Raw genomic sequence first — 57671 nt, 5'->3', positions numbered from 1 at the left:
CGGCTTTTCTCCTTCCGGTTCTTCCAGAATTTCTGCCCCTCTTTTATTCATGTATAAATGAGCAGTCAGAAGATTCACTCCGGTATCATCGCAGAACTGATCTGCAAGATTTTTCCATTCCTGTGCAAGTACTCTGTTGATTTCTTCTTCTTTATTTTCACCAAAATATTCCTTTAACCGGACCTCATTCGCAAAAGGAGTATGAAGAATTCTTATCGGAAACGGTATGCTATCAATTTTCAGCTCTATAAAACCTTCTTTCGAGTTGGTAATGTTGAAATATTCTGTACCGAAAGGCACAATCTCCGCTTTGGGATGGCCAATGAGAATAATTCCGCACTCTCTTGCCAGAGGATCGGGAGCATTGATTAAGCTGGGAGAATCATGATTACCGGAAATAGCAATCACAGGACGTTTTCCGTTCAGGGATAAACGTTTTAATGTTTTATAAAAAAGTTCAGCAGCCTCTACACCTGGATTGAAATTATCGAAAAGATCACCGGCAATTAAAACCATATCAACGTTTTGTTCATCAGCAATCTGAACAATTTCATTCATAACCAAAACCTGTTCTTCAAGTCTTGAAAAACGGTCGAGGCGCTTACCCAAATGCCAGTCGGCAGTGTGGAGGATTTTCATAATTTAAATTTGAGAATTAAAAAGACTATATGCAGCGTAATTTTCAAGTTGTTTCGCAGAGAATTATTTTGCAGCTATTACAATGTAAAGATAGAGAATACTTCATTTAAAAAATTAAGGTTTCCTTACTTCGGATCAAGATAATTATGGCTTATTGTCAGCTTCTCTTGCTTTGAAATCTTCCCGGATTTGTTTTAACCTTGCTTTTCTTTCAGCTTCTGCATTTTGTATTTTACGTTTTTTCTGATCAATTTTCTTTTTATTTTTCTTCCTGTTCGCTTCGTTGTTTTTGCTCATGTTTTGTAACGGATAATTTTTATTGGTAAGGAATAACTTCTTCAAAAATAAGAAACAAAAAAGGAAGAGTGGTGTGGATTTCCATATAAACTTATAATCAATTAATTTTGTAAAAAAAAGATGGAACAGTCCAAAGATCCTCTACACGGAAAAAGACTTGATGCTATCCTGGAAGAACTGGTAGAATACTATCAAGGTTTCGAAAGGCTGGGCGAGCAGATCAATATTAAATGTTTTACAGATAACCCAAGCATCAACTCTTCCCTGAAGTTCCTGCGAAAAACACCTTGGGCCAGAACAAAAGTAGAGAGCCTGTATCTTTTTGTCCTGAGACAGAAAAAGAGGGAGGAGGACAGAAAAAAGTAAAGCCGGGGAGTTATTATGTAAGTAATGTAAAGTAAAAAGGAAAATTATATTTCCTTATGCATTTCATAGCTTCATCATCCGTCTCCTATCTTTTAAGCTCATTGAATCATTTCAAAAAGAGTATATTTGTATGATTAATCGTGAGGCAAAATCACGAAAAAAAGAAAAAATATGACAATCGAAAACAATCACGTTGTAGCTGTAAAGTATATACTTCACACGATCGAACCAGATGGAAGTAAGATTCTTGTAGAAGAAACAACAACAGAAAATCCACTTACATTTTTGTATGGTGTGGGAATGATGATTCCAAAATTTGAACAGAATATCTTAGGTTTAAAAGCTGGCGACAAAGCGGCTTTTGTGATTCAGCCTGAAGAAGCTTACGGTGAAAGACAGCCGGATGCTATTGCACAGTTACCAGTGGAAATGTTTAAAGAATCAGGACTTCCGCCTGTAGGAGCTATTCTTCCTTTATCAGACAATCAGGGGAATAACTTCCAGGCTTTTGTAGTAGAAATTACTCCGGAAGTTGTGGTAGCAGACCTTAACCACCCGATGGCTGGAAAAGTATTAGATTTCGACGTGGAAGTTTTAAGCACTCGTCCGGCAACTGAAGAAGAGCTGGCGCATGGTCATGCTCACGGAATTGACGGAAACGAAGCTCACTAAAAATATAAATGCCCGATTTTCTGACATGTTTAGATAAGAAAATGAGCCACAGATAATCCTGTGGCTCATTTTTATTGATAAGATTATAATAGTTATTGGTTGCTTAGCATTACACTCCACCGGAGGGGCGGCGAAAATTCAAAGAATTTTTAACGGGATGGTTCTATACTCAAAGCATCACTACATTATATTTTCTCAATCCGTTCTCTAATCCAAAAATTCCCCGGAAACATAATACCAACGTTCATGCATCTTCTGAAAAACAGAAAACTCATGATGAACTTGCGGATGGCCGTCCTGATCGGTATAATAAGCCTTAAATTCTACATGATTTAAAGCGGGAGTTCTGATGATTTCCAATTTCGTCCATTGGTTGATCTCTCCCCATTCCTGCAGATCTTTTTTATTGTGGTATTTTCTTTTTCCCGGAAGAGTAGTTTCCATCAGGTATTCACCATTCGGAATGGCAAAAGCAGAAAATCTTGAGCGCATCAGAGCTTCAGCGGTAGGAGCATGTTTTTCTCCGGTATGATAAGGCTTGCAGCATTCTTCGTATGATTTTCCTGAACAGCATGGACAGTCCATATATTGTATTTTAAATTTTGAACTGTAAAAATAATGAAATTCAATAGGAATGGGCTTTAGCTCTCTCAAAATAAACAAAAAAATCCACCGGTTTCAGCCGAAACATAGAAAATTCTATTGGTCACAAATAGGTATAAAAAAGAAGCACTCTGATTAAAGAATGCTTCCATTGATTTATTTAATAAACCCTCTGTTTCTCAATAAAGGTTTGATATCCGGATCGTGTCCTGTGAAGTCTCTGAATGCCTGGTTAAGATCTACAGAATTTCCTACAGAAAGAATATATTTTCTGAAACGGTCACCATTTTCTCTGGTTAAACCACCATTCTTACTGATCCACTCCCATGCATCATTGTCCAATGTTTCAGACCATAAATAAGCATAGTATCCTGCAGAATATCCGCCTCCCCAGATGTGGGCAAAATAAGGAGTGTGATATCTCGGCGGAACGGTTGCCAAATTGAATCCATGGCTGGCTAAAGACTGCTTTTCAAAGTCTAAAACAGGAATAAACTGATTTTCATTGCTTACCGTATGCCAATCCATATCGAGTTCAGCAGCAGAAACCAACTCAGTAGTCATATACCCCTGGTTGAAAGTAGATGCCTTTTTGATCTTATCTACCAAAGCCTGTGGAATAGGTTGTTTTGTTTCATAATGTACTGCATAATTCTTCAGAACAACAGGATCTAAAGCCCAGTGCTCATTGATCTGAGATGGGAATTCTACGAAGTCTCTCGGTACATTCGTTCCTGAAAGTGAAGGATATTTCTGGCTGGCAAACATTCCGTGAATAGAGTGACCAAATTCATGGAAGATAGTAGAAACATCATCATAACTGATTAATGAAGGTTTTCCCGGAGCTGGTTTCTGATAATTATAGCAATTAACAATGACAGGTTTTGTTCCTAATAAATAAGACTGCTCCACAAAATTACTCATCCAAGCTCCACCGTTTTTAGAATCTCTTGTATAAAAATCCAGATAGTAAATGGCGATAGATTTTCCATCATGATCGAAGACTTCATACGTTACTACATCCGGGTGATAAACCGGAAGATCTGTTCTCTTTTTGAAAGTCAGTCCGTAGAATTTCTCAGCAGCAAAGAAAACCCCTTTTTCAAGAACAGTTGTGATTTCAAAATACGGTTTTATTTCACTTTCATCAAGATCAAACTTAGCTTTTCTTACCTGTTCAGCATAGAAATTCCAGTCCCAAGGTTCTACTTTAAAGCCTCCTTTTTGCTGATCAATAAGATCCTGGATATCTTTTGCTTCACGTCTTGCTGTTTCCACTGCCGGAGTAGCAATCTGGTTCATCAGCTTAGTAGCTGCTTCAGGGGTTTTTGCCATCTGATCCTGAAGCTTCCATTCAGCAAAGTTTTTCTTACCTAAAATCTGTGCTTTCTTTAATCTTAATTTAGCAAGCTGTTCGATGGTTGATCTCGTATCGTTGGCATCTCCTTTCTCAGCTCTGGTCCATGAAGCTTTAAATAGCTTTTCTCTGGTCGTTCTGTTTTTTAAATTTTGAAGAAGAGGTTGTTGTGTAGTGTTTTGTAACGCCAGAAGATATTTTCCAGGTTGTCCTGCCGTTTTAGCATCAGAGGCTGCAGCTGCAATTTCATCGGCAGAAAGTCCGTCCAGTTCTTTCGCATCGGAGAAAAATACACCTCCTTGTTTTCTAGCTTCCAATAATTTGTTGGCATATTGGGTAGAAAGAGAAGCCAGCTCCTGATTGAGCTGCTTTAGTTTTTCTTTATCAGCAGCAGAAAGGTTAGCACCTGCAATTTCAAAATTCTGCTTATAATATTGTACCAGTCTTTTACTTTCAGAATCCAGACCATCTTCTTTGATGGATTGTATTCTTTTATAAAGATTTTCATTCAGGTACAGTTTGTCAGAATGTGCTGCAAAAATAGGAGCATATTCTTCATCTAAAGCCTGTAATGTAGGATTCGTATTAGCACTGGTAAGATTTGAAAATACAATTTGTGCTCTTCTCAGCACTTCACCACTTTTTTCCAAGGCAACGATGGTATTTTCAAAAGTAGGGGCAGCCGGATTGTTGGCAATTTTTATAATTTCAGCTTCATGTTGCTTTAAACCGTAGTTAAAAGCAGGTTTGAAGTGTTCGTTTTTGATTTTGTCAAACTCCGGTGCTTCGTATTGAAGCTTGCTCTTCTTCATAAAAGGATTTGAAGATAAAGAGGGATCAGGTGCAGGAAGCTCCTGTTGAATATCGGTCTGTTTCATTGTAGTACAAGATTGATTGAACGCCAAGGCAGAAATTAATAATACCGATGAAATATTCTTCATAAATATAGTTGTTATTAAAGCATAAAGATATTAAAAACTTGTATCATAGAACATATTTCGGCGAATGTATTTCTTTAAGCCCTTTGTTGTATTTACAGTATTTTCAAATGTAATGTAATATTTTTTATAAATTAGTTGTTATTTAAATAAAGAAATCAATAAAAAAATTAACAAAAGGAATAAGCATGAAAACAAGTACTTTATTTATTTTTTCAGCCTTTGTGGCTTTAGCCTCATGTAACGATAAACATGAGAACCGAAATAGAGACAGAGACGGAGACCGAAGTAATTGGGTAGAGAAGGTAGTGAGCAAAGAAAGCGGTCCGATACAGCATAAGGAATTTAATGGAGATTTTGACGAAATTCAGGTTTCACAAGCCATTGAAGCAGAAGTTATAAAATCTGAAACTGAGAAAGTTGAAATCTCAGCGCCACAAAGTATCATTGATGAAATTCTGGTGGAAAATGATGGCGGAAAACTGCATATTCATTATAAGCCGGGGATCAGAGTGATGAACATCAGCAAAGTGACAGCTAAAATTTATACAAAAGATTTTAGTAAGCTTATTGCGGATTCGGCTGCGAGAATTATTGTAAAAGATAAATTTACTCAGGAAAAAACAGACATCGAAGCATCAAGCGCAGGAAGTATTTCCGGAGATCTTGAAGCGAATGACATGGATATCAATATAAGCAGCAGCAGTAGTTTCGATGGTAAAATATGGGCAGTAAACCTTGATATTGAATCTTCATCAGGATCAACTCTGGACCTCTCCGGTAAAGCAAAAAAGGTAGACGTGAGTGCTTCTTCAGGGAGCAGCGTTTCTGCAAAAGGAGTTATTGCTGATGATGTAGAAGCAGATGCTTCCAGTGGGGCAAGTGTACACATAAGTGCTGTTTCCAGTGTGAAAGCAGGTGCTTCATCCGGTGGAAGTGTGGATATCTCGAAAAAAGGAGAGCTTAAGAGTGTGATAAAAGACGAAAGCAGCGGTGGAAGCGTAAACATCCAGTAAATTAATCCTGAGACTCTTCCTCATCTTCTTCATCAGCTGATGAGGATCCTTCCCAGTTTTTATTATCGAAATTAAGATTATCATAAGCCAATAAATCCTCCTCACGCTGGAGGATTTCTTTTGTGGTAAACAGAGTAATATCTTCATCATTTTCCTTCATTTTTGCCAGCTTTCTGACTGATGCTTTGTCAATGGCCATAAACCTTTGGCCAAGACGTCTTGCAGCATATTTTCTCATTCCCGTTTCATGAAGTACATCTACAGCCATATCCACGGCTGTTCCCAGTGTTTCACGGTAAATATGATTGACGCCATTGTTCAGATAATCATAAGCATCAATCCTGTTTTTGGCTCTTACAAAAATTTTGACGTTAGGATAATGTTCACGGACAAGTTCTGCAATGAACTTGTTATCGTCAGGATCATCCAGACATAAAACGAGAATTTCAGCATCTTCAATTCCTGCCGCTCTTAAAATAGGAATCCTCGTTGCGTCACCATAATACACTTTAAAACCATAGCTTCTAAGCAGTTTCACACGGTCAGAATCACGATCCAGAACGGTAGCTGGTATTTTATTGGCTTTTAAAAGACGTCCCACCGTACTTCCAAAATGCCCGAAACCTACAATGATGATTTTCTTTTGAGTAACATTGCTGTCAAGAATATTATAGTCATGTTCCTCTTCAGGAATTTCTTTGATAAATTTCGGAGTAATAAATTTGTCATTGATGATGAGAAGAATAGGAGTGATACACATGGTAATTGCCGTAACAGCCATCATCTGTGCATTCATTTCGGGACCTAAAAGATAAAGATCTGATGCGTAATTCAGCAGTACAAAAGCAAACTCTCCTACCTGAGAAAGGGCAAAGGCATAAAAAAGACTTTGGGGAGTATCTATCCTGAAAAATTTTCCAATAGTATATAAAACCACAAACTTTACACCCAGTACCGCAAAAACAGTACTGAAGATAAATAAGGGATCTTTCTGAATGATATTAAAATTAATGGTTGATCCTACACTCACGAAGAAAACAGCTAAAAGCAGCCCTTTGAAAGGATCGATCTGTGCTTCCAGCTCATGACGGAATTCACTGTTGGCAAGCATTACTCCTGCAAGGAAGGCTCCTAATGCAGGAGAAAGACCAATCACAACCATCAGCTCCGAGACTCCAATAACCAGAAATAACGAAGACGCGGTCAATAGTTCTGACATTCCTGATTTTGAAACATAGCGCAGAAAGGGAACAAATACATATCTGCCGAGTAAAATCAATAATGCTACCCCAAAAATTACGGTTCCGGCCTGAAGCCATTCGGGTAGTTTTTGAATCAGAATCTGAATTTCATTGTCATGATGCTTGGCTTTATAATTGGCCAGAATAGGCAATATGGCCAGAATAGGAATTACCGAAATATCCTGAAACAGCAGGGTAGAAAATGAAGCTTCTCCGGCGGTAGTCTTGAGGTTGTTTTTTTCCTGTAAAGTCTGCAGAACAATAGCTGTAGAAGATAGGGCAAAGCACATGGCAATAGCAATCGCTTTGTCTACTCTCCAGCCTACGCTTGTGAATACAAGAAAAAGCAGAAGAATGGTAAGAGCCATCTGAGATAGTCCAAGACCCATTATTTTCTTTCGCATTTCCCAGAACTTCCGGGGCTCCAGTTCCAGACCTACCAAAAACAAAAGCATGATCACTCCAAACTCGCTGGCATGCATAATGTCATTGACATTGTTTCCTGTAAGTTTAAGGACATAAGGGCCTATGATAATTCCTCCTAAAATATAACCGATGACAGAACTCAGCCCTAATTTCCTTGCCAATGGAACCATAATAATGGCTACACCGAGGAAAATTAATGTGTTCATCGCTAAGCTGGATTCCATATGCTATTGATTGAGTAGTTCTGTGAATTCTTTTTTATGTAAAATAATTTCTTTTTTAGAGAGCTTGTTGGCTTCGTATACGATTTTGATATGTTTGATATCTGCTTTAAAAACTTTTAATGAAACAATAAGCCCGCTGATGAGTTCATCTATGGTATATTGATAAGTTCCGGTTTTGGTGAAAGACCTTTCTTTTCCGCCTGTGGTTACCAGAATATAGACTTCTTTTCCTTCCAGGGGATTATGTTCACCTTCTTTCAGCCAGTCTCTGTCGAAAACTTCATCAATCCATAATCTGAGGAGTGGCGGCATGCCGAACCATATCAGGGGAAACTGGAAGATAAAACGCTCATAGTTTTTAAGACGTTTTCTTTCCCGGAAAGCTGCAATATGAAAGTCAGGATATTCTTCGTAAAGATCTCTCAGGGTATAATGCTGGTGGCGAACGTAGAAATTGATGAGCTCTACATTCGAATTGGAGTGCTCCAGATAAGGGTGTGCAAATACTACCAGCGTCTTCTTCATAATCCTGTTTTCAGTAAATATAGTGAAAAAATATTGAATAAAAGGTGGTTTTTATGATGTTTTATTAACTTTTTAATAGCTAAATATCAATTTAACATTAATAAAAGTTAATAAATCAGTATTATTTTGGTTTTTAAATAAAAAAAATCAGATCGTGATGATCTGATTCTATATCATTTTTGAATATTTCTTGATTACCATCCACCGGATGCACCGCCTCCTCCGAAACTTCCACCACCGCCGAAGCCTCCGAATCCGCCTCCGCCACCTGAACTTCCACCGCCAAAGCCACCTCCTCCGAAGCTGCCAGGGAACGGGAAGAAACCACCAGGATAATTTCTGCGTCCTCTTCTGGTGATAATCACATCATCATCGTCGTCATTATTTCCGCCACGTCCGCCACCTCTGTTTCCAAAAAGGATAGCAATGATGATGAAAATAATAAAAGCAATAATAAGAACTTTAAATGCACTTCCATTGCCGGAAGGAGCTGTTGTGGCTACAGGTTTGAATTTTCCCTCAACAGCCTCCATAATCGCTGAGGTTCCACCATTGATCCCTTCATACCAAAGTCCTTTCTTGAAATTTGGGGTGACGATGTAATCTAAGATCTGTCCAGCTACAGAAGCAGTAAGGTATTGCTCTACGGCACGTCCCTGCTGGATAGACATGGTTCTGTCTTCTGTGGCAATAAGAAAGACAACTCCGTTATCTACTCCCTTTTTTCCGATTTTCCATTTCTCACCAAACATGGTTGCCAGAAAATTCACATCTTCTCCTTTGGTAGAGCGGATGATGACTACTTCAATTTCCGTTGAGGTAGAATCTGCAAACTTGATCAGTTTATGATTAAGTGCATCTTTTTCCTGTTGGGAAAGCAATCCGGCTTCATCAAAAACAGGATACAGCACCGCAGGTTTTTCAGGAATGGTATATTGTGCTGATACAAAAGTGTAAAAGCAGAGTAGTAAAAATGAAAATACTATTTTAAGAGAACGTAATTTCATTTGGAAGTTGGTTTGGGTTTTCTCCTTCTACAGGAAAATGTTTTTTGAGTTCAAGTCCTGTTTCCAGGATGGCACTTTTTAGGGCCTGATAATAATTTCCTTTGGCAAATTCAGCGGTGATATAATCGTGAAGATGATCCCAGTAAGATTGTTTTACTTTTTCATGAATGCCGGTATCTCCAATGATGGTAAGATATTTCTGTTCAAAATTGACATGGAAGAGTACCGCATTTCTGTCTGCTGTTTTATCCATAGCCAGTTTTTTGAAAACTTCAAATGCAGTCTTGGCATCCCGGTTTTCCGTATTGGAATCAATATGCACTCTGATCTCTCCCGTAGAATGATCTTCCGCAGACTGAATCGCTTCCACAAGGGAAGCGATCTGTTGATTTGTTAGGAAATTACCCATTATTATTTGAATACTTCAGGAGCTTTTTGAGCGCCTGCGTCAGCTTTGAAATAAGGTTTTTCTTTGAAGTTGGTGAAATTCGCCAGAATATTATTCGGGAAAGTCTTGATGGAAGTATTATAATCCTTTGCAGCATCATTATAGTAAACCGTTTCAGTTCTGATACTATTTTCAATAGCAGTGTATTCTCTCTGGAAGTTGATATACTGCTGGTCTGCTTTTAGGTTAGGATAAGATTCCACCACGGCCATCAATCTGCTTAATGCACCCGATAATTCTCCCTGTGCTGCCTGGAATTTAGCCAGATCAGCTTCGGTCATATTCGTAGGATCAATATTGATGGAAGTAGCTTTGGAACGGGCTTCCACAACTTGTGTTAAAGTTTCCTGCTCAAATTTTGAATACGATTTTACGGTTCTTTCCAGGTTAGGAATAAGGTTCGCTCTTTTCTGATATACAGTCTCTACATTAGACCATTTTGCGTTCACAGTCTGTTCTTTGTTGACAAAGCTGTTATATCCGCTTTTTCCCCAGAAGAATAGAATTGCAACAATAATAAGAAGGGCAATACCAATGGTTCCTGCACCCAGACATCCTTTATTTTTCATAGTTTATTTTTTAAATTTTTTGTGCTAACCAAATATACAAATTATGTGCTAATTTTGTAAAAAATTATTTGAATGACAACAATAGTGGTGGCAATGGGAGAGAAAAATGAAATTGGTTTTGAAAACCAGTTGCTTTGGCATCTTCCTAAAGATTTGAAACATTTTAAAGATATTACTTCCGGACATCCGGTTATTATGGGGAGAAAGACCTATGAAAGTATTGGAAAAGCTCTTCCGAACCGTACCAATATTGTTGTGTCAAGAAAAAAAGACTGGTTTGAGGAAGGAATTCTTATTGTAGGAAGCATCAAGGAAGCATTGAAATTTGCTAAGAAGATTGATGAGGAAGTTTTCGTTATCGGTGGCGGAAATATCTATGAGCAGACTATGGATGTAGTGGACAAACTTGAAGTTACTTTGGTGAAAGCAGATCTTCAGGCTGATACATACTTTCCGAAAATAGATCCTAAAATCTGGAAAATGACTAACGAAATCTGCCATGAGAAAGATGAAAAGAACGGCTATGATTTCTGTTTCCAGACATTTGAAAAAATCAAAAAAGAAGATTAGATATCAATAGTCAATTTTGCTTCGCAAAGTGAATCGTGAATTTTCCGCAGTTACAAAATTAACAAACGCAGCGAATTGACCATTCACCATTGACTTTTTGAACTTTAAGCTCTAAATTTATTATCTTTGCACTTCTAAAATTTAATAATGAATAAATACATAAAAATTGCAGTAGCAGCAGTTCTTATCCTGTTAGGACTTTATATGATGATTTTCACAAGAAATCTTGGTTGGGGTATTGTTGTTTTTCTTTTGGCTGCATTTCCCATCTTGCTATTCTTTAAAAACGAATATATCCTATTGGCATTCTGGCAATTGAGAAAACAAAATATGGAGAAAGCCGGAGAATGGTTATCCAAAATAACAGATTATAAAGGACAGCTTCATAAAACTCAATACGGATATTTTCACTATTTATCAGGACTGACGCAAGCTCAGGATCATCCTGCGAAAGTAGAGCCTTTCATGAAGAAAGCGTTGGAGTACGGTTTGAATATGAAACACGACAGAGCAATGGCTACTTTAAATCTTGCTGCAGCAGCTATTTCTAAAGGAAGAAAGCAGGAAGGTCAGAAGTTGCTGGAAGAAGCAAAAAGACTGGACAGTGCCGGAATGATGACCGATCAGATCAAAATGATGAAAGATCAGTTGAAAATGCCAACCATGCAGAAGCATATGCATAACCCGAATATGAGAAACAGAGGGAAATTCTTCTAATCAAAAAAAATAAAAATAAAAAGCACCTTTTTGAGGTGCTTTTTTATGTGTTAAATATCAAATTTACATTTCTGAGTTTTGATCATAGCCATAAAATTTAGGCATCTGCCAATGGTATTTTACAGCAAATGTTCGAATCGCAACGATCAGTAAAATAGTGAAGATTTGTATAAAAGTATAGGAAAGCACTGTATACCTGGTCATCAATAGAAATGCTGCTCCGCCCACTATACATGCTGTGGCATAAATTTCCTTTCTGAAAATTAATGGAATTCTATTGAGTAATATATCCCGGATAATCCCTCCAAAACAACCTGTAATAGTTCCTAATGCAATACAGATCATAGGATGAATACCTGCATTTAAACCTTTTTGTACACCGATTATGGTAAATAATCCAAGTCCGAAGCTGTCGAAGATAAATAAAGTTACTTTAAAGTTTTTCTCAAGAGATTTGAAAATCATTGAAAAAATACTGGTCACCAGAATCAGGGTACACATCAGAATATCATGCATCCAGAATACAGGGATATCCAGTAACAGGTCTCTTACAGTTCCTCCTCCTACAGAAGTTACAAATGCAATAATAAGCACTCCGAACGGATCAAGCCGTTTCTGCATCGCTGCAAAACTTCCGGACATGGAAAAGGCAATGGTCCCCAGGACTTCTATTGCAAAATTGAACTGTTCGTGCATATATAATTATAAATGATTGTTGATAAATGATAATTGATGAATGATTTCTGCTTAAGCAAATTCTTGGCCATTATATCAATTATCATTTATCGCTCATCAATTATATTTTTTTATCTCTCCACTCTCACAGAGTCCGGAACCATCAGTTCATATTCGCCGCCGTGGTTAATAACTTCCCTTACAATGCTGCTACTGATGAATGATTTTCCTGAGGAAGTCAGTAAGAATACGGTTTCCAGTTTTTTATGAGCTAATGTTCTGTTGGTATGAGCAATCGCTTTTTCAAATTCAAAATCTGCCGGGTTTCTTAATCCTCTGATGATGTACTGAGCATTTTTTTCAAAACAGTAATCTACTGTTAGACCTTCAAATGAATCTACTTCCACATTGGGAAATTCTGCTACAGAGTTTTGAATAAATTCCATTCTTTTTTCAAGAGGGAACATATATTTTTTCTGAGAGTTCTGTCCGATAGCGATGATTAATTTATCAAATAGCGGTGCCGCTCTTTCTATAATGTCGTAATGTCCTAGTGTAATAGGGTCAAAAGACCCTGGAAAAACAGCAATTTTCATGTTGTATGAGTTATGACGTTGAATGGTAAATTATCAGTTAAAAGCTATGTATTTATTATTTTCTAACCTCTAATTTCTAACTTCTATATTTACTTATTAAGTGCTTTTTCTACTTCATTTCCACAAAGATCCATAATGGAAATTCCATAATGTCTTGCCTGCTGAGGGAGAATACTTGCAGGAGAGAATCCTGGGTTGGTATTCATTTCAAGCATATAAGGAATTCCGTTCATCAGAATGTATTCACTTCTTGAAAAACCACTCATGCCTAATGAATCGTAAGCTCTTTTGGCGATTTCTTCCACTCTTTTAGTGGTCTCTTCGTCAATTCTTGCAGGGGTAATTTCTTCAGAAGCACCTTCATATTTTGCTTCATAATCAAAGAACTCATTGGTAGGAACAATTTCTGTAATTCCTAAAACAATAGTTTCTCCTTTAAAATCAATAACTCCTACAGAAACTTCCATCCCGTCCAGGAAACTTTCAATCAGGATTTCGTCATCTTCCTTGAAAGCAATTTCAGTAGCGGCAATCAGTTCCGATTTTTCTTTTACCTTAGAAATTCCCAGAGAAGATCCTGATTGGTTAGGTTTTACAAATAAAGGAAGGTTAAGTTCTGATACAATTTCATCCACATTGATGTCTTCCCCTTTTCTTAAATAAATACTTTTTGCAGAAGGAATTCCGTATTTTGATAACACGGCAAGAGTGTCTTTTTTATTGAAAGTAAGGGCACTCTGGTAAAAATCACAACCTGTATATTTTTGACCGATGGCATCCCAGTAGGCCTGAAGAATTCCGTTTTCTCCCGGAGTCCCGTGGATGATATTGAAACAAACATCAAATTTTAAAGTTTCCCCATTATCTAAAGTCACAGAAAAATCTCCTCTGTTGATGGCATATTTTTTATCATTTTCACCTAAAAAATACCATTCATCTTTAAGGACTACTACTTTATATACGTCATAGAGATTTCTGTCTAAAGAATCATAAATCAATTGTCCGCTTTTTAAGGAAACAACATATTCATCGGAATAGCCTCCCATTACTACGGCAACACTTTTTTTATTCATAACCATATAGTATCAATTAAGGCAAATTTAATCATTTTATGCAATGCAATATGGGAAATCGGCAAATTTTAAAATCAAAAATGAATTGTGTTAAATAAAAAGTCCATTCTAAAATTATTAGCTATATTTGCGGTTATAATTAAAGTATTTTTAAGTATGCTTAAATCACTTTTCAATTGGAAAGTTTTACTGAATTTAGTAGTAGCCATCGGTGTTTTCGTTGGGCTGGTATGGCTCACATTTCGCTGGTTGGAGTACCATACTAACCACGGTCAGGAAATTCCTGTTCCCAATATTGTAAATAAATCGGTACATGATGCCGTAAAAATATTAGATGATACAGGGCTGGAATATGAAGTAGACAGTGCCAATTACGACCCGAAATACAGACCATTCCAGGTATTGCAGGTATATCCTGCACCAGGTTCCCGTGTAAAAGACGGAAGAACTGTAACGCTTAAAGTAAATCCGAGAACATGGGCTCCTATTGCGGTGCCGAATGTTATTAATAAATATTCCGGACTGGCCTTTCAGAGATTGGATCAGGTAGGTCTTAAAATCGGTGATACGATTTATGAGCCTAGTATTCAGAAAGATGCCCTTTTAAGAATATTATATAAAGGAAATGCTGTAAACCCAGGTACGCGTTTACCAAGATTCTCTACCATTGATGTTGTGGTAGGATCGGGGCCAATGAGAAATATTTCTATTCCTAATGTTGTAGGACTTACGGTAAAAGAAGCAAGAGCTGTCATTACCAAGAGTATGTTTGAAGTAGGGCTGGTAGAGCATGAAGATGGAAGTAAAGATGAATCTGATATTATTTATTATCAGGATCCTGCCTCCGGAGATGTTCGTGATCAGGGAATGCAGATCGATCTTTGGGCAAGTAAAAAGACTCCGGCAGAATTAAGAGCGAAAGTAGAGCAGTTGAATTCTATCTATCGTATGAAAGTGGATACTTCACTTCCTCCGGTACGATATGAAGAAGTGCATAGTGAGCCAAGTTATGATGCTCCGGTTGTACCCGCTCCTGCTCCAAAAAGAGAAACTCCAAAGCCGGAAGCTCCAAAGACAGAGGCCTCTAAAAATCAGACTACAGCAGCTAAACCAGCTTCTGCAACTGTTGAAAAACCTAAAACACCTGCAGGGAACGGTACTCACACTGCTGGAAGTACAACCAAACCTGCAGCAACAACAACACAACAGCCTGCTCAAAAGCCAAAAGCTAAGAAGGTTGTCGTAGAATAAGATCAGATTAATATCAAAAATACAGGCTTCAACTATAAAATGTTGAAGCCTTTTGTGTAAAAAATATAAAACAATGTCAGAAGATAACGACGATTTTTTAGATGAAGAATTATTAGATTCCAACAGTATCGAAAACATCGATATTGATGAGGAAAATAAAGGATTGTATGAACATCTTAATATCACTGTCGACAGCAAACAGGAACCATTAAGAATAGATAAGTTCCTTTTAATATACAGACAGAATTCTTCAAGGAATAAAATTTCACAGACCTGCAGAGCCGGAAATGTTATAGTGAACGGAACAGCGGTGAAACAGAATTACCGTGTAAAACCGGGAGATCAGATCTCAGTTTTGCTTACCCATCCTCCAAGAGAAAATGTCATTATTCCCCAGGATATTCCTGTGAATATCGTTTATGAAGATGATGACTTGGTTGTTGTGGATAAGGAAGCGGGAATGGTGGTACACCCAGGATTTGGAAACTGGGACGGAACATTGGTGAACGCATTGGCCTTCCACTTTGAAAAGAATGGTGAAAAATCCGATCTTGACAGGGTAGGGCTTGTTCACAGAATTGATAAAGATACCTCAGGACTATTGGTGATTGCCAAGAATGAATATGCATTAAGTTTCCTGGCAAAACAATTCTTTAACCGAACCACCAAAAGGCTGTATTGGGCTTTTGTATGGGGAAATATGCAGGATGAAGAAGGTACCATCAGAGGCCATATCGGAAGGCATCCTAAAAACAGAATGCAGATGTCTGTTTATGAAGATGGCAGCCAGGGAAAACACGCGGTGACCCATTATAAAGTGCTGGAAAGATTCAAATATATGACCTGGGTGGAATGTAAACTGGAGACCGGAAGAACGCATCAGATCAGGGCGCATTTCAGACATATCGGGCATACTTTATTTAATGATGAAAGATATGAAGGACATACACCTTTAAGAGGGGTAAATCTTCCAAAATACAAGCAATTTATTAAAAATGTTTTTGAAATTTTGCCAAGACATGCCCTTCATGCCCATACCCTAGGATTTATACACCCAACAACAAAAAAGGAATTATATTTTGAGAGCCCAATGCCCAAAGATATGGCGGATGCCGTAAAAAAATGGAGAAATTATTTAGAAAACTAAAAATATATTGAGAATTTTTTTATATTTGTTGAATTGAAATCAAGATTTGTTATGAGAAAACTATATGCTATCGTATGTTTAGCTCTTTTGTCAAATGCATACAAAGCACAAGAATCACTACCATACTATCAGCAATATCTTTTGGATGGTGAGTTCCTGTTCAACCCAGCTCAATACGGAAAAACAGATTACGTACAGCTCAACGCCAATTATCAACAACAATTTTCAAAATTCAGTAATTCTCCGAATGTTCAGTCAATCGGGATTAATGCGAATATATTTGATAGAGTAGGTGCTGGTATTTCCGTGTTTAGAGACAGTAACGGACCGATCTCTGCTGGTGGTATCACGGCTGGTGCTTCATATTTTATTCCGCTAAGTAGTGAAGGAGACAGAAAAGACCAATTCTCTTTCGGTACAAGTGTTAACTTCTATAACATGAATTTTGATTATTCAAAAATCAATACTGAAGAAGGTGGTGACCCACTATTGAGAGGTGAAGAAAGTAACATCTTTATGGTATATGCAAACTTCGGTTTGGCAGCTACCTACAGAGGTTTATTCGGGGGTGTTTCCGTAAATGATATCGCATTAAGTAATGATGCTTCTATTGTAAACAACTACGAGCCTTCTCCAATTAAATTCTTCTTAAACTTAGGATACAACTGGAATATTGCTGATAATATTACATTAGCACCTTCAGCGTTAATCAATCTTAATACAAATTCAACGAGAATGATAGACTGGAACCTAATGGCTACATTCTCTAATGATATTAACGCATTCTCTTTCGGGGTAAGTTACAGAACGGTTCAGAACAGATTTGATAATCAGAACCTAAGTATCTCTCCAATTGTAAAAGTAAGATTCAACAAATTCATGATCGGAGCTACTTATAACCTTGGATTGTCTGACATCCAGAGCTATGGAGGAAACAGCTTCATGATTGGTCTGGGGTATAACTTCGACAACTTCATTAATGCTAGAGGATTTAGATATTAATTAATTTAATTTAAATAAATTTGAGCTCTGAAATTTTTCAGAGCTTTTTTTATGATTTATATTCACATTCCGTTCTGTAAACAAAAATGCAGTTACTGTAACTTTCATTTTTCAACATCCCTGAATTTTAAGGATGATATGCTTCGTGCTATGAAAACTGAAATACTATTGAGAAAAGATGAGCTACAGAATAAAAATCTGAAATCCCTGTATTTTGGAGGGGGAACTCCTTCTATTCTTTCTGTGGATGAGATCAGTTCTTTAATAGATGATGTTCTGAAGTACTTCAGTTTTGAAAACGATATAGAAGTCACTCTGGAAGCCAATCCCGATGATCTGGATAAAGACTTTTTAAAACAGCTTGCGGGAACACCGGTGAACAGACTGTCTATTGGTACTCAAAGTTTTTTTGAAGAAGATCTTAAACTGATGAACAGAGCTCACAATGCTTCCGAAGCAGAAAGTTCCATCAAACGGGCACAGGATTTCGGCTTTGAAAACCTGAGTATTGACCTGATCTATGGTTCACCCACATCCAATCTTGAAATCTGGAAAGAAAATCTGAATAAGACAATTGCTTTAGAAGTTCCTCATATTTCATCTTATGCATTAACTGTTGAGCCCAAAACAGCTTTAGAAAGCTGGATTTCAAAAGGGAAAATAAAAAGTCCCAAAGAAGAAGAGCAAAACAGTGAATTCTATTATCTATCAGACTTTTTAAAAGACAATGGTTTTGAACATTATGAAGTGTCTAATTTTGCAAAACCTGGTTTTTACTCACGACACAATTCTGCTTACTGGAAATATAATGAATATCTTGGAATAGGCCCCTCAGCACATTCCTATAACGGATTTGATGTAAGAAGCTGGAATGTAGCCAATAATCAGCAATACATCAAAAAACTGAATGATAAACTTCTGGCTAAAGAAGAAGAAATTCTTTCCCATGAAGATCAGTTTAACGAAATGATTATGATTGGTTTACGTACCATTTGGGGTGTAGATCTGGAAAGTTTAAAAAATAAATTTTCAGACAGAATGCTGGAACATTTTCAGAGAGAGAGCAAGTTCAAAATTGAGGAAGGTATTTTAATCATTGAGAATGAACATTTAAAAATTCCTGAAAAACATTGGTTTATGGCAGACGGAATTGCGTCGGATTTGTTTATTGTATAATGTTTGTATGTATACAGCATGCCATAAAATTCACTATTTTTGTATAAAATTTCAACTCATTTGAAAACGAAAAAACAAGATTATTCACATCTTTCACCCAACCAGCCTATCGGAATTTTTGATAGTGGAGTAGGAGGTCTTACCGTTGCCAAAGAAATTAAAAGACTTCTGCCTCACGAAGACCTTATTTACTTTGGAGATACAAAGCACCTTCCTTACGGAGAAAAATCCAAGGAAGCGATTATTGAATATTCTACAAAGATCACCAATTTTCTGCTGGAGCAGAACTGTAAAGCCATTGTCATTGCCTGTAATACGGCAACAGCTAATGCTTTAAATGAAGTGATGCAGTCTGTTGCGGGAAAAGTACCTGTAATAGACGTTATTAACCCTGTTGCTGAAAAAGTATCATACGAAATCCATAATAATGTAGGCGTCATTGCTACCAAAGCAACCGTGAATTCAGGATTATATAAAAAGAGCATCAGAAAACATAATAAATGGATCAAAGTGGATGAACTGGCAACACCATTACTGGTTCCTGCCATTGAAGAAGGATTTAAAAACCATCCAATTACTCATGCTATAATCTACAATTACTTGAGTAACAGTAAACTGAAGAATATTGAGACCTTGATTCTGGGCTGTACCCATTATCCTCTTTTAATAGATGAAATCAAGCAGTATTATGGAAACAGAGTCCGTGTAATAGATTCTCCGAATATTGTGGCTAACCATTTGAAGATTATTCTGGATAAGTATAGTCTTTTAAATGATAACAATCACCAGCCGAATTATCACTTCTACCTTTCCGATCTTACCAAGAATTTTGAAAAGATCTCCAAGAAGTTCTTTGGAAAAACCATCGATTTAGAATTGAAAGTATTATAAATAAAAAGTCTGCCTCATATTGAAGCAGACTTTTTTATTAGGCCTTTGTGAAAGAGATTGTGAAATTTGTGTTTATGTTACGCCTCTATAATTACTTTTTCAGCATTCAGCCTTTTCTTCGGATTGAATTTCGGCTGATTAGCATCTGCTTCATCTCTCTGTCCGATGGCTACGGCAAATAAGGTTTCATATTTTTCATTATTCAGAATAGCATCATAACCTTCCGGTTCAATTCCTTCCATTGGAGTAGAATCTATTCCCATTGCTGCGCATGCAGACAAAAGAACTCCTAATGATAAATATACCTGATGACCAAGCCATGATTTTATTGCTTCTTCTCCCTGAGGTTTTACCATCGTTCGGTAATAATTAACAGAACCTTCAGGAAGGTTTTCTTCAATTTGCTTTTCAAAGTTTTCTATGTTTCTGATCACTTGAAAAACAATTACATGACTACTATCCAGTACTTTTTCTTTATTAAAATAAGACTTGTCACCCAATTCCTTTTTCAGTTGCGGATCATTAACGAAAATAAAATTCCATGGCTGGCTGTTAATGGAGGAAGGACTTAAGTTTAAAATCTCCTGAAGCATTGCAATTTGTTCTTCACTGATTTTTCCCTGTGGATTATACTTTTTTACAGTATACCTGTTTTTCATTTGGTCTAAAAAGTTCATAATTTTATACTATCATTTTTATAGTTACAAAATTAATTTAAGTTTCATAACTTTGCAATAACGGTAAAAAATGATAGTATAAAAATGTATACAATAGATAATAAATCCTATCCCTGCTGTACCAGCGTTACGATGAAATTTATCGGAGGGAAATGGAAAGCAGTAATTTTACACCACCTTATTGGAGGAGCGAAGCGTTATAATGAAATAAGAAAATCCATTCCTACTATTACGGAAAGAACATTGAGTTTACAGCTAAAACAACTGGAAGAAGACGGAATTGTGGACAGAAAAGTTTTTACAGAAAAACCTCCTTTAGTGGTAGAATATGAATTAACGGACTTTGGAAAGACGCTTTTACCTGTTTTAGAAGCTATAACAAAATGGGGCGAAGAATCTCCGGTCATATCAAAAAAAATAATCAGGAATTAAAGTTCCTGATTATCTTCTTTATTGGGTTCAAAAAAACTGAAACTTACGTTTCCGTATTTTCGGGTATCTATTAAATTGGGATGGTCAAGTTTCATACGACTTTGGTGCTCTACAATAAGAACTCCGTTTTCCTTCAGGTATTTATTGTTTAAAACAAGAGAAATCAGCTCGTGGTATTTTTTCTCTTCCATTTCAAAAGGAGCATCAGAAAAAACAATCTCAAAAGATTTTTTATTTCTGAATTTTTTTAGCCAGTCGAAAACATCTCCTCGCTGTACATTGATCTGAAGTGCCATGTCAAGCTCAGATGCAGTGGTATTTATAAAGGCGGTATGCTTCGGATTCAATTCTACAGACGTTACATTTTGACATCCTCTGGAAGCAAATTCAAAGGTGATAGAGCCAATTCCTGCAAAAAGATCAAGCACGGAAATCGACTGCATATCGTATTTATTTTCCAGAATGCTGAATAAAGCCTCTTTCGCAAAATCGGTGGTAGGTCTTACTTCAAAGTTTTTAGGAGCTGCAATTTTTTTGGCTTTCCATTTGCCTGATATTATTCTGAACATACTGAAATTATTATAGACAGCGAAATTACTAAATGTTGACAAATAAAAAAGAAACAAGGAAGTATTTATTTTTATTTCGATAGAATGTTTACTTTTGCGCCTTGAAAATAATAATCATGAATAAATCATTTTACACATTTTTGTTCAGTGTTGTTCTAAGTTTAACATTATCTGCACAAAATAACTTTGAAAAAGGCTATGTAATCAATAGCAATGGAGAGAAAATTGAAGGGTTGATAAAGAATCTTGATTGGAAAGACTCTCCCTCTCAGATTAGCTTTAGACAAGAAAATAACCCTTCCGTTAAAACATATACTATTGATAACATTAAAAGTTTTGAGATAGAAGGCAAAGTGAAATATGTAAAAGCAGAAGTGAATGTTGATATGTCCAGTGATGATATCAATGCTTTAACGGAGGATGAAAAACCTCATTTTACTAAAAAGACAGTGCTACTTAAAACGGTTATCGAAGGGAAATATACTCTGTATAAATATGCCAGTGAGTATCTGGAGCGTTTTTTTTATCAAAAAGAAAATGAAATAGAACCTTTAATATTTAAAAGATACCAGATATCAAGTTCCCAGGTGGGTAAAAATAATACGTACCAAAATCAATTAAAAACTTTATCGGACTGTGGTAATATTACAGCATCACAATTTTCAAAGTTGGAATACAGAGAGAGTAGCCTGAAAACTGTCTTTATTAAGTTGAATACTTGTGGAAATGAAGACTATAAAAGTTTTGATGAAAAAAAAGCAAATAAAAAAATATTTCATTTATCTGTAAGACCAGGAATTAATTTTTCATCTTTAGATATTAAGAATAATTCGCTTAATAATGTTTTCGATTCTGATTACGGAAGTAAAACTAATTTTAGAATGGGCATTGAAGCAGAGTTTGTACTACCGTTCAATAATAACAAATGGTCAATTATTGCAGAACCTACCTATCAATATTTTAAAGCTGATAAAGAAGTATTTACAAGTACTATTTTAGGCGAAAAAGTATCAAATAAATCTTCGGTAAAGTACTCATCTATTGAGATTCCTGTAGGAGTAAGATATTATGCGTTTTTGAATGAAAAATCAAAATTGTTTTTCAATGCGTCGGCGATATTTGATATTCCAATGGGAGATTCAGAAGTGACCTATGAAATATATAACTATGCTAAGGAAAAATATAAAATTGAATCCGGAATGAATTTAGGACTTGGAATAGGTTATAAATACAATGACAAATATAGTGTTGAGTTGAATGTACATACAAAAAGAGATCTACTTAAGCTGGATCAACAAGATACATCTTATCAAAACTTTTCAATTATCCTGGGATACACATTATTCTAGATATAATAATGATGAAGATTAAAAAAGGTACTGCGTTCTGGCAGTACCTTTTTTAATTTAATATAAAATTTTTATTGGGAATATTGTCAAAGACAATTTTCAGATTTTTAACAAATTTCTGAAGTTCGGAAATAAACGTTTCATTTTCCGTCGTTTCTCCATAAGCATAAAAGCTGGTTTCATTGATTCCAAAACCGATCTTGCTCAATGTAAACATAATGAAGTAAAGGAAATCTACTTCAGAATTGACATCCAGATTATTATAAAGGATGATTTTCTTATTATCAATCGCAAAAAACTCACATTGATTGTGATACAGATTGATATGAATTTCCTTATTCGTTTTATTATTGATTGAACTTAAAAACTTTTCCCCGGAGAAATTAAAATGAACCGGTATTGCCAGTTCTTTTATTTTCTTATAGTAGTTTTTCGGGAACGTATAATAAAACTGAATATTGAATTTTTTGTTGATAGAAAGCATCAGTTCTTCTTTCTCTCTGTTGGTAGGAGCATTGAAGGCAATTAAATCAAATCCTGCATCATGCTCAGAAAAACCTTCGGGCATCAGGGTAAAGTGGTTCAATGCTGAAATCACATGGATTTCGTCATAGCGCTGCTTTATAAGAACTTCATCCAGCTTTTGGTCAATAAGACTGGCTGGTGTCTCTTCAGTAACGAAATAAGACTTTTCTTCCAGAATGTTTTTGTTTTTAACAATCTGATAGATTAATCCGTCTTTGGTAAAAAGTAAATTAAGTACGTTCATATTTCAATTCCTGCAAATTTAGTGAAATTCTACCATTACCGCACCCGATTGATGGTGAAGTATTTCCTTATTATAAAAATCAATATTAACCTGGCTTTCCAATACATCCCGAACCATCCTCTGTAAAGTTCCGTCGCCAATGCCGTGAACAATTTCAAGTCTCTTCAGATTGTTTTTTCTGCAAAACTCAATCACTTCAATCAGTTTTTCCTTTTGAATAAACAATCTTTCAAAACTGTCATAATCATTGGGATTCTTTACCAAATTATGAAAATGCAGGTCTAAAACCAAATGATTTTTCTGATGTTTTTTAGAAATGATTTTTCTAGGCTCCTCTTTTCTTACGACTCTGATATTTTCATAAAGATCAGTATCTTTAGGAACCAGTTTTTCTTTGGGATACTGATGAGTAAAACCATATTCGTCTTTAAAAACGACAATATTACCCTTCACGGAAGTAACTACTCCGCTTAAATCTTCATCTACTACCGAAACCTTATCGCCAATTTTCATATTTTTCAAGACTTCTGTGAGCCATTATTTGTGCAAAGGTAAAAAGTAAAACGGATGAACACAAACTCCTCTACCTTCGAACTCTTCAACACTCAAACCCTCCAACTTTCACACACTCTTCCTCATCACACTCTTGGTCCCAGTTCTATGACCTCCAGATCTTTGATTTCCTCACCATCCACCACAAAGCGCATCATTGTTCTCACTTTATGCCAACCCTGTTTTCCGCAAGCTCCCGGGTTGAGATGAAGAAGACTGTTTTTCTGGTCATACATTGCTTTTAAAATATGGGAATGACCTGAAATAAATAATTTCGGAGCTTTTTCTGCAATTTCCTTTTTCGTAAGTGGAGTATATTTTCCTGGATAACCTCCGATATGGATCATCAGAACTTCCAGTTTTTCACAGAAGAAACGGTTCACTTCCGGAAATTCTGCCTGAATTTTAGCATTATCAATATTTCCGTAAACACCCCTCAATGGTTTTATTTTTTCCAGTTGTTCAATCACATCCATACTTCCGAAATCTCCACAATGCCATACTTCGTCAGCCTGAGAAGCATATTCCAGAATTCTATCATCAATATAAGAATGAGAGTCGGAGAGGAGAAGAACTTGTGTCATTATCTAAGGATTATTTCAGTAATATTTTCGTTGTATTTATCTTTGAAAATGGCTACGCGATCCGCATTAAGCTCTCCGTCATGATTGATCACTCTTTCTTTCAATAACCATTTTACCAACTTTTCCATTCCTTTTTTAGAATTCATGAAATTGGCAATTTTACCGATATCAGTAGATTTTACCTTTACCTTTTCTGTCAGAAAATTCAGGATAAAATAATCATCACTTACATAGCTTGGCGTTTCATTATCCATATATCGGTAAAGAAGAACTTCCTCATCGTTTTTCATAGAGAAAAAAGAATATTGTGCCACATTAATTTTTTCAGCCTTCAGGATCTGCTTCCCATCCAGTAAAACTTTATCGTCTTTGATGGTTACATCCTGACAAAAATATAAATTACAGCTTATCATCAATAAGAAGAAAGCCAATATTTTGTTTACTAACATTTTAATTTTTTTAAGACTGCAAATATAAAGAAGCTTTTATCAATTCACAGGAGAAGCTAATCAGTAATATTTTTTGTTTTCCTTATAGAATCAAGTTTCTTTTCAATATCTGCACTGAAGACCTTTTTAAGTTTCAGTTGATTCTCTGTAAGCTTTGAAATAACAAAAGTACCGGTCATATTGGTATTAGAAGGGAAAACCAACGTTACTGTAGAATCTGAAGCTTTTTTCCAGCTCCCGATATAACGGTCTGGCTTTTCGTTTTTTTTATTTACAGGTTCTTCCAGGGTATCATATCTTAAGGTAGATTTAATCAGATTTCCTGTGATTTTTCCATTTTTCTGAAATCTGATTCCTTCTCTTCTTGCCTCAAAACCATCCTGTTTTTCGTAAGTATAGATATAAGTGTCCATTTTACTTAGATTCCAGGTCTGCAAAAGTAAAGGGTTTGAAGTTCTGTCCTGGGCTTTGACCCCAATGATAGCGAAAAGAGAGAAAATACAGATACAAATAGGCTTTTTCATGAATACAACTGATTTATCGTAAAGTTTTAGCATGGGCTAAAATGAGCATCGTTTAATATTTAGTAAATTTGGGAAAATTAAAATAAACAATGAAACAGAAACTTTCTTTTTTCATTTTTCTTTTGACCGTAGGATTGGCCAATGCACAGGTTGAAGAAAAAAAGCTGGACGAACTGATCCAAAATACCCTGAAAACCTTTGATGTACCGGGAATGTCGGTAGGAATTGTGAAAGGTGGTAAAATGATCTATTCCAAAGGGTTTGGGGTACGTTCTCTTACAACAAAGCAGCCAATGGATGACAATACGCTGGTAGGGATTGCTTCCAACTCAAAAGGCTTTACCTGTACAGCATTAGCCATCTTAGCAGATGAAGGAAAACTGAACTGGGATGATAAAGTTTCAAAATATATTCCAGAGTTTCAAATGTACGATCCCTACGTTTCTCAAAATGTAACAATCAAAGATCTTATTACTCACAGAGCAGGATTAGGACTTGGCCAGGGAGATCTTATGTTCTTTCCGGAAGGAGGAAACTTGACTGTTAGTGATATTGTTCATAATGTGAGATACCTGAAACCGGAAAATCCTTTCAGAACAAAATTGGATTATAACAATATCATGTTTATTGTAGCCGGAGAGGTCATTCACAGAGTTTCCGGATTAAGCTGGGCAGAATTTATTGAGCAAAGAATTATGAAGCCTGTAGGCATGACTTCAAGTTTCGGAAGCTATAACAGAGCAAAAGCTATAGCTAATAAAATTGATGCACACGCTCCTGTAGACGGAAAAGCAATTGCTGTTCCTCACGACTGGAATGAGACGGGCAATGCAGCAGGAGGAATTATGAGTAACATTAAAGACATGACCACGTGGGCGGAATGTCTGTTGAATAATTTCACCACAAAAGATGGTAAAAAACTGGTTTCGGATAAGAATGTTCAACAACTTTGGAGTCTGCAGATTCCGGATAGAGTGGCTGCAAAAAATCCTTATGATACAAGTTTCTATGGATACGGTTTAGGATGGTTTTTAAGTGATGTTAAAGGACACAAGCAGGTGCAGCATACCGGTGGATTGATCGGAACGGTTACTCAATTTACTTTAATTCCGGATATGAAACTGGGAATTGTAGTCTTGACGAACCAACAGTCAGGAGCCGCTTTCAATACTATTACGAATACCGTGAAAGATTCTTATCTTGGGGTAGCCGATAGAAACTGGCTGAAAACCTATGGCGAAAGAATGGCTAAAATGGAAGCCGAATTCAGCAAACAAAAGAAAGATGCTTTTGCAAAATCCGAAGCCTTCAAAAAAGAAAAAGCACTGCAGCCAAAAGCAGAACAGTTCACAGGGACATATAATGATATTTGGTTTGGTGATGTAGAGATTGCTCAGCAGGGAAATAGCTACAGAATTTCGTGCAAAAACTCTCCAAGATTAAAAGGAGAATTACTTCCATACTCTAATAATTCTTTTATTATTAAATGGGACGACAGAAGCTATGATGCAGATGCCTATATTATTTTCAGCTATGACGAAAACGGAAAAGCAGAATCTGCAAAATTAAAAGCGATCTCTGATGTGACGGATTTTAGTTTTGATTTTGATGATCTGGATTTGAAGAAGAAATAAAATCGAAATTACATAAGATATTTTATAGAGAACGGGCTTTGATCCGTTCTTTTTTTGTTTGTTAACCTCGAATGCCACAAATTTATTCACAAATAACACTCATTTTAATGATCATTGAAAATAAGAACTGAAATAATTCAATAGAAACGGGCTATCATCCTGAGCATAAGCTGAAAGGTTACGAACACCAGTTCAAGAAGGAAGACCGTTTTTTCATGTTTACAACGATAATGGCTTTAGTCGAAGCTAATCACCCCTTCAAAAAATAAATTTTTTGCCACCTCTGGAGGAGGGAAATAGGCAGTCGGTAAAAGGATGTTGGTTTATTGTACAAGATTCAGGTCTTGCTGTGATAGGGAAAGTTCTGTGTTAAGATGTTGCTTTTCAAAGAAATTTTTCAATTCACGAAGTCTTTTCTTAGGATCATAATGGATACTTGAATTGAGTTTTCTCTGGCAGAGTGAACATGCTCTTGCGAGGTGATAATCTGTTTCAGTAAGCGTATTGGTTCCATTCATCACGCAGTTGGCATTCAGACAATGGCTTATTCCAAACATATGCCCGATCTCATGAGAACTGATCTTTATTAATCTCAGAAAACTCTCATTAAAGTTGGAATCGCTTAAATGACCGTTTGCAAATCTATACATTGACGTTACCCCTACACCTTTTTCATAAGATGCCAGTCCGAAAACATAGTTCCATTCCGGTTTTGGAAAAAGATCTTTTTCTGTAATTCCCATCACTACTACAGCATCTTTAGGTTTTCTTTTGATCAGAATGCTATCCAGTACATATTCTGCAAGAATCTGTTCATTCCCTTCCTTCGAAATTCTTCTTACATTTTCAGGAAATATAGTGTTAGGCAGTGCTGGTAGTATTTTGGTCTCCAGTTGGTAATATGTTTTTAAATATTCCTTTGTGAGGATTATTTCTTTTTTCTGAAGTTCATCGAATGTTCCTATCGGCTGTAGATAAATGATATTTGTTCCGGGCTGTGGTTTTATCTTTTTTAATTTTTGAAAATCTTCAAATGTCTGGAAATGTTCATCATGATTATACCGCCAGCTTCCGGGTTTGGGAGAAGAGGAAAGTTTGATGTCATTGAATGCAATAGATTCATAGTAATTTTTCTTCTGTTTCTGACAAGAGAAAAGAAGGGTAATTATTGTGACATAAAAAAATAGAAAAGTGAAATTATATTTTCCCTGGTTCATAAAAGAAAAGAAGTTTCTTTTTAGCACCATCGAATTCTGACCAGGATTCACAGTCTACTTCAAAACCTGCAACTCCGCAAGTGGGAAAATGGAAAATATCTTCAGAAATGGAATTGGCAAAATTGGAAATTCCATTATTGTGAGAGAAGAACGCAACTGAATTCAGGTTGTCATCCAGATCATAAATTACAGATTCAAAGCTTCTTTCCGAAGGGTTATATAGTTTTTCATCAGTTGAACAGTTCAGCTGATAGGCCTGATTAAAGATTTTACAGGTATTCAGTGCACGAACCGCGGGGCTGGACACAAAATGATCAATGGAAATATTATTGTTTTTCAGGAATCTGGACATGTGCATAGCATCCTCCAAACCTTTGTCTGCCAAAGGTCTGTCAAAGTCCTCCGTTTCCTCCGGCCAATCGCTTTTTGCATGTCTAACGAGGATGAGTTTCTTCATATAATTGTTTTTTGGAAGATTAAAATTATAAAAAAAATAATGGAATAAAACATGATTTATATAAAAAAACTGCGTTATGAATAAAATCAGTAAATTTTACTAAATTTGCAAACTTATGGGACAAATCCTTGCAATAGACTACGGAAAGGCTCGTTGTGGTATCGCTGCAACCGATGATATGCAGATTATAGCCAGTGGGCTGGAGACTGTGGAGAACCGTTTTTTAATGGAATTTTTGAAAAAATATTTCAATGAAAATAAGGTGGATGAAGTAGTAGTTGGGCTTCCCATAGATTTGAAAGGGAATGTTTCAGAAGTGGAAACCGATATTTTAAAATTCATAGAAGAATTTAAAAAAGAATTTTCGGATATTGCAGTTCACCGTTTTGATGAAAGATTTACCTCCAAAATGGCTTCGTTTTTTATTTCCCAAAGTGGAAAAAACAAGAAAAAGAGGCAGGAAAAAGGATTAATAGATAAAGTAAGTGCAACAATTATATTGCAGAATTTTTTAGAACAAAGATTAAGATGATATTACCGATAAGAGCTTTTGGGGATCCTGTTTTGAGAAAAGTGGGAAAAGATATAGACAAAGATTATCCCGAATTACAGGAACTGATAGATAACATGTTCGAAACCATGTACAGTGCAAATGGCATAGGTCTTGCAGCGCCACAGATTGGTTTGGATATCCGTCTGTTTGTAATAGATGTGACGCCTCTTGCAGAAGATGAGGATTATGAAGATATTAAAGATGAGTTGGCGGAGTTCAAAAAAGTATTCATTAATGCGCAGATTCTTGAAGAGTCAGGGGAAGAATGGAAGTTCAATGAGGGCTGTCTTTCTATTCCGGATGTAAGAGAAGATGTGAAAAGAAAAGGAACAATCGTTATTGAATATTATGACGAAAATTTTGTGAAACATACAGAAACTTTTTCCGATATTAGAGCCCGCGTAATTCAGCATGAATATGACCACATTGAAGGAGTTCTGTTTACCGACCACCTGAGCGCTTTGAAGAAGAAACTCGTAAAAGGTAAGCTGACCAAAATCTCTCAGGGTGACGTGAACATCGGTTACAAAATGAGATTTCCAAAATAATTAAATAAGGATTAAAACGAATAATAAAAAGCAAAAAGCTAGTGCTGATTGCAGAATTTACAAAAAATAAAATTATGCTGTTAGAAAAAATAATTTCAATTTCTGGAAAACCAGGACTTTTCAAATTAGTTTCTCAATTAAGAAACGGATTCATCATTGAAGATGTTACCTCAAAGAAAAAAGTAAGCATTGGAAACTCAAGCCAGGTAAGTTTATTGGATAATATTGCCATGTTTACATTTGAGAAAGAAGTTCCTTTGTTTGAAGTATTTGAAAATATTGCTAAAAACAACGATTATAAGGAAACAATCTCTCACAAATCTTCTGATGCAGATCTGAAAGATTTTATGCTGGAATCACTTCCTAACTATGATACAGAAAGAGTATATTCTTCTGATATCAAGAAATTGGCTCAATGGTATAACATTCTTCAGAAAGCAGGATATATTACTCCTGATAGCTTTGTAAAAGCAGAGCCTGAAACTTTGGAAGGAGAACCAGCTGAAGAAGTAAGCATTGAAAAAGAAGCTAAGAAAGCGGCTCCAAAAGCAGAAAAGCCAGCCGCTCCAAAAGTAAAAGCTACTTCAGCTGCAAAATCAGCTCCGAAAAGTACACACAGAAAACAAGGATAATTCATTTTTGAATTAAAAATACAAAACCTTGTCTGGAATTTCCGGACAAGGTTTTTTGTTTTTTTCAAGGCAAAAAATAATTGATGCTAATATTCCAAACCTAGCAGGTTTTGAGAACCTGTTAGGTTTACATATTGAATCTATCCGGATTCTGCACTTCGCAACTTTTACTTCCAACGTTTGTAATGATGTCCGAATATCCCTTACATTTGTATAAGATTGAATTTACCATTATTTATGAATACGAAACAAGAGAAACTGGAGGCCTTCGGAAGATTACTGGATATTATGGATGATTTGCGTGAAAAATGTCCATGGGATCAGAAACAGACATTCCAATCACTTCGCCATCTTACCCTTGAAGAAACCTACGAACTTTCAGATGCTATTTTACAGGAAGATTTACAGGAAATAAAAAAAGAATTGGGTGATGTTTTGCTTCATTTGGTTTTTTATGCTAAAATCGGTTCTGAAAAAGGAAGTTTTGACATTGCAGATGTTATCAATTCCCTTAATGAAAAGCTGATTTTCCGTCATCCTCATATCTATGGAGATGTTGATGTGAAAGATGAGGAAGAAGTGAAACAGAACTGGGAAAAATTAAAATTGAAAGAAGGAAACAAATCTATTTTAGGTGGAGTTCCGAAAAGTCTTCCAAGTTTGGTAAAAGCTTACAGAATTCAGGATAAGGTGAAAGGAATAGGTTTTGAGTTTCATGATGCAGAAGATGCCTGGAAAAAGGTAGATGAAGAAATTCAGGAGTTTCATGCTGAAACGGATTTGGATAAAAAAGAACAGGAGTTGGGGGATGTTTTCTTCTCACTTATCAATTATGCAAGAATTTCAGGAATCAATCCCGATTCTGCGTTGGAAAGAACCAATCTGAAGTTTATTTCAAGATTTCAAAAGATGGAAGGCCTTGCCGGGGAACAGGATTTAAAACTGGCAGATATGTCTCTGGAAGAAATGGATGTTCTTTGGGAAAAGGCAAAAAAACTTTCATAGTTGCCGATTGGAACAATTAATGCTTCTTATATTCAGTTAAAAAAATAAAATATAAATATGTTACGCTTTCTTATTTTACCCGCCTTGCTTTTGTTAAGCTGCAATCCAAAAGCCCAGAATTCTCCTGCTAAGGAAGACGAATTGAAAGTACAGTTTTCCTTACCCAAGAAGTTGAAGGAAGTTTCCGGAATTACTTTGTCAAAGGACAAGAAAACAATCTGGGCGATAGAAGACAGAGGAAATAAAAATGCAATATACGGGCTAAGTGATAAAGGCGATATGCTGGCAAAAATACCGGTAGAAAATGCTGAAAATACAGACTGGGAAGATATCATATCTGATCCCCAGGGAAATATTTATATCGGAGATTTTGGGAATAATGACAATAACCGACAGGATCTGGCCATCTTAAAAACAGATTTGAAAGATACCAAACAAATTGCGGCCAAGGTTGTTCAGACTACAAAATTCCATTATCAGGGACAGACGGAGTTTCCTCCCAAAAAATCAAATCTTTTGTACGATTGTGAAGGTTTTGTGGAAATGGACGGAAATTTTTACTTATTCACCAAAAACAGAAGCAAAGGTTTTGATGGAACTTTCCTTGTATTCCAGGTACCCAATAAAGAAGGCGATTTTGAAGCAAAGTTAATAGGAAGGTTAAAACTTGATGGAGGGTATAACGATGCTGCTATTACCTCTGCCAGCATCAACAGTACAAAAGATAAGATTGTATTGCTTACCCATAAAAATGTTCACGTTCTTACCGGATTTACAGCAGACAATTTCAGTACTGCAAAAATCCAGAAAATCCCTTTACATCATAATTCTCAGAAGGAAGCCGTTGTATTCTTTGATGATAAGACATTAATGATCGCAGATGAGAAAGGGAAAGATGAAGGTGGAAATGTGTATACTTTTTCTTTGTAATAAACAAACCTCTATAAAAATTCAAACCCCACAGAGAAATCTGTGGGGTTTTTAAATATATGAAATGTTAATGAAGTGATTGACGTTTGTAGTCCTTAGGGAGTAAGGTAAGAGATATGAATATTTCCGCTGGATAATCTGAAGTTCTGAGTATAACGGCAGCGTATTCTGAATGTTTCTCCTGCATTGAAAAAGTTAATAGAGGAAAGATTATGATTCAATCCCGTTGTACGCTCTCCATGGCCCGTAGATATGCCTGCTAACGTTGTGAGTGCAGGAGAAACTTTTTGTATGTATGAGTTAGCTGTTCCTGCAGTTTGTCCTGATGGATTTAAATTAAGATCATAAGTAGCATAAGGAACAATATTGTAAAATCCAGGTTTTACTACTGTGAAAAGCCCTGTTGTAGAATTATAAGTTAAATAAGCCGTATCGATCTTATTACTCACATTAAAAACATAGGTCTGTGAATAACTTTCATGGGTATTGACTGGTGTAGAATGCGTACCTGTATAACTTCCACTGGCTGGGCTGATGTCTGTTTTGTTTCCGACATAAACCACCTTTAGAAAGTTTTCTGACTCAATTGTTTTCCAAACAGGTGCATTACCTGCTCCATTTGACATTAAAACTTCACCTTTGTTTCCGGAATTTCCCTTTGTTCTGTCATCTCCACCCACATTAAGATCTTTAACCACCTGCAGTGAACCGTTGACATGCAATGTATGTTGGGGAGTCGGTGTCTTAATCCCTATCTGTGCATTTAACTGAATGAACATGACAAATAAAGCCATATACAATAGTTTTTTTTTCATCATTTGTTGATTTTTTGTTGCCACAAATATAAAATGTTTTTAAAATGTCTATTTTTTAAGGAATTGATAATCATATTGAACTATGTCTGGTTTTGACTTATATAGCTGAAAATATGGCCTTTAATTAAAGGCCATATTTATTTTATCAGTAAAAAATGTGAGTTGAAAATTTGAATTATTAAATTTTATTAAAATTGAAATTTTTTCAAATTTTTTATTTTAAATAGTTTAATATGTTGTTAAACAGTGTTTTATGTTGAGTGTTGGATTGCAGTACCTGTTCGAAAATGAGAATTGTTTTTTTTAATTTATCAGATTAAAATTTCATTCCCACTCCGGCAGAAATTCTTCCACCATCTGAGCCATAGAAATAATTCAACCTCGCAGACATCATTTCCACAATACTCAGCCATACTCCGGCACCGGCAGACTGATGCCATTTTCTAGAGTTTTCATTGTCATTCCATACACGGCCAATATCATATCCGATAAGAATTCCCATGTTCGCAGGAACAATATTATTTCTTACCCGTCCAAAATCCCATCGGATTTCTGAGTTATTGGTAAAATAGGATCTTCCTGAGAATCTTTCATTTCTGAAGGCTCTCATTCCATTATTACCTCCGATAGCTGCAGCCTGATAAAATTCAAAATTATTATTATTAATCCACATCACATTGCTGGAATTAGCGAACACAAATGTTCCCTTTTTATCAATCCTGTGGTCAATGGCAAGCTTTCCTTTTACGGTTACGAAATTCTTATTAAAATCAGAAAGTGTTGCTTTCCAGTCTGCATTCAGCATAAATTCCAGTCCAAGAGTAGGGAAGGCTGCATTATCTGCATTTTTATAGCCAAAGGTATAATTGGCTCCCACAAACTGCTGGCTGTTAAATACACCAGGTCTGACATCCGGTGACTGATTGATGAAACGGTCAGCTTTTCTCTGTACTTTATTATCTTCAAAAGTCAGTTGAAACTGATGGCTGAGGTTCATCCAGCTCTTTTGAGAAATAGAGGGAGCGAAGTTAAACTTAGATATTCTGGCTCTGTTGTATTCTCGTTCTGTATCCTCCTTATCATACTCGCTTTCATTGGAAAGTCCAAAGAAGTTTTGAGAGAACCTCGGAGTTGTATAAAATGCATCAAGATTGATATCCCAACCTGAGATTGCCTTTTTAAATACCCCTTTGTAAGTCAGGCTAAATCCTGCAGTTGCTGTATAAAAATTAGCTTTTAAACTGTGTCTTTGAGTAAATGGATCACGGATAAAATTATTCACCGTATAATTAGCTAAAACTCCTACAATGACACCATCATCCGGGTTGTAATCCAGGTTTGGATATCCTGCAACGGAATTATATTTGGGGTGCTTATAATTATAGCTGTTGATGTCATAATCATCCGTAATGTTTTTGGTTGCATTTCCGGAATTGTAAGTGTTTTTCTGAGATTTAAAATCATAGATTTTCACTTTTCTTCCATCCGCAACATTATAGGTATCATGGTTATATCCGCCAATCAGTCTGATATTCATTTTAGGACTTCCGCTTCCTGTTACTACATAAGTATCATCATCTTCAAGTCCGTAGATCCATAATTCTTTTGTTTTCGAATCATTATACGTCTTTTCAAAAACAAGTTCATTCTGGTCTTTATTTTTACCAAGCTTGTATTGCTGTACCATCACAGAATGTCCGTTTTTGGTGATGACAAACTTATCAGGGTTTACCGTTCCTGCCAAAGGAACTTTTTTCAGCAATACATCATAGTATTGAGCTGCATAGCTTTGTAGCTTTGTTTTTCTTATTTTCAGTTTTCTCTGGATTTCAGCAATGGTGTCATCCTGCACTTCTTTCGGGAGGTTATGGAAAGCATCATCGATATCCGCATCCGTAAGATGTTCCTGAATATATTTTGCCTGGGTTTCCCACTCATTCTGATCTGAACCTTTTAAGAATACAAGATCCATCGGATAAGGTTCCATAGCAAGCCACTTTACACTGCTGATGTCTTCTGTAAAGGTTTTCATATGACGGATAGCAGGAACATTCATAATGATTTTAAAGGCTGCTCCATCATATTTACTGAATGCCTGATCTCTGTCTTTTGGAATGGGTTTATAAATCACTTTATCACCCTCTTCATATTGCGCCCATTTCCATTGGTCTGAATGTCTGTCCCAGTCTCCGATAAGCATATCAAATAACCTTGCTCTGATATAAGATTCTCTGTCAACAGAATATTTATTACTCTTGCTGAGGTTTTTTAATACATCATCGGTAGAAACAATATCTTTTGCATTATCAAGATAAGCCAATGTTTTAGGATCTGAAGAAAAACGTTCTTCAATCATATACATTTCATCCCCGTAATTTTCGTTATATCTATCCAAAGCGCGTTGTTTAGGAATGTAGTACAGTTTTGGATTACTGTGGAAAATACCCAGTTTTTCAGACATATTCCCAATGGTAAACGGTGTAAATGGATGATTGGTGGTATAAAAGTCAAGTAAGAATTTTTCAGGATACGTATCTGCAAGTTCTTCTCCCAGTGTACTTTTCTGGAAAGCCATATTATTTAAGAAACGGATCGCACTTTTTTTCACGCCGCGCATCACGAATTCCTGTCCGTCTGCAGACTTCAATCGCAAACTGTTGGACTGGTTTCCTCCACCTTCTCTGAAAGGAATGTATCCTCCGTTCAATTCTGAAAGATTAGCTGTTGGAGCTTCAATGGGAATTCCATAATATCTTCTGTAATGATCTCCCCAAAGCCAACGGTAAAACTTTCTTTTTTCGGTAAGCGGTACCGGGTAAATAGTTGAAGAGAATGTTGCAGGAAAAGAATTTGGGAAATTATTGACAAACACATCCGGTTTGGAAATCACGGAAATATGAGTCAATTTTTGAAGCTGAGCATCTTTAGTAGAAAAATACTCCACATCTGTGCTTTCATCTTTTCTGAAATTTAAAACCGCAAAACCACTGCCCCCGTAGGAAAAGTCTGTTTTTTCTACAATGGTAGAAGGATCTGTTTTAGACCCTGCTCCACTAATGATCTGTCTTAAATTTCCATCTTCGTGATATTGCAGGTTATGATCATGTCCGGACACGAAAATAATATTTTCCTTATCCTGAACAATACTTTTTAGTCGGTTGGCCAGATCTGCATAATGTTGATTATTAATATCTTCAGGACTTGCGCCTGAGGAACTCCTTAATATATTGATGACACTTGCCACTACAGGAACAGGAACCTTACTCTTTAAAGGAAAGAGATGAGATTTTGCAGAGTTAAATCCTGCATGTGTTCCGCTGCTGATGATGGGATGGTGTAGGGCAACAATGATTTTTTTACCCTGATTTTTAATGATCAGATCTTTAAACTCTGTGAAAAAATCTTCACGGGTTTTGATATTACAGTTTTTGTTGATTCCAGGATAATTGTCCCAGTTGGCGATCACCCATTCCGAATCAATAGCAATAAGTTTGATATCTTTAGAAATGTTGATATCATCGATAGGACAGCCATTTTTAGGAAGGAATGCTTTTTTATCATCAAGATATTTTTTAACCAGCCCTTCCTGGGTATTCAATCCTTCCAATCCACTGTACCAGTCATGGTTTCCCGGAATCACAAGAGTTTTTCCTTTAAAATTTTTGGTAATGGAGAGTTGGTTTTCCAGTTTTTGTTTCGCTGTGGCGTAATCTTTATCTGTTTCTTTAGGCATCCCATTGGGGTAGATATTATCGCCCAGAAAGACCAGCATAGAGTTACTGTTGGCAGAATCCAGCTTACTTTTCAGTAAATTAAGTGTTTTTTGTGCCTGAGTTTCATCCGAGTTTCCTGCATCTCCAATCAGAAAGAGTTTAAAATCATTTTCAGATTTTATTTCGGAATCTTTTACTTCAAATAAGTTTTTGCCCTTTTGTACGTTATAGGTAGCACAGGAATAAAGGACTCCTGCGGACATTACCGTTCGAAGAACAATAGAAGTATTTTTTAGATGAGTTTTAAAGGATAAATTCATAAATTTACATTAACAAAATTTCAGGGATGAGCATTTTACAAAAAGCTAAAAATTATGTTGAAATCTTATTCAAAGATAAGTTATCTTCAGTATATTTTTATCATAATTTTATCCATACTGCCTATACAGTTAATAAGGCTGAGGAAATCATGAAAAACACTCCTGTTTCTGAAGAGGATCAGGAGAAGGTACTCGTTGCATTATGGTTTCATGATACAGGGTATATAGAATGTGCGCTGAACCATGAGGAAAGAAGTGTAGAGGTCATGAAAACCTTTTTACACGAGCAAAACTATCCTGAAAACTATATTGCAGATGTTGAAAAACTGATTCTGGCAACGAAAATACATTACGAACCTCAGAATTTACTGGAAAAAATTGTAAAGGATGCAGATTTTAGCCATTTTGCAGGGCATGATTACAGTGATATTTCCGATGCTTTAAGAAAAGAATGGGAACTTACCAATGTAAGATGTTTTTCCAATGAAGAATGGAATGCCGGAAATCTGGACATGCTGAAAAATAAGCATACTTTTTATACGGATTATGCTAAAGAAAACTGGGAACCGCTGAAAAAGAAAAATATTAAAAAAATCGAGAAGAAGCTGGAAAAAGAAGAGGAGAAAAAAGAAAATAAAAAGGAGGTTTCGGAAGGTAAAAAAGAAAAGGAAAAATCAGACAGAAGTGTAGATACCCTATTCAGAGTTACACTGAACAATCATACAAGATTAAGTGATATTGCAGACAGTAAAGCCAATATTCTTTTATCGGTAAATGCCATTATTATTTCAGTTTGTCTTTCTGTATTAGTACCGAAGCTGGATGCTCCTAAAAATTCACATCTGATTCTTCCAAGTTTCATATTATTGTTATCAAGCGTATTGACGATCATATTTGCGATTCTGTCCACAAAACCGAATGTCACAAAATCAACTTTTACGTCTGAGGATATCGCCAACAGAAAAGTAAACCTGCTGTTCTTTGGGAACTTTCAGCAGATGTTGTTTGACGATTATAACAATGCCATGAAAGACCTCATTAAGGATAGGGATTATATCTATGATTCTATGGTGAAAGATCTGTATTACCTGGGGAAAGTTCTTAACAGGAAATACAAGCTTTTATCCATTACCTATAAGATCTTTATGGCAGGAATTATTATTTCCGTTTTGTCTTTCGGGGCGGCTTTTCTTAGTCTTTAATTAATAAACATCCACACAAATGATCGTTAGACAGCGTACGAATTGGCTGAAAATGTTATTTATATGGAGAGGCTCCGTATTAAAGAAAATTATTGTTCAGCTTTCCATCATCACGCTGTTTTCTTTGGCGATCTATTTTTTCAAAGGGAGAATCTTTGATTATAAAGTGCATCTTAATCCTACTATTTTTACATTGATAGGACTGGCACTTGCCATATTTATGGGTTTCTGTAACTCTGCAAGCTATGACCGTTTCTGGGAAGGCCGGAAACTTTGGGGATTACTTGTGATTGAAACAAGATCATTAACAAGGCAGATTTTATTCTTAGTAAATGATTCTTCTCCAGAAGCTAAAGAGGAAAAAGAGAGAATGATCAAACTGATTTCTGCATTTTCCTGGTCACTGAACTTTCAGTTGAGAGATAAATCCGGGACAGAGCATCTTGAGAGATTGCTTTCGCCCGAACAACTGGAACTGGTGAAGAATAAAAAATTCATTCCCAATATTATTTTAGGCTTTATTGCAGATTGGCTCAACGAACAGAATAAAAAAGGAAATATAGACACTATTGTCATGACTTCCATGGACCATCAGCTGAACCAGTTTTCTACTATTTCCGGTGGGTGTGAGAGAATTTATAATACTCCATTACCATTTGCTTACAGTGTTTTGCTGCATCGTACCGTGTATCTATATTGTTTCTGGCTTCCTTTCGGGCTGGTAGATACTTTGGGATGGATGATGCCTTTAATCGTTTTATTGATCAGCTACACCTTTATTGCTCTTGACGCTATTATTCAGGAGATTGGAGAACCTTTTGGTGAAGAGGAAAATGATCTTGCTTTAAACAGCATCTGCCGCACGATTGAGTTTTCTATTTTTGAGCAGGCAGGAATTCCTCAAGGGGAATTGAAGAAGCCGGATACTTATTTTGTGGATTAAAATAGATCATCAATTGGTTGATTGCTGATGAAGAAAACTATTTTGATGCTGATTTTATTATCTTTCCTTTTGGGTTGTGGATCAAGGAAGGTTTCATTAGTTCATTATATATCGACATTAGAGCATATAAAAATACTTCCACCTACCCCAGAAGAAAGAAAAACAATTGATTCATTAAAATCTGTGGCTTTGGCAACATTGGAAAAGTGTCAGCAAGAAAATGGTAATTGTATTGATGATATAGAAAGATTTGGACCTACTGAGGCTGCTTTTAAAGGAGGAATAAACAATTTCCGAAAAATTTTATTTGAAAATTTTAAGGTGCAGACGAATGCAGAGAAAGGAGAAAACAGGCTTCGCGTAACAGTAGGAAAAGAAAATACGATTGAAAAAATTGATTTTCTAAGCTATACCGATGATGCTTCCAGGAAAGAAATTGAACGTTTATTTCAGTCAAACGAACTCAATAACTGGTATTCTGCTAAAATCTATAGATATCCAGTAAAGCAAGAGTTTGAAATCAGTATTTCTATTGAAGAAAATTGATAAGTCAGATGTCTATTCCGGAATTTTTATTCCTGCGGAAGTGTAAATGATACTCTCAATGCCAGTAATCCCGTAATTCCTTGAAGGTCTTCTACTCTTAAAAATTCTATGTCATTTTGCAAAACTCCTTTTTTCTGGAGTTTGGAAATGTAGTCAAGGTATTCTTTCTGGTTTTCCATGCCGAAATAAACGATGGTGATCTTTCCGGGAGCGGTGATGCGTTCTGAAGAATCTTTCACATGGGCTTTATCCAGACGCTTTTTGATAATCTCATAATAGGAGTTGTAGGCTCCATCTACATCAAAGCGTTTTTCATCCATTCTGAAACGGATGTCTATTTTTTCATTATATACGAAAATCAGTGAAGCAATATCAAGTGGTACCGGAAGATACTTTTTGAAAGACTGAAATTCAAGTTCCATTTTACAGATGGTTTTCAGCTGCCAGTATCTCAGTTTGTGAACTACTTTTGAAGTATAGTGCAGCTCAGGAGCGATGGTAGAACCAATATATAGATTATGCTCTACGCCATCAGACTTAAATCTTTCATAATAATGCGGGAAAATTTCCTGTGCTTTTACCTGGCTTTCGTCCAGCATATCTGCCAGTTTTCGGTTGACCAGCGTGATAGAGTCATCAAGGTTTTTCCTGTGGTGATAAAACAGATCCGTAGAAGTAAAGATGTGTGAAAAGTAGTCTTTGATTTTTGTTTTTATTTCTCTGGAGGTTCTTACTTCCAGTTTTCCCTGTAAAAAAGGATGAATTTCTTCCCTTAATAATCTCTGAAAACGTTGTTCCGTATCAGCTTTGATCTCATTGTTGATCTCATTCTCAAAAACATCCAGTGCCAGTACAAATTTTTCCGAATCGGAATTGGTGAGTGTCAAAACTTCATTCAGCCATTCAATTTGTTGATTAAGATCCTGCAGCATCAGATTAAAACGTTTTTCAGAAGAAGAACGGATATCTGAAACCCCAAACAAAGGTGTCAGATTTTTGAATGCAATCTGTTTTAAAGTATAAATTTTCTTTCCAAGCGATGCTGTAAAATATTTCTCAGCTTCATTTCTGAACTTCCATACCACACTGTCATGGATGGTTGTATACTCGCGCTGAATAATGGCTTCTATCTGATAGTTTTTCTCAAAGTAAAACCTGTTCAGAGAGAAGAGAACCATATCAGTGAAAAACTCCAGTTTTTTAAGCTTTAAGCCATTGAAACTTCCGGCAATAGGAGAGGTGAATTCCATGATTGCAAGAAGCTCACCATCTTTCATGATAGGAATTACCATGAAGCTGTTCACATTATTATCCTTTAAAATACTGAAGGAAGGAAGCAGCTTGACATTTTCGTCCAGGTTGTTTACATTGGAGACAACTACAGGCTTTGAATTATGATTTAAATTATTGAAGGTACTCTTACGGGTTTCTTCATCAAATGCATTGATCCAGAAATCCAGGATATGATTCGTAAGAAGACTCTCATAAATCGGGAGTTTATCCAGCTTCTGTTCCTTTTTATTGAAAGTCATCAGTCCGAAGCTCAATTCCGGAACATCAAAGTAAGATTTGAAAATTTCCGTAAGATTTTCGTTGGGATTCATATTTTCCGGATCAATTTCAATCATGCTTGATTTCAGATCGGAAAGGGCGACTTCAGAGGTACAGTCTACCAGTGAAATAATCGTAAATCCTTTTAATATCCACGATTGAGAAGGGAAATACTTTTTCCAGAGTTTAAAATCATCCAGATTTTCCAAAAGCATATCCAGAATATCATCAGATGGAATTTTGGCATCTTCTGTAGGAGTAATTTCCGTAAAGTCAGAATTGACCGTAATTTTATAATGTTTCATGATTCCCTGCTTATTGGGAATATCATAATAAAACGGAAGCGTACTTTTAATATCTTTTTTAAAGTAGCTTTGAAGAATCAGACAACAGCAGAACACATAAAATTCATTATCTGAAATATTTCTGAGTTCTATTTCGAAGTCTTTTCCGGCATCTTTCAGAATATCCTTAAACCTTTCGGTATAGTTGAAGGTGATATTGGAAAGCGGAATGCTTGCCGCCTTTATTTCGTTTTTGGTAAGGCCTGTTGGGAAAAGATCCGCAAGAAGCAGTCTGATCAGGTCTTCGTATTTTTCAAGAAGGGCAGTATCCTGGAAGCCTTCTCTGAGCTCTTTAAAGTTTCGTGTGCTTTCAATCAAAGACTCTGCGTAGTTCACTCTGTATTCCAGTCTGTCATTATAGCGGATATGTTCCAGAACATCCAAATATTTTTTGAATGATATATAAACCTGAAAGGGAGAGTCTTTTTTATAGAGATTAGCCAAGAGCTGAAAAATTTAAAGTAAAGTTATGAAAAAAGCAGAATATTGATCGTGTGGAATTTTTATTTTATTGTATATAATTTGCATGTGCTTTGGGAAATTCTGCAACATATTTTATAATTCCTTATTGGTTTTTTGAAAGACAGATTATAGATTTAATGATACATAAAAATTGTAACATTTTAGATGAGATATTCATTACCTTGTTAGGATAATAAAAAAGCACAACTGAAGAGTTGTGCTTTTTATATTCTAAAATTCAGATTTTATAATCCGAACATTCTTGCAAACATATCCGGGAATATACCAAGGATAACAATCAGGGCAATCACCATTACTGCAATAATGTTGTAAGTAAGGGTTACTTTTTCTGATGATTTGAATGTTGATTCTTTAAAGAAGAACATTGCAATGATCAGTCTTAGATAGTAAGCAATGGATAGGGCAGAACCTAACACAGCTACCAGTACTAAGAATGCAGCACCGTTCATTGCCTGGGAGAATAAAGCAAATTTCCCCATGAAACCAGCTGTTAACGGAACTCCTGCCATTGAAAGCATTGAGATCGTTGCTGCTGTTGCCAATAAAGGTTCTGTTTTTGCCAATCCTTTGAAAGCTCCGAAAGACGTTTCTCTCTTTAATTTCTCTACCCAGATCAGACACATGAAAACTCCTACTGTAGATAAAGAGTAAGCAAACAGATAGAAGGCAAGGTTATAAGTAGAAAGGCTTGTCATTCCGAAGAATACCAATCCGATATATCCTGCGTGAGATACTGAAGAGTATGCCAGCATTCTTTTTGCATTCGTCTGAGCAAGACCCATAACGTTTGCCAAAAGTAATGTAATGATTAAGAATACCCCTAAAACATTAATCCATTCGTGAGTAACCCCAGCGAAGCCAAGCGTCATCAATCTGAACAGGGCAAAGAATCCTGAGATTTTTACCACACTCGCCATGAAAGCTGTGATTAATGAAGGAGAACCTGCATATACATCAGGGCTCCACATATGGAAAGGTGCTAAAGCTACCTTGAATGCCAATGCGCAAAGAATTAGCAATACTCCTAAGATGAACATTACATTTCCAGCATTTGCTACTCCAAAGTCGTGGATTTTGTACAGATCAAAACTTCCTGCACTTCCATAGATGAACGCAATCCCGAACAGTAAGAAACCTGTTGCGAATGCACCCATAAGGAAATATTTAATAGAAGCTTCGTTGGATCTTAAATCCGTTTTGTTAGCTCCAGCCATTACATATAATGGAATAGAAAGGATCTCAACTCCTAAGAACATCGTCACCAGGTTCTGGTATCCGAAAAGGATGATCCCTCCACATAATGCGAATAGCATCAATGCATATAATTCTGACTGGTGACTTCTGTGGTTGCTGAAAGCAAAACCGCCCAGGAAGAATAACAATAATGTTGTTACGATTGATATTTTAGTGAATAATGCGGTATTGTCACTGTACTCATACATATGCTTGTAATGGTCGAAAAACGAACATTCCGGCATAAAACTTACGTACAATGCGATGATTAATCCCAAAATCCCAATGTATCTTGCGAATTTTCCTTGTTCAAAAACTCCTGAAAATAACGCAATAACTGCCGTTAGGAAAACAATAATTAAAACACTCATTTCTTAAAATATCAAATTAACTTACCATTGATTGGTAGATAAACTTCACCGAACTACTCACCATGTCGATTACCGGTTGTGGGAAAATACCTAGTAAAATCACAAAAACCGCTAAACTTGCCAATACAGAAAATTCTACGCCTGATAAATCTTTTGCTGTACTTAAAACGGCTTCATCTCCTTCTCCAAACATTGCTTTTCCGTAGAATCTTAATAAATACACCGCACAAAGAATTACCGTAAGACCAGCAATTACTGCTGCTGTTCCGTTAAAATCATAAACCGATTTCAACAAAATAAATTCCCCGATGAATCCATTGGTTAATGGAACTCCCATTGAACCTAATATAATGATCAGGAACAATACAGCAAACTTAGGTGCTACTTTAGCTAAACCTCCCATTTGTCTGATGTCTCTTGATTTAAATCTCTTGTATAAAATATCACAACAGTAGAATAAACCTACTACGTTGATACCGTGAGCAAATGTCTGTACCAAAGCTCCTTCAGCTCCTTCTACATTGAAAGTTCCTCTTAAAGTAACTACTGCTGAAGCGAAGATCCCTGCTACCATTAATCCTACGTGAGAGAAAGATGAATACGCAATGATTCTCTTCATATCCGTTTGGATGATCGCAATCAATGCACCATGAACAATTCCCACAATAGCAAGAATAATTACGATCTGTCCGGAAATTCCGGCAATCGGAAGCGGAGTGATTGGAAGTAAGTATCGCATTACACCATATACTGCCATCTTCAGCATGATCCCTGATAATAACATAGATCCCTGAGTAGGAGAGTAGGTATACGTGTCAGGCTGCCATGTATGGAAAGGGAATACCGGTAATTTCACTGCAAAAGCAAAGAAAATAAACCAGAATACCACAGTCTGCTGTACTTCATTCAGCTGAGCATTATATAAATCTGTTAAAGCGAATGATGCAGAGTGGTTGTACACATAGATCAATCCGGCTAACATAAATAATGATCCCACGAAAGTATATACGAAGAATTTCGTAGTGAATTCAAACCTTTTATTTTCTTGTCCCCAAAGTCCGGCAATGAACCAAATTGGAATCAAAGTTACTTCCCAGAAAATGTAGAATAACAATCCGTCTAAAGAAGTGAATACCCCTACTAGACCAAACTGCATCAATAGAATCAGTCCGTAGAATGTATTTCTATAGTTTACATTTTCGTTGAAAGATGATAAAATAATGATTGGAGCCAGAATATTGGTCAGTAATAAAAGAAGCATGCTCATTCCATCGATACCGAAGTGAAGAGAGCTCTTCATAAATTGTGACCATGGATAATTGATCTCATGCTGCAATACGCTGTCTACTGTCGGAGTAAAATCAAAATCCGAAAGTACGTAAAACGTAAGGAGCATTTGTACCAATGCAATTCCAAGCGCCAAATATTTGCTGGAATTATTCTTCCAGGCAAAAACTAATCCCGAACCTACTAGAGGTAATAGTAATAATGTTAATAACAAACAAGACATTATTATTGTAATAAAAAGTTAACAATTAATATAATTCCCACCGCTAAAGACATGATAAGGATATATGTCTCTACATTTCCGTTCTGTACACGCTTCATAGCTTTTCCGCTGTCTTCAGCACCATCACCTACAAAGTTTACAAAACGGTCTAAGATACCCTTATCAAACATTTTTCCTCCGCGTCCTAATCCTTCAACAGTTTTTACAATCAATGCGTTGTAAAGTTCGTCAACGTATAATTTCTTAGCAGAAAGCTTTTCCCATCCGGTATAGTTTTCCTCTGCAACAGCCATCTTTTTCTTACTTACATAAGTATTTCTAACGATGAACCATACAGTGAAAAACATCAAGACTGTAGCTGCTAATAAGATCATTTCAGTATTGAAAGGTACTCCTGAAAGAGTAGCTTCCATCTGGCTGTAGCTTTGTTCCGTAAGAACCGGCTTTAACCATTCCATCAGTTTGGCATAATGCCCGTGACCGATGAAGTGTGGCAGGTTGATAAAACCTCCGATTACAGAAAGAATTGCCAATACGATCAATGGTAATGTCATATTTGACGGACTTTCATGTAAGTGGTGTTTCTGTTCTTCAGTACCTCTGAATTCTCCATGGAATGTCAGGTAGTATAGTCTGAACATATACGTTGCAGTCATTGCCGCTAAAACAAATAAGATTACCCAGTAAATCGGGTTTTTAGCGAAAGCTGCTACTAAAATTTCGTCTTTAGAGATCATCCCCGATAATAAAGGGAAACCTGAGATGGCTAATGTTCCGATAAGGAATGTAGCGTGGGTAAGAGGAATATATTTTTTAAGGCCTCCCATGAAACGCATATCCTGTTCGTTGCTCATAGCATGGATTACAGAACCTGCACCTAAGAATAATAACGCTTTAAAGAATGCGTGTGTCATTACGTGGAACATTGCTGTTGTATAGGCACCAAGACCTAAAGCGATGAACATAAATCCAAGCTGTGAAACAGTAGAATAAGCCAATACTTTTTTGATATCGTTTTGACGAAGTGCATAGAACCCTGCCAAAGCAGCGGTTAAGAATCCGATGAACAAAATTCCTCCCTGTACAGTTGGTGCTAAAGTAAATAAGAAGTTGGATCTTACTACCAAATAGATACCTGCTGTTACCATCGTTGCCGCGTGGATCAACGCTGATACAGGAGTTGGTCCCGCCATCGCATCCGGTAACCATGTATATAATGGAACCTGAGCAGATTTACCGGTAGCACCGATGAATAAACTCGCTGTGATAAAGATAATCACTGTTCCGTCTAATTCAAATTTTGAAGCGTTTTCTGCTACAGAAAGATAATCTACAGCATTGGTTTGAGAAGCGATCATGAAGATACCGATCAATAACGCAAGGTCACCAATTCTGTTCATGATGAAAGCTTTTCTTGCTGCTTTACCATATTCTTCGTTGGTATACCAGAATCCGATCAACAGGTAAGAACAAAGACCTACACCTTCCCATCCAATGAACAGGATAAGGTAGTTGCTTCCCATTACTAAAAGTAACATTGAGAAGATGAAAAGATTCAGGTAAGTAAAAAACTTGTAGAATCCTTTATCATGACTCATATATCCGATAGAGTATAAGTGGATCAGTGAACCGATACCCGTAATGATCATCACCATCATTAAAGAAAGCTGATCAATCTGGAATCCAAAATTAATCTGAACTCCATTGACTCTAAACCATTCAAAAGCTTTTACAATGACAGGCTGGCTTTCAGAATTGAAATTCATGAAAAGGCTTACTGCAATACAGAAAGATCCGAAAACTACAGCAGTAGCCAGAGATCCTACCAATATTTTTGGAAGATTTTTCCCGAACAGCCCGTTAATAAGAAACCCTAAAAGTGGTAAAAGTACTATTGCATATACTAGATTCTCCATTCTTATCCTCTTAATTTATTAAATATACTCACATCTACAGAACGGGTGTTTCTATATAGCATCGCAATAATTGCAAGACCTACTGCTACTTCAGCAGCAGCTACCACCATAATGAAGAAAACTAAAAGCTGTCCGTCGCCGTTGCCTTTATACGCTGAAAAAGCTGCCAATAAAAGGTTTACAGAATTCAGCATAAGCTCTACACAGCCCAGAATCACAATAGCATTTTTTCTAAGCAATACTCCCATTACTCCCAGACAGAACAATACTGATGAAAGAATGATGAAGTAGTCCAAAGGGATGCTTTGTATAAATGTATTTACTTCTCCCATAATTTTATAAATCTTTTTTACCGATTAATACCGCGCCTACAATACCTGCCAGAATTAGGATGGAAGCAAGCTCAAACGGTAAAACATATTCATTAAACAAAAGTCTACCCAGATTTTTGGTAAGACCAACCCCTCTGTCTACATTTTCAACAACAATGTGATTGTCTTTTACTCCTCTGAAAACTCCTAATACACCTACCAAAAGAAGACCTGCCGTAAAAACTCCAACAAATTTTAAAGTATTGTTCTTCTTACTTTCGTCTTGTTTATTAAGGTTAAGCATCATTAAGATGTAAAGGAAAAGTACCATGATGGCACCTGCGTAAACAATAATCTGGATGATTGCCAGGAACTGTGCATTGAGAAGAATGTACATTCCGGCAATTGAAAACATCGTAACAATTAATGACAAAATAGCATAAAGAGGATTTCTTGCAAATACAAAGTAAACAGCACTTGCCACTGCTAAAAACGCCACCAAGAAAAATAAAAACTGATCCATTATTTTACCGCATTTTTTTGTTTCTCGGATTGTCTTGTCGTGATATCAATCCTTTCATTTATTTTTTCAACTAATTTATCTTTTCCGTAAATGAAAGAACCTCTGTTTGTTTCCACGTCTACCAATCTGTCAGTAAGATAGATGGCAGATTTAGGACAAGCTTCTTCACACATACCGCAGAAAATACATCTTAGCATATTGATTTCATATACTGAAGCGTATTTCTCTTCTCTGTAAAGACCTTTTTCCTCTTTAGTTCTTTCAGCAGCAGTCATCGTAATGGCTTCTGCAGGACAAGCTACCGCACAAAGTCCGCAAGCTGTACATCTTTCTCTGCCTTCTTCGTCTCTTTTCAAAACGTGCTGACCTCTCCAGATAGTCGTTCTTGGTTTCTGTACTTCCGGATATGAATATACTGCGGGAGCACCCTTTATCACGGTTCTTACAGCATGCTTAAATGTAATCCCCATCCCTGTAAAGATCGCAGGAAGGTAGATTTTTTCAGCAAGGGTCATTTCTTTATTGGAAACAACTTTTGATCTGTTTGTAAGTTTCATTTAATTATAGATATTAGATGTTAGACACCAGATTTTAGACTAATCTTGTCTGTTATCTTAATTTTTAATATTCAATATTCACACAAACTTAACAAGTTTCAAAAACCTGTTAGGTTTAGATAATTTAATTTCCAAACGCTAAAATTACAGCTCCTGTAATTAATAGGTTTACCAATGCCATAGGGATTAGTGTTTTCCATCCTAAGTGCATTAGCTGGTCATATCTGAATCTTGGAAGTGTCCATCTGATCCACATGAAGATCAGAATTCCAATTACTGTTTTCGTAAGGAATGCTACGATACTTAAAATCCCTGCAGTGTTTTCACCCCAGTTCTGAGTTACCCATTCAATACCAGGATAGTTATAGCCTCCGAAGAAAAGGACAACCATAAAAGCATTAGAGATAAACATGTTCACATATTCTCCAAACATATATAAACCTAACTTCATGGAAGAGTACTCTGTAGAGTATCCTGTTACCAATTCAGATTCACACTCAGGTAAATCGAACGGGTGTCTGTTGGTTTCTGCCAGAGCAGCTACAAAGAAAACAAGGAATGCAATCGGCTGGTAGAAAATGTTCCAGTTCAATCCAGAAACCCAAGGAATAACGCCCCATAATTTTCCGGTTGTCTGACTTTCAGTGATTTCTTTTAAATCCAAACTTCCAGACATCATAATGATAGAAAGAAGTGCTAATCCCATCGCCAATTCATAAGAAATCATCTGAGAAGAAGCACGGATAGCACCTAGTAATGAATATTTGTTGTTCGAAGCCCAACCTCCGATCATAATTCCGTAAACCCCGATGGAAGCCATACCGATGATGAAAAGTACACCAACATCGATGTTTGCTACCTGAAGATCAAAAGAAGTACCTGCAATATTTAAACTTTTACCCCAAGGAATAACAGCTCCTGTAATCAATGAAATAAACATTACCAGCGCTGGTCCTAATACGAAAAGGAATTTTTCTGCATTGGCAGGCGTAAAGTCTTCTTTGAAGAAAAACTTTCCACCGTCAGCAAGAGGCTGCAGCAATCCAAATGGTCCGGCTCTGTTAGGACCAATTCTATCCTGCATGATAGAGGCAACTTTTCTTTCTGCCCAGGTAGAGTAGGCTGCAATCGTCAGCGATAGCAGGAAAAGTGCTAGTACAAGTATAAGTTTAAATGTAAGTAAATCCATTTTTATTTAGATATTAAGATGTCAGATGCTAGATGTCAGATTTAATTTGCTGTCTGAAGTCTGGTATCTGAAATCTGATGTCTTATTAATTATTTTTCGTCTTTTTCACTGATTTCTTTAGCCATCGGATTGTCTAAAACTCTTAGTTCGTCTTTTGGCTTTTCGTAGTGGTTCAATGAAATTACAGAATGTCTGTCGATATGTCTAGGACCTTCGATATTCCAGTCTGATAAAGATTTTCTTTCGAAACGGCATGTATCGCAGATGAATTCTTCCACTTCTCCCCACTGGTCTTTTCTGGCAGTAACTCTTACAATTTCGTCACCTTTCATCCATACTACAGCTTTTCCTGAACACTTATCACATTTGCAGGAAGCGTTCATTGGTTTTGTAAACCAAACTCTGCTGGCAAAACGGGCTGTTCTGTCTGTTAATGCCCCTACAGGACAAACATCGATAACGTTTCCGATGAAGTCATTGTCTAAAGCTTTATTTAAATACGTTGAAATCTCAGCGTGATCTCCTCTGAAAAGGATACCGTGTTCTCTTGTTTCTGTAAGCTGGTTAGCAGTCAGTACACATCTTGCGCAAAGAATACAACGGTTCATATTTAGTTTGATGTTTGGTCCAAGATCATCAGCTTCGTAAGTATTTCTTTCGAATTCTGTTCTTGTGTTTTCCACACCATGCTCATATCCTAAGTCCTGAAGATGACATTCTCCTGCCTGATCGCAGATAGGGCAGTCCAGCGGGTGGTTTACCAATAGGAATTCGGTAACCGCTTTTCTTCCTTCCTGAGCTTTCTCAGAAGTAAGATTTTTTACTTCCATACCGTCCATTACATTAGTTCTACAGCTTGCTACTAATTTTGGCATAGGACGTGGGTCTGCTTCAGATCCTTTAGAAACTTCTACGAGACAAGTTCTACATCTTCCTCCACTGGTTTCCAACTTGCTGTAGTAGCACATTGCAGGAGGTACAGATTTACCACCAATTTGTCTTGCAGCTTCCAGAATAGAAGTACCAGGCAAAACTTCGGTAGTCTGTCCGTCTATAGTTATTTTGAATTTTTTAACTTCTTCGCTCATATGATATGCTTTAAGCTTTATGCGTTAAGCAATAGGCTTTGTTATTTATATTTCTTTGTATTAAATGTATATCCAATTCCTCCAAGGACCTGTCCGAAAACAAAATCCTGGCGTGCTTTGTCCGGTTTGTTATTTAATGTAGTTTTAATATCCCACATGTTGATATAACCGGCTTTTCCTTCTAATCTCAGCATCCAGTTTTTCCAGAATACAAGGTTAAGACTGGATCTGATATCGGTTCCCATCCCTGCAACGTGGAAACGGTCACTTCTTTCGTTACCAAAAAGTTTTACATTACTTTTCGGAAACATAAATCCGATTCCGGCTCCATAAGACCATACTAAATCTATATTTTTCTTATGAACAAGATTTTTGTATTTCTCTAGACCTAAGTTTTCATAGTTAAGCCCGTCTGTATGTTCGAAAGTAAGGAACTTCTCATCTGCAAGATTAACCTGCCCGTTCTGAACCATTGCTGCATATTCAGGATCTGAAATATGACCTTTGAAACCTACAGTCTGGTTCTGATCCATTACATATTTCATATGGTCTATCCCTAATACCAATGCTAAATTATCTTTAATAAAGTATCCTATTCTGAAATTATACTGTGTTACAGTAAACCAGCTCGGATCAAAATAGACAATTCCAAATTTTGTAGGTCTGTCCTGTGCCTTTACATTATTCAGTTGAAAATCGTATCCGTTTCCGGTAAAGTGGATGTCAGAATTGCTGTAAGCTGCTCTGTTCCAACCATAAAATACGAAAACCTGACCTTTTTTGCTCAATGGTAAAGGTTTTTCCTTTCTCTCAGCTTTAATCTGCTCTTTCTCACTCACTAAATATGACAAATCCTCTTCAACAGATCTGTTATAATTTGCAGTATCAGTTTTCTTATTTTGTGCAAATACAAAATTCGACATCATTAAGCCGACCACCAATAATTTTTTCATCTTTTACTTATGCGTTCTTTTCAACAGCCGGGATAGGGTCAGCATAATGTGCCAATCCATAATTTTGTGTCTGACACAACTCTGGGTTTTTTACGTGCCACTCAAATTCATCTCTGAAGTGACGGATCGCTGCTGCAACCGGCCAAGCTGCGGCATCACCCAACGGACAAATCGTATTTCCTTCGATTTTTCGCTGGATATCCCAAAGCAGATCGATATCTTCCATTTTTCCTTCTCCTTTCTCGATTTTCTTTAAAATCTTGTACATCCATCCCGTTCCTTCACGGCAAGGCGTACATTGTCCACAGCTTTCGTGATTGTAGAATCTCGCCAATGTCATGGTGTGTTCTACAATACACTGGTCTTCATCCAAAACGATGAAACCTCCTGAACCCATCATGGTTCCGGTAGCGAAACCACCATCTGCCAATGATTCATAGTTCATATATCTGGGCTCTCCATTCACGGTTCTCAGCAATAGGTTTGCAGGAACAATCGGAACAGAACTTCCTCCAGGAATACAAGCCTTTAATTTTTTACCATCCTTAATACCACCGCAATATTCATCAGAATAGATGAATTCCTCTACGGTGATCGTCATATCGATTTCGTATACACCCGGTTTGTTGATGTTTCCACAAGCAGAAATCAGTTTCGTACCTGTAGATCTTCCCACCCCGATTTTAGCATACTCAGCACCTGTAATATCAATGATCGGAACTACTGCCGCAATGGATTCAACGTTGTTTACCACTGTTGGTCTTTCCCAAAGACCTTTTACAGCCGGGAATGGTGGTTTTAATCTAGGGTTACCTCTTTTTCCTTCAAGGGACTCAAGCAATGCTGTTTCTTCACCGCAGATGTATGCTCCACCACCTCTCTGTACATAGATTTCAAGATCGAAACCGGTTCCTAAAATATTTTTACCTAAAAATCCTGCTGCTTTAGCTTCTTCAATAGCTTCTTCAAGGATATCCGGAATCCACGAATATTCTCCACGGATGTAGATATAAGAAGTATTGGATCCTAAACAGTAAGAAGAAATTAGCATTCCCTCAATCAATAAATGAGGAAGGAACTCCATCAGATATCTGTCCTTGAATGTTCCAGGTTCAGATTCATCCGCATTCACAACAAGGTGTCTTGGAACACCTTCAGGCTTGGCCAGAAAGCTCCATTTCATTCCTGTTGGGAATCCAGCTCCACCACGACCTCTCAGTCCTGAAGCTTTTACTTCTTCAAGAATTTCGTCCGGAGTCATCTTCAAGGCTTTTTCAGCTGCTGTATAACCTCCCTGTTTACGGTAAGTTTCAAAGTAGCGGATACCTTCTATATGTGCGTCTTTAAGTAAAAGTTTTTTACTCATTGTTTATTATGCTTTTCGCTATTAGCCATTGGCTTCTAGCTTTTTATAATTATTAAAGAAAATAACTGAATAATTTAAAATCTAAAATGTAGAATTTAAAATTTCTATTAGTCTAAAGCAACTTGTCCCTGTCTGCAAAGATCAAGGATTTCATCTACTTTTTCTATCGTTAAATTTTCATGAAAGAATTTCCCTAGCTGCATCATGGGTGCGTATCCGCATGCTCCAAGACATTCAGCTGGTTTTAAAGTAAACATACCGTCTTCAGTAGTTTCTCCATCCTTAATGTTCAGTTTGGTTCTGATATGATCCAGAATTTTTTCGCTTCCACAAACCATACAAGGTCCTGTTCTGCAAACTTCCAGCACATATTTGCCTACCGGCTTCATATTGAACATCGTATAGAAAGTAGCCACTTCATATACTTCGATCGGTTGGATACTTAATAGTCCGGCAACATAATCCATCACAGGAACATCTAACCATCCTCCGAATTCTTTCTGTGCCAAGTGAAGTACAGGAAGAAGAGCAGATTTTTGTCTTCCTTCAGGATATCTTGCGATAATTTTGTGTACCTGTGCTAAACTTTCCGGTTTAAAAGCTATTGTTTCGCTCATTTTTTATCTAAGATTTCAGATGCCAGATTTCAGACATCAGATTTTAAATTTATATATAAAGCGAAGAGTCTAACATCTGAAATCTGATGTCTGACATCTTCTTTTTATGCGTCTAATTCTCCCGCAATAATATTCATACTACACATCGTTACAATGGCATCTGAAATTACAGAACCTGTAATCATTTCAGGGTATGCCTGATAGTAGATGAAGCATGGTCTTCTGAAGTGAAGTCTGTAAGGGCTTCTTCCTCCGTCACTCACAAGATAGAAACCTAATTCTCCGTTTCCACCTTCTACAGCATGGTAAACTTCTCCTTTTGGTACATCGGTTTCTCCCATTACGATTTTGAAATGGTAGATCAATGCTTCCATTTTCTGATATACATCTGCCTTTTCAGGAAGATAGAAATCAGGGACATCCGCATGGAATGGCCCTTCCGGAAGATTTTCGTATGCTTGTTTGATAATTTTGATTGATTCCCAGACTTCCTGTTGACGAACCATGAAACGGTCGTAAGTATCTCCTGAAGTTCCTACCGGAATAATGAAGTCGAAATCCTGATATGAAGAATAAGGCTGCGCAACTCGTACATCGTAATCTACACCTGCTGCACGTAAGTTAGGACCTGTGAAACCGTAGCTTAAAGCTCTTTCGGCAGAAATAGCTCCTGTACCGATGGTTCTGTCCATGAAAATTCTGTTTCTTTCTAATAAAGTACAGAATTCTTTGAATCTTGGTGGGAAAGTTTTTAAGAAATCCTTGATCAGCTCATGGAATTTAGGAGTGAAATCTCTTTCAAAACCTCCGATTCTTCCCATATTGGTTGTCATTCTGGCTCCGCAGATTTGCTCATACATATCATAAATACGTTCTCTTTCGATGAACATATAAGTAAGACCTGTAATAGCTCCTGAGTCCATTCCGGTTACCCCGTTACAGATCAGGTGGTCACCGATTCTGGCAAGCTCCATCAGGATAACGCGCATATAGTCTACGCGTTTTGGAACTTCTACGCCAATCAGTTTTTCTACTGTCATGTGCCAGCCTAAGTTATTGATGGGTGCAGAACAGTAATTCATACGGTCCGTAAGGGTAGTGATCTGAGAATAGTTTCTTCTTTCAGAAATTTTCTCAAATGCTCTGTGGATATATCCTACGGTTTGCTCTGCGTGAAGGATTCTTTCTCCATCCATCGTTAAGATATTCTGGAAAATCCCGTGCGTAGCAGGGTGGGTAGGTCCTAGATTCAGGGTATATAATTGTCCATCAATCTGTTCCTTACTTTCGTACTGGTTTAGTATATTAGATAATGAGTTATCTTTCATAATTTAAATGCTTTAGGCTATAGGCTCTAGGCTTTAAGCTTATTGCTTGCTGCTTACTGCTTATTGCATTATTTTTTATCTTCCGAACATGCTATCGTTCTTGTCGGTTCTTGTACCGTCTTCAAGGCGATATTCCTTCAACATTGGGTGGTATCCAAGATCTTCCATATTTAAAATAGGTCTGAGATCTGGGTGTCCTTTAAATTTAATCCCATAGAAATCATACGTTTCTCTTTCCATCCAGTTAGCTCCTGCAAATAGCTCTACAAGAGAGTCTACTTCAATATTTTCTCTGGACATAAAGATTTTCAGACGTAATCTGAAATTGGCCATCATATTGTGCAAATGGTATACAACACCAATTTCCTTTTCAGGGAATTCAGGATAATGAATACCACAGATATCCGTAAGGAAATTAAATTCCAGTGATGAATCTTTCAGATAGTGAATGATTTTCTTAATATCTTCTTTCTTCACTTCAATAGTCAACATTCCATAAGGTTCTGAGCTTGAAATGACAGATTCCGGAAATTCTCTTGTGATTGCTTCTAATACAAATTCGTTTGTCATTTCCGTTTAGTTGCTTATGTTGTAAGAATCTAATAATTTCTGATATTCAGGCATGTCTCTTCTTCTGATGCTTTCGCTTTCTGCAAGAGCCTGTACCTGCATTACACCTTCAATGATCTGTTCAGGTCTTGGAGGACATCCGGGAACGTAAACGTCTACCGGAATAATCTTGTCAATTCCCTGAAGTACAGAATACGTATCAAAAATACCACCGCTGGAAGCACAAGCTCCAACTGCTACCACCCATTTCGGCTCAGCCATCTGAGTGTACACTTCTTTCAGGACAGGTCCTAATTTCTTTGATATAGTTCCGCAAACCATCAGCATATCAGCCTGTCTTGGAGAGAAAGAGTTTCTTTCCATACCAAATCTTGAAGCATCATATGTCGGGTTTAGGGTAGCCATAAACTCGATACCACAACAAGAGGTTGCAAAGGGTAACGGCCAAAGTGAAAACTTTCTTGCCATCCCGATTACACTGCTCAGTTTTGTTGCGAAAAACCCTTCTCCTTCATAGCCTTCGGGAGCAGGTGCATCTGTTCTTATTACTGGTTTTTTATCTGACATTTTCTTTTGTTGATATTTAAAGATTAAAACGTTTATAAATTTAATCATCTCTGTTTTTAAACGATTAAATTATTCAATCTTTTAATGTTAAAATTTATTTATCCCAATCCAGTGCGCCTCGTTTCCAGACATAGAAAAACGCTACGAAGAAGATCGCAACGAATGTAAGCACGGCAAGGAAACCTTCCATACCGAATTCTCTGAAGTTTACAGCGTAAGGATAAAAGAATACGATTTCAATATCGAATAGTACGAACAATACCGCAGTCAGGAAGTACTTGATAGAAAACGGTGTTCTTGCATTTCCTTCTACAGGAACTCCACATTCCCAGCTTTGGTTTTTTACAGAGTTTCCTTTTTTCTGCTGTGGACCTAAGAAATGTGCTCCAAGCAAAGAAACCGCTACAAATCCTACTGCTACACCAGCCTGGATAAGGATTGGAATATAACTTTCAGGTAAATTCATTTTTGCATTATTATCTCAATTTGCAAATTTAGCGAATAAACAAGAAAGCATGAAATTTATCAGCTTAAAAGTCGGATTAAAATGAGCTAAACCGGTAATTTAGAATCAATAAAAATTAGCTTTTTGTGATTATTTTTTTGTGGTGTTTTTCCCCTTTTTTTGTAGTAACTCTGGAAAAATTGCATCCCATCATGTATATCCTGGATATTTTGAATTTATTTATTGAGGAATAAAAACAAGTGATTAAATGACCTATTGGGCTATGGTTATGGCTTATTTTTTCATTTTTTTCAAAAGAGTATAGGCCATAAAGGAAATATATCCAAAAAGAATACTGGCAAAAAGAATATTGATTACCGTATTGGTTTTGTCATCGGGCGACTGAAAAAAAATGTTATAACCAATAAATCCGGCAATTAAAATAGCAAATATGATAAGCTGTGGTTTCATAAAGTTCAAAGTTTGGGTAGTGAGTTTACGTTTTACAAAATGCAGTATCAATTAGTTGAGTTCCATTGAATATGTTCTCCTTCTTTTGTGATTCACCGGATTGTAATCCTGCCACAACAGCTGAATACTTTTGTTTTCTTCGAGTTCCGGGTTGGTTTCAAGGTACTTTACTCCTTTTTTTCTGAAAATATCCCAGATTTCTTTAAAAATAATAGAAGTTACTCCTCTTCTCTGATAATCCGGATGAATTCCGATCAGGTAGAAGTTCGCTCTGTCATTTTTCTTTCCTGCTTGTAAGAAATGCCACCAGCCAAAAGGAAGTAGTTTTCCACCGGACTTCTGCAGAGCTTTGGAATAAGAAGGCATTGTAATAGCAAAGGAGATCAGATTATTGTGTTCATCAGCAATACAAACAATGAAATCTTTATCAAT

Annotated in this window: 62 protein-coding genes (2 of these 62 cut by a window edge); 21 read left to right on the top strand and 41 right to left on the bottom strand. The window is 36.6% G+C overall.

The features are described 5' to 3' along the window. Both A1704_RS19185 and A1704_RS24760 read right to left on the bottom strand, forming a co-directional pair. Positions 1 to 639, bottom strand: the 5' portion of a protein-coding gene (locus tag A1704_RS19185) for a metallophosphoesterase family protein (protein WP_062675627.1). Its footprint begins 567 nt before the window's first position; 639 of the gene's 1206 nt are visible here — the first part of the coding sequence; it begins with the start codon at positions 637 to 639; its stop codon lies beyond the left edge, outside the window. 144 nt (positions 640 to 783) lie between these two features. Further along, positions 784 to 936, bottom strand: coding sequence for a hypothetical protein (locus A1704_RS24760; RefSeq protein ID WP_002983641.1), 153 nt, complete (start codon positions 934 to 936; stop codon positions 784 to 786). A gap of 120 nt (positions 937 to 1056) precedes the next feature. Here A1704_RS24760 and A1704_RS19175 point away from each other — a divergent pair, with 120 nt between their 5' ends. After that, positions 1057 to 1302: a VF530 family protein gene (locus A1704_RS19175; protein ID WP_062675625.1), complete on the top strand. Its 246-nt coding sequence runs from the start codon at positions 1057 to 1059 to the stop codon at positions 1300 to 1302. A 171-nt stretch (positions 1303 to 1473) separates the two neighbouring features. Further along, positions 1474 to 1974 (top strand): FKBP-type peptidyl-prolyl cis-trans isomerase, encoded by a 501-nt coding sequence (locus A1704_RS19170; protein WP_062675624.1) that lies wholly within the window; start codon positions 1474 to 1476, stop codon positions 1972 to 1974. Between the two features lie 207 nt (positions 1975 to 2181). Here the strand turns inward: A1704_RS19170 and A1704_RS19165 are convergent, their stop codons facing one another. Next, positions 2182 to 2559 (bottom strand): YchJ family protein, encoded by a 378-nt coding sequence (locus tag A1704_RS19165; protein ID WP_062675623.1) that lies wholly within the window; start codon positions 2557 to 2559, stop codon positions 2182 to 2184. Between the two features lie 174 nt (positions 2560 to 2733). Further along, positions 2734 to 4875, bottom strand: a complete 2142-nt coding sequence (locus A1704_RS19160; RefSeq protein WP_062675622.1) for a M3 family metallopeptidase — start codon at positions 4873 to 4875, stop codon at positions 2734 to 2736. Between the two features lie 185 nt (positions 4876 to 5060). Here A1704_RS19160 and A1704_RS19155 point away from each other — a divergent pair, with 185 nt between their 5' ends. After that, entirely contained in the window at positions 5061 to 5888 is an 828-nt protein-coding gene (locus tag A1704_RS19155) for a GIN domain-containing protein (RefSeq protein WP_062675621.1), read from the top strand. 1 nt (position 5889) lies between these two features. On the opposite strand, the gene A1704_RS19150 is transcribed toward A1704_RS19155, so the two are convergent. The 5 genes from A1704_RS19150 to A1704_RS19130 form a co-directional block, all read right to left on the bottom strand. After that, the gene (locus tag A1704_RS19150) at positions 5890 to 7779 is read right to left on the bottom strand and encodes a monovalent cation:proton antiporter-2 (CPA2) family protein (protein WP_062675620.1); all 1890 of its coding nucleotides are present in this window, start codon (positions 7777 to 7779) and stop codon (positions 5890 to 5892) included. Between the two features lie 3 nt (positions 7780 to 7782). Next, positions 7783 to 8304 (bottom strand): NAD(P)H-dependent oxidoreductase, encoded by a 522-nt coding sequence (locus A1704_RS19145; RefSeq protein ID WP_062675619.1) that lies wholly within the window; start codon positions 8302 to 8304, stop codon positions 7783 to 7785. A 194-nt stretch (positions 8305 to 8498) separates the two neighbouring features. Next, positions 8499 to 9311: a TPM domain-containing protein gene (locus A1704_RS19140; RefSeq protein ID WP_062675618.1), complete on the bottom strand. Its 813-nt coding sequence runs from the start codon at positions 9309 to 9311 to the stop codon at positions 8499 to 8501. After that, positions 9292 to 9720: a TPM domain-containing protein gene (locus A1704_RS19135; protein WP_227942397.1), complete on the bottom strand. Its 429-nt coding sequence runs from the start codon at positions 9718 to 9720 to the stop codon at positions 9292 to 9294. The genes A1704_RS19140 and A1704_RS19135 overlap by 20 nt, the downstream gene beginning before the upstream one ends. Positions 9721 to 9722: 2 nt before the next feature. Further along, positions 9723 to 10328 (bottom strand): LemA family protein, encoded by a 606-nt coding sequence (locus A1704_RS19130; protein ID WP_034693337.1) that lies wholly within the window; start codon positions 10326 to 10328, stop codon positions 9723 to 9725. A gap of 72 nt (positions 10329 to 10400) precedes the next feature. On the opposite strand from A1704_RS19130, the gene A1704_RS19125 reads away from it, so the two are divergent. Continuing rightward, positions 10401 to 10898, top strand: coding sequence for a dihydrofolate reductase (locus tag A1704_RS19125; RefSeq protein ID WP_062675616.1), 498 nt, complete (start codon positions 10401 to 10403; stop codon positions 10896 to 10898). A 147-nt stretch (positions 10899 to 11045) separates the two neighbouring features. After that, the gene (locus A1704_RS19120; RefSeq protein WP_034693340.1) at positions 11046 to 11615 is read left to right on the top strand and encodes a membrane protein; all 570 of its coding nucleotides are present in this window, start codon (positions 11046 to 11048) and stop codon (positions 11613 to 11615) included. A 63-nt stretch (positions 11616 to 11678) separates the two neighbouring features. On the opposite strand, the gene A1704_RS19115 is transcribed toward A1704_RS19120, so the two are convergent. From A1704_RS19115 to A1704_RS19105, 3 genes are all read right to left on the bottom strand, one after another. Then, positions 11679 to 12311, bottom strand: a complete 633-nt coding sequence (locus A1704_RS19115) for a trimeric intracellular cation channel family protein (protein ID WP_062675615.1) — start codon at positions 12309 to 12311, stop codon at positions 11679 to 11681. A gap of 110 nt (positions 12312 to 12421) precedes the next feature. Further along, on the bottom strand, positions 12422 to 12886 hold the full coding sequence (gene coaD / locus A1704_RS19110) for a pantetheine-phosphate adenylyltransferase (protein ID WP_034693345.1): 465 nt from the start codon (positions 12884 to 12886) through the stop codon (positions 12422 to 12424). Positions 12887 to 12975: 89 nt separating this feature from the next. Then, a complete protein-coding gene (locus A1704_RS19105) occupies positions 12976 to 13959 on the bottom strand; it encodes a D-alanine--D-alanine ligase (protein WP_062675673.1) in 984 nt (327 codons plus the stop codon). 156 nt (positions 13960 to 14115) lie between these two features. Here A1704_RS19105 and A1704_RS19100 point away from each other — a divergent pair, with 156 nt between their 5' ends. The 5 genes from A1704_RS19100 to murI all read left to right on the top strand — a co-directional run bounded on the left by A1704_RS19100 (position 14116) and on the right by murI (position 19426). Next, on the top strand, positions 14116 to 15210 hold the full coding sequence (locus A1704_RS19100) for a PASTA domain-containing protein (protein WP_062675614.1): 1095 nt from the start codon (positions 14116 to 14118) through the stop codon (positions 15208 to 15210). A 73-nt stretch (positions 15211 to 15283) separates the two neighbouring features. Next, positions 15284 to 16357, top strand: a complete 1074-nt coding sequence (locus tag A1704_RS19095; protein WP_174525208.1) for an RluA family pseudouridine synthase — start codon at positions 15284 to 15286, stop codon at positions 16355 to 16357. 51 nt (positions 16358 to 16408) lie between these two features. Further along, positions 16409 to 17359: a PorP/SprF family type IX secretion system membrane protein gene (locus A1704_RS19090; RefSeq protein ID WP_047428474.1), complete on the top strand. Its 951-nt coding sequence runs from the start codon at positions 16409 to 16411 to the stop codon at positions 17357 to 17359. Between the two features lie 51 nt (positions 17360 to 17410). After that, a complete protein-coding gene (gene hemW, locus A1704_RS19085) occupies positions 17411 to 18535 on the top strand; it encodes a radical SAM family heme chaperone HemW (RefSeq protein WP_082798833.1) in 1125 nt (374 codons plus the stop codon). Between the two features lie 60 nt (positions 18536 to 18595). Beyond that, the gene (gene murI / locus A1704_RS19080) at positions 18596 to 19426 is read left to right on the top strand and encodes a glutamate racemase (RefSeq protein WP_062675613.1); all 831 of its coding nucleotides are present in this window, start codon (positions 18596 to 18598) and stop codon (positions 19424 to 19426) included. A gap of 77 nt (positions 19427 to 19503) precedes the next feature. Here murI and A1704_RS19075 read toward each other — a convergent pair whose 3' ends face one another. Then, positions 19504 to 20103, bottom strand: coding sequence for a nitroreductase family protein (locus A1704_RS19075; RefSeq protein ID WP_062675612.1), 600 nt, complete (start codon positions 20101 to 20103; stop codon positions 19504 to 19506). Positions 20104 to 20187: 84 nt separating this feature from the next. Between A1704_RS19075 and A1704_RS19070 the strand changes: the two genes are divergently transcribed. Beyond that, complete coding sequence (locus tag A1704_RS19070; RefSeq protein ID WP_034693356.1) at positions 20188 to 20535, top strand: winged helix-turn-helix transcriptional regulator; 348 nt, start codon at positions 20188 to 20190, stop codon at positions 20533 to 20535. Here the strand turns inward: A1704_RS19070 and A1704_RS19065 are convergent. After that, positions 20532 to 21104, bottom strand: a complete 573-nt coding sequence (locus A1704_RS19065; protein ID WP_062675611.1) for an RsmD family RNA methyltransferase — start codon at positions 21102 to 21104, stop codon at positions 20532 to 20534. The two genes, A1704_RS19070 and A1704_RS19065, sit on opposite strands and share 4 nt — an antisense overlap. Positions 21105 to 21220: 116 nt before the next feature. On the opposite strand from A1704_RS19065, the gene A1704_RS19060 reads away from it, so the two are divergent. Further along, positions 21221 to 22453 carry a porin family protein gene (locus A1704_RS19060; RefSeq protein WP_062675610.1) on the top strand — a complete coding sequence of 411 codons (1233 nt, stop codon included), beginning with the start codon at positions 21221 to 21223 and terminating at the stop codon, positions 22451 to 22453. A gap of 52 nt (positions 22454 to 22505) precedes the next feature. Here the strand turns inward: A1704_RS19060 and A1704_RS19055 are convergent, their stop codons facing one another. The 5 genes from A1704_RS19055 to A1704_RS19035 all read right to left on the bottom strand — a co-directional run bounded on the left by A1704_RS19055 (position 22506) and on the right by A1704_RS19035 (position 25331). Then, positions 22506 to 23222, bottom strand: coding sequence for a DUF3822 family protein (locus A1704_RS19055; protein WP_062675609.1), 717 nt, complete (start codon positions 23220 to 23222; stop codon positions 22506 to 22508). 18 nt (positions 23223 to 23240) lie between these two features. Next, the gene (locus A1704_RS19050; RefSeq protein ID WP_062675608.1) at positions 23241 to 23735 is read right to left on the bottom strand and encodes a Smr/MutS family protein; all 495 of its coding nucleotides are present in this window, start codon (positions 23733 to 23735) and stop codon (positions 23241 to 23243) included. 125 nt (positions 23736 to 23860) lie between these two features. Further along, entirely contained in the window at positions 23861 to 24358 is a 498-nt protein-coding gene (locus A1704_RS19045; protein WP_062675607.1) for a metallophosphoesterase family protein, read from the bottom strand. After that, on the bottom strand, positions 24358 to 24807 hold the full coding sequence (locus tag A1704_RS19040; RefSeq protein ID WP_062675606.1) for a hypothetical protein: 450 nt from the start codon (positions 24805 to 24807) through the stop codon (positions 24358 to 24360). The genes A1704_RS19045 and A1704_RS19040 overlap by 1 nt, the downstream gene beginning before the upstream one ends. Positions 24808 to 24863: 56 nt before the next feature. Next, positions 24864 to 25331 (bottom strand): hypothetical protein, encoded by a 468-nt coding sequence (locus A1704_RS19035; RefSeq protein ID WP_062675605.1) that lies wholly within the window; start codon positions 25329 to 25331, stop codon positions 24864 to 24866. A gap of 89 nt (positions 25332 to 25420) precedes the next feature. Here A1704_RS19035 and A1704_RS19030 point away from each other — a divergent pair, with 89 nt between their 5' ends. Continuing rightward, positions 25421 to 26965 (top strand): serine hydrolase, encoded by a 1545-nt coding sequence (locus tag A1704_RS19030; RefSeq protein ID WP_062675604.1) that lies wholly within the window; start codon positions 25421 to 25423, stop codon positions 26963 to 26965. Positions 26966 to 27288: 323 nt separating this feature from the next. Here the strand turns inward: A1704_RS19030 and A1704_RS19025 are convergent, their stop codons facing one another. Together A1704_RS19025 and A1704_RS19020 are read right to left on the bottom strand one after the other, a co-directional pair. After that, entirely contained in the window at positions 27289 to 28182 is an 894-nt protein-coding gene (locus A1704_RS19025) for an archaemetzincin (RefSeq protein WP_062675603.1), read from the bottom strand. Beyond that, complete coding sequence (locus A1704_RS19020; protein ID WP_062675602.1) at positions 28163 to 28639, bottom strand: SixA phosphatase family protein; 477 nt, start codon at positions 28637 to 28639, stop codon at positions 28163 to 28165. The genes A1704_RS19025 and A1704_RS19020 overlap by 20 nt, the downstream gene beginning before the upstream one ends. Before the next feature lie 115 nt (positions 28640 to 28754). Here A1704_RS19020 and ruvX point away from each other — a divergent pair, with 115 nt between their 5' ends. The 5 genes from ruvX to A1704_RS18995 all read left to right on the top strand — a co-directional run bounded on the left by ruvX (position 28755) and on the right by A1704_RS18995 (position 32307). Next, positions 28755 to 29171, top strand: coding sequence for a Holliday junction resolvase RuvX (gene ruvX / locus A1704_RS19015; protein ID WP_062675601.1), 417 nt, complete (start codon positions 28755 to 28757; stop codon positions 29169 to 29171). After that, positions 29168 to 29740, top strand: a complete 573-nt coding sequence (def, locus tag A1704_RS19010) for a peptide deformylase (RefSeq protein ID WP_034693378.1) — start codon at positions 29168 to 29170, stop codon at positions 29738 to 29740. The genes ruvX and def overlap by 4 nt, the downstream gene beginning before the upstream one ends. Before the next feature lie 74 nt (positions 29741 to 29814). Further along, positions 29815 to 30372, top strand: a complete 558-nt coding sequence (locus tag A1704_RS19005; RefSeq protein ID WP_062675600.1) for a DUF5606 family protein — start codon at positions 29815 to 29817, stop codon at positions 30370 to 30372. A 237-nt stretch (positions 30373 to 30609) separates the two neighbouring features. Next, positions 30610 to 31377 carry a nucleoside triphosphate pyrophosphohydrolase gene (mazG, locus tag A1704_RS19000; RefSeq protein ID WP_062675599.1) on the top strand — a complete coding sequence of 256 codons (768 nt, stop codon included), beginning with the start codon at positions 30610 to 30612 and terminating at the stop codon, positions 31375 to 31377. Positions 31378 to 31434: 57 nt separating this feature from the next. After that, complete coding sequence (locus A1704_RS18995; protein ID WP_062675598.1) at positions 31435 to 32307, top strand: SdiA-regulated domain-containing protein; 873 nt, start codon at positions 31435 to 31437, stop codon at positions 32305 to 32307. Between the two features lie 95 nt (positions 32308 to 32402). Here the strand turns inward: A1704_RS18995 and A1704_RS18990 are convergent, their stop codons facing one another. Next, positions 32403 to 33125, bottom strand: a complete 723-nt coding sequence (locus A1704_RS18990) for a hypothetical protein (protein WP_120233364.1) — start codon at positions 33123 to 33125, stop codon at positions 32403 to 32405. A gap of 313 nt (positions 33126 to 33438) precedes the next feature. Then, positions 33439 to 37155: a metallophosphoesterase gene (locus tag A1704_RS18985; protein WP_062675596.1), complete on the bottom strand. Its 3717-nt coding sequence runs from the start codon at positions 37153 to 37155 to the stop codon at positions 33439 to 33441. 26 nt (positions 37156 to 37181) lie between these two features. Between A1704_RS18985 and A1704_RS18980 the strand changes: the two genes are divergently transcribed. From A1704_RS18980 to A1704_RS18970, 3 genes are read left to right on the top strand one after another with little or no spacing between them, the layout of a single operon-like run. Beyond that, on the top strand, positions 37182 to 38357 hold the full coding sequence (locus A1704_RS18980) for a Pycsar system effector family protein (protein ID WP_062675595.1): 1176 nt from the start codon (positions 37182 to 37184) through the stop codon (positions 38355 to 38357). A 19-nt stretch (positions 38358 to 38376) separates the two neighbouring features. After that, positions 38377 to 39300, top strand: coding sequence for a bestrophin family protein (locus tag A1704_RS18975; protein ID WP_062675594.1), 924 nt, complete (start codon positions 38377 to 38379; stop codon positions 39298 to 39300). A 27-nt stretch (positions 39301 to 39327) separates the two neighbouring features. Next, entirely contained in the window at positions 39328 to 39846 is a 519-nt protein-coding gene (locus A1704_RS18970) for a hypothetical protein (protein WP_062675593.1), read from the top strand. 26 nt (positions 39847 to 39872) lie between these two features. On the opposite strand, the gene A1704_RS18965 is transcribed toward A1704_RS18970, so the two are convergent. The 18 genes from A1704_RS18965 to A1704_RS18885 all read right to left on the bottom strand — a co-directional run. After that, the gene (locus A1704_RS18965) at positions 39873 to 42185 is read right to left on the bottom strand and encodes a GAF domain-containing protein (RefSeq protein WP_062675592.1); all 2313 of its coding nucleotides are present in this window, start codon (positions 42183 to 42185) and stop codon (positions 39873 to 39875) included. Between the two features lie 263 nt (positions 42186 to 42448). After that, the gene (locus tag A1704_RS18960; protein WP_062675591.1) at positions 42449 to 43828 is read right to left on the bottom strand and encodes an NADH-quinone oxidoreductase subunit N; all 1380 of its coding nucleotides are present in this window, start codon (positions 43826 to 43828) and stop codon (positions 42449 to 42451) included. A 16-nt stretch (positions 43829 to 43844) separates the two neighbouring features. Continuing rightward, positions 43845 to 45338, bottom strand: coding sequence for a complex I subunit 4 family protein (locus A1704_RS18955; RefSeq protein WP_062675590.1), 1494 nt, complete (start codon positions 45336 to 45338; stop codon positions 43845 to 43847). Between the two features lie 2 nt (positions 45339 to 45340). Continuing rightward, positions 45341 to 47254, bottom strand: coding sequence for an NADH-quinone oxidoreductase subunit L (gene nuoL / locus A1704_RS18950; protein ID WP_062675589.1), 1914 nt, complete (start codon positions 47252 to 47254; stop codon positions 45341 to 45343). A 2-nt stretch (positions 47255 to 47256) separates the two neighbouring features. Continuing rightward, positions 47257 to 47586 (bottom strand): NADH-quinone oxidoreductase subunit NuoK, encoded by a 330-nt coding sequence (gene nuoK / locus A1704_RS18945; protein ID WP_002983557.1) that lies wholly within the window; start codon positions 47584 to 47586, stop codon positions 47257 to 47259. 4 nt (positions 47587 to 47590) lie between these two features. Then, positions 47591 to 48088, bottom strand: a complete 498-nt coding sequence (locus A1704_RS18940; RefSeq protein WP_034693417.1) for an NADH-quinone oxidoreductase subunit J family protein — start codon at positions 48086 to 48088, stop codon at positions 47591 to 47593. Next, on the bottom strand, positions 48088 to 48645 hold the full coding sequence (locus A1704_RS18935; RefSeq protein ID WP_040996950.1) for a NuoI/complex I 23 kDa subunit family protein: 558 nt from the start codon (positions 48643 to 48645) through the stop codon (positions 48088 to 48090). The genes A1704_RS18940 and A1704_RS18935 overlap by 1 nt, the downstream gene beginning before the upstream one ends. 124 nt (positions 48646 to 48769) lie before the next feature. Further along, positions 48770 to 49834: an NADH-quinone oxidoreductase subunit NuoH gene (gene nuoH, locus A1704_RS18930; RefSeq protein WP_062675588.1), complete on the bottom strand. Its 1065-nt coding sequence runs from the start codon at positions 49832 to 49834 to the stop codon at positions 48770 to 48772. A gap of 89 nt (positions 49835 to 49923) precedes the next feature. Further along, the gene (locus A1704_RS18925; protein WP_062675587.1) at positions 49924 to 50922 is read right to left on the bottom strand and encodes a 2Fe-2S iron-sulfur cluster-binding protein; all 999 of its coding nucleotides are present in this window, start codon (positions 50920 to 50922) and stop codon (positions 49924 to 49926) included. A 41-nt stretch (positions 50923 to 50963) separates the two neighbouring features. After that, positions 50964 to 51875 carry a hypothetical protein gene (locus A1704_RS18920; protein WP_117753116.1) on the bottom strand — a complete coding sequence of 304 codons (912 nt, stop codon included), beginning with the start codon at positions 51873 to 51875 and terminating at the stop codon, positions 50964 to 50966. A gap of 7 nt (positions 51876 to 51882) precedes the next feature. Next, complete coding sequence (gene nuoF / locus A1704_RS18915; RefSeq protein WP_062675586.1) at positions 51883 to 53241, bottom strand: NADH-quinone oxidoreductase subunit NuoF; 1359 nt, start codon at positions 53239 to 53241, stop codon at positions 51883 to 51885. Positions 53242 to 53348: 107 nt separating this feature from the next. Further along, positions 53349 to 53858, bottom strand: a complete 510-nt coding sequence (locus A1704_RS18910; protein WP_062675585.1) for an NADH-quinone oxidoreductase subunit NuoE family protein — start codon at positions 53856 to 53858, stop codon at positions 53349 to 53351. Positions 53859 to 53962: 104 nt separating this feature from the next. Next, positions 53963 to 55186 (bottom strand): NADH dehydrogenase (quinone) subunit D, encoded by a 1224-nt coding sequence (gene nuoD, locus A1704_RS18905; RefSeq protein WP_002983543.1) that lies wholly within the window; start codon positions 55184 to 55186, stop codon positions 53963 to 53965. Positions 55187 to 55261: 75 nt separating this feature from the next. Then, on the bottom strand, positions 55262 to 55756 hold the full coding sequence (locus A1704_RS18900; RefSeq protein WP_062675584.1) for an NADH-quinone oxidoreductase subunit C: 495 nt from the start codon (positions 55754 to 55756) through the stop codon (positions 55262 to 55264). 6 nt (positions 55757 to 55762) lie between these two features. Beyond that, positions 55763 to 56323, bottom strand: a complete 561-nt coding sequence (locus A1704_RS18895) for an NADH-quinone oxidoreductase subunit B (protein ID WP_002983540.1) — start codon at positions 56321 to 56323, stop codon at positions 55763 to 55765. Between the two features lie 94 nt (positions 56324 to 56417). Beyond that, positions 56418 to 56789 carry an NADH-quinone oxidoreductase subunit A gene (locus A1704_RS18890; protein WP_034693436.1) on the bottom strand — a complete coding sequence of 124 codons (372 nt, stop codon included), beginning with the start codon at positions 56787 to 56789 and terminating at the stop codon, positions 56418 to 56420. A 273-nt stretch (positions 56790 to 57062) separates the two neighbouring features. Then, complete coding sequence (locus A1704_RS24755) at positions 57063 to 57239, bottom strand: hypothetical protein (RefSeq protein ID WP_167348785.1); 177 nt, start codon at positions 57237 to 57239, stop codon at positions 57063 to 57065. A gap of 51 nt (positions 57240 to 57290) precedes the next feature. After that, positions 57291 to 57671 carry the 3' end of a GNAT family N-acetyltransferase gene (locus A1704_RS18885; RefSeq protein ID WP_062675583.1) on the bottom strand. 747 nt of this gene lie beyond the right edge of the window, so the window shows 381 of its 1128 coding nt (coding positions 748–1128); its start codon lies beyond the right edge, outside the window; its stop codon occupies positions 57291 to 57293.

It is taken from the genome of Chryseobacterium cucumeris (assembly GCF_001593385.1).
GTDB classification, from domain to species: Bacteria; Bacteroidota; Bacteroidia; order Flavobacteriales; family Weeksellaceae; genus Chryseobacterium; species Chryseobacterium cucumeris.
This window is presented reverse-complemented; position numbering and strand designations above follow the sequence as displayed.

Bases quoted from the DNA above. Each gene is read 5' to 3' on its own strand.
- A1704_RS18910 (WP_062675585.1), bottom strand. From the start codon at position 53,858: ATGAGCGAAACAATAGCTTTTAAACCGGAAAGTTTAGCACAGGTACAC.
- ruvX (WP_062675601.1), top strand. From the start codon at position 28,755: ATGGGACAAATCCTTGCAATAGACTACGGAAAGGCTCGTTGTGGTATC.
- A1704_RS18980 (WP_062675595.1), top strand. From the start codon at position 37,182: ATGAGCATTTTACAAAAAGCTAAAAATTATGTTGAAATCTTATTCAAA.
- A1704_RS18925 (WP_062675587.1), bottom strand. From the start codon at position 50,922: ATGAGCGAAGAAGTTAAAAAATTCAAAATAACTATAGACGGACAGACT.
- A1704_RS18895 (WP_002983540.1), bottom strand. From the start codon at position 56,323: ATGTCAGATAAAAAACCAGTAATAAGAACAGATGCACCTGCTCCCGAA.
- A1704_RS18890 (WP_034693436.1), bottom strand. From the start codon at position 56,789: ATGAATTTACCTGAAAGTTATATTCCAATCCTTATCCAGGCTGGTGTA.
- A1704_RS19100 (WP_062675614.1), top strand. From the start codon at position 14,116: ATGCTTAAATCACTTTTCAATTGGAAAGTTTTACTGAATTTAGTAGTA.
- A1704_RS18935 (WP_040996950.1), bottom strand. From the start codon at position 48,645: ATGAAACTTACAAACAGATCAAAAGTTGTTTCCAATAAAGAAATGACC.
- A1704_RS19125 (WP_062675616.1), top strand. From the start codon at position 10,401: ATGACAACAATAGTGGTGGCAATGGGAGAGAAAAATGAAATTGGTTTT.
- nuoF (WP_062675586.1), bottom strand. From the start codon at position 53,241: ATGAGTAAAAAACTTTTACTTAAAGACGCACATATAGAAGGTATCCGC.
- A1704_RS19070 (WP_034693356.1), top strand. From the start codon at position 20,188: ATGTATACAATAGATAATAAATCCTATCCCTGCTGTACCAGCGTTACG.
- A1704_RS19130 (WP_034693337.1), bottom strand. From the start codon at position 10,328: ATGAAAAATAAAGGATGTCTGGGTGCAGGAACCATTGGTATTGCCCTT.
- A1704_RS18940 (WP_034693417.1), bottom strand. From the start codon at position 48,088: ATGGATCAGTTTTTATTTTTCTTGGTGGCGTTTTTAGCAGTGGCAAGT.
- A1704_RS19140 (WP_062675618.1), bottom strand. From the start codon at position 9,311: ATGAAATTACGTTCTCTTAAAATAGTATTTTCATTTTTACTACTCTGC.
- nuoD (WP_002983543.1), bottom strand. From the start codon at position 55,186: ATGAAAGATAACTCATTATCTAATATACTAAACCAGTACGAAAGTAAG.
- def (WP_034693378.1), top strand. From the start codon at position 29,168: ATGATATTACCGATAAGAGCTTTTGGGGATCCTGTTTTGAGAAAAGTG.
- A1704_RS19135 (WP_227942397.1), bottom strand. From the start codon at position 9,720: ATGGGTAATTTCCTAACAAATCAACAGATCGCTTCCCTTGTGGAAGCG.
- A1704_RS19035 (WP_062675605.1), bottom strand. From the start codon at position 25,331: ATGAAAAAGCCTATTTGTATCTGTATTTTCTCTCTTTTCGCTATCATT.
- A1704_RS19050 (WP_062675608.1), bottom strand. From the start codon at position 23,735: ATGAAAATTGGCGATAAGGTTTCGGTAGTAGATGAAGATTTAAGCGGA.
- A1704_RS18955 (WP_062675590.1), bottom strand. From the start codon at position 45,338: ATGTCTTGTTTGTTATTAACATTATTACTATTACCTCTAGTAGGTTCG.
- A1704_RS19120 (WP_034693340.1), top strand. From the start codon at position 11,046: ATGAATAAATACATAAAAATTGCAGTAGCAGCAGTTCTTATCCTGTTA.
- A1704_RS18970 (WP_062675593.1), top strand. From the start codon at position 39,328: ATGAAGAAAACTATTTTGATGCTGATTTTATTATCTTTCCTTTTGGGT.
- A1704_RS19105 (WP_062675673.1), bottom strand. From the start codon at position 13,959: ATGAATAAAAAAAGTGTTGCCGTAGTAATGGGAGGCTATTCCGATGAA.
- A1704_RS19145 (WP_062675619.1), bottom strand. From the start codon at position 8,304: ATGAAGAAGACGCTGGTAGTATTTGCACACCCTTATCTGGAGCACTCC.
- A1704_RS19170 (WP_062675624.1), top strand. From the start codon at position 1,474: ATGACAATCGAAAACAATCACGTTGTAGCTGTAAAGTATATACTTCAC.
- A1704_RS19020 (WP_062675602.1), bottom strand. From the start codon at position 28,639: ATGAAGAAACTCATCCTCGTTAGACATGCAAAAAGCGATTGGCCGGAG.
- nuoK (WP_002983557.1), bottom strand. From the start codon at position 47,586: ATGGGAGAAGTAAATACATTTATACAAAGCATCCCTTTGGACTACTTC.
- A1704_RS18920 (WP_117753116.1), bottom strand. From the start codon at position 51,875: ATGAAAAAATTATTGGTGGTCGGCTTAATGATGTCGAATTTTGTATTT.
- A1704_RS19160 (WP_062675622.1), bottom strand. From the start codon at position 4,875: ATGAAGAATATTTCATCGGTATTATTAATTTCTGCCTTGGCGTTCAAT.
- A1704_RS18900 (WP_062675584.1), bottom strand. From the start codon at position 55,756: ATGACAAACGAATTTGTATTAGAAGCAATCACAAGAGAATTTCCGGAA.
- A1704_RS18975 (WP_062675594.1), top strand. From the start codon at position 38,377: ATGATCGTTAGACAGCGTACGAATTGGCTGAAAATGTTATTTATATGG.
- A1704_RS19060 (WP_062675610.1), top strand. From the start codon at position 21,221: ATGAATAAATCATTTTACACATTTTTGTTCAGTGTTGTTCTAAGTTTA.
- nuoH (WP_062675588.1), bottom strand. From the start codon at position 49,834: ATGGATTTACTTACATTTAAACTTATACTTGTACTAGCACTTTTCCTG.
- A1704_RS19115 (WP_062675615.1), bottom strand. From the start codon at position 12,311: ATGCACGAACAGTTCAATTTTGCAATAGAAGTCCTGGGGACCATTGCC.
- A1704_RS19155 (WP_062675621.1), top strand. From the start codon at position 5,061: ATGAAAACAAGTACTTTATTTATTTTTTCAGCCTTTGTGGCTTTAGCC.
- A1704_RS19175 (WP_062675625.1), top strand. From the start codon at position 1,057: ATGGAACAGTCCAAAGATCCTCTACACGGAAAAAGACTTGATGCTATC.
- A1704_RS19150 (WP_062675620.1), bottom strand. From the start codon at position 7,779: ATGGAATCCAGCTTAGCGATGAACACATTAATTTTCCTCGGTGTAGCC.
- A1704_RS24760 (WP_002983641.1), bottom strand. From the start codon at position 936: ATGAGCAAAAACAACGAAGCGAACAGGAAGAAAAATAAAAAGAAAATT.
- A1704_RS19090 (WP_047428474.1), top strand. From the start codon at position 16,409: ATGAGAAAACTATATGCTATCGTATGTTTAGCTCTTTTGTCAAATGCA.
- A1704_RS19030 (WP_062675604.1), top strand. From the start codon at position 25,421: ATGAAACAGAAACTTTCTTTTTTCATTTTTCTTTTGACCGTAGGATTG.
- coaD (WP_034693345.1), bottom strand. From the start codon at position 12,886: ATGAAAATTGCTGTTTTTCCAGGGTCTTTTGACCCTATTACACTAGGA.
- A1704_RS18960 (WP_062675591.1), bottom strand. From the start codon at position 43,828: ATGAGTGTTTTAATTATTGTTTTCCTAACGGCAGTTATTGCGTTATTT.
- A1704_RS19005 (WP_062675600.1), top strand. From the start codon at position 29,815: ATGCTGTTAGAAAAAATAATTTCAATTTCTGGAAAACCAGGACTTTTC.
- nuoL (WP_062675589.1), bottom strand. From the start codon at position 47,254: ATGGAGAATCTAGTATATGCAATAGTACTTTTACCACTTTTAGGGTTT.
- A1704_RS19040 (WP_062675606.1), bottom strand. From the start codon at position 24,807: ATGTTAGTAAACAAAATATTGGCTTTCTTCTTATTGATGATAAGCTGT.
- A1704_RS19045 (WP_062675607.1), bottom strand. From the start codon at position 24,358: ATGACACAAGTTCTTCTCCTCTCCGACTCTCATTCTTATATTGATGAT.
- A1704_RS18995 (WP_062675598.1), top strand. From the start codon at position 31,435: ATGTTACGCTTTCTTATTTTACCCGCCTTGCTTTTGTTAAGCTGCAAT.
- A1704_RS19065 (WP_062675611.1), bottom strand. From the start codon at position 21,104: ATGTTCAGAATAATATCAGGCAAATGGAAAGCCAAAAAAATTGCAGCT.
- mazG (WP_062675599.1), top strand. From the start codon at position 30,610: ATGAATACGAAACAAGAGAAACTGGAGGCCTTCGGAAGATTACTGGAT.
- hemW (WP_082798833.1), top strand. From the start codon at position 17,411: ATGATTTATATTCACATTCCGTTCTGTAAACAAAAATGCAGTTACTGT.
- A1704_RS19165 (WP_062675623.1), bottom strand. From the start codon at position 2,559: ATGGACTGTCCATGCTGTTCAGGAAAATCATACGAAGAATGCTGCAAG.
- A1704_RS19025 (WP_062675603.1), bottom strand. From the start codon at position 28,182: ATGAACCAGGGAAAATATAATTTCACTTTTCTATTTTTTTATGTCACA.
- A1704_RS19055 (WP_062675609.1), bottom strand. From the start codon at position 23,222: ATGAACGTACTTAATTTACTTTTTACCAAAGACGGATTAATCTATCAG.
- A1704_RS24755 (WP_167348785.1), bottom strand. From the start codon at position 57,239: ATGAAACCACAGCTTATCATATTTGCTATTTTAATTGCCGGATTTATT.
- A1704_RS18990 (WP_120233364.1), bottom strand. From the start codon at position 33,125: ATGATGAAAAAAAAACTATTGTATATGGCTTTATTTGTCATGTTCATT.
- A1704_RS19095 (WP_174525208.1), top strand. From the start codon at position 15,284: ATGTCAGAAGATAACGACGATTTTTTAGATGAAGAATTATTAGATTCC.
- A1704_RS19075 (WP_062675612.1), bottom strand. From the start codon at position 20,103: ATGAACTTTTTAGACCAAATGAAAAACAGGTATACTGTAAAAAAGTAT.
- A1704_RS18985 (WP_062675596.1), bottom strand. From the start codon at position 37,155: ATGAATTTATCCTTTAAAACTCATCTAAAAAATACTTCTATTGTTCTT.